This is a genomic window from Mesorhizobium sp. M7A.F.Ca.US.002.01.1.1 (genome assembly GCF_004022955.1).
GTDB lineage: Bacteria > Pseudomonadota > Alphaproteobacteria > Rhizobiales > Rhizobiaceae > Mesorhizobium > Mesorhizobium ciceri.
In genome coordinates this window covers 1-51,724 of record NZ_RZQE01000006.1, presented here as the reverse complement: position 1 = coordinate 51,724, position 51,724 = coordinate 1, and the positions used below count along the sequence as shown (strand labels likewise).

At 64.0% G+C, this 51,724-nt stretch carries 48 protein-coding genes and 1 pseudogene; 29 read left to right on the top strand and 20 right to left on the bottom strand.

The features are described from left to right. The first annotated feature begins 194 nt into the window (after positions 1 to 194). Together EN932_RS01965 and EN932_RS01960 are read left to right on the top strand one after the other, a co-directional pair. Positions 195 to 812 (top strand): transglutaminase-like cysteine peptidase, encoded by a 618-nt coding sequence (locus tag EN932_RS01965; protein ID WP_127369423.1) that lies wholly within the window; start codon positions 195 to 197, stop codon positions 810 to 812. Between the two features lie 416 nt (positions 813 to 1,228). Beyond that, entirely contained in the window at positions 1,229 to 1,396 is a 168-nt protein-coding gene (locus tag EN932_RS01960; protein WP_245265299.1) for a hypothetical protein, read from the top strand. Between the two features lie 84 nt (positions 1,397 to 1,480). Here EN932_RS01960 and EN932_RS01955 read toward each other — a convergent pair whose 3' ends face one another. The 4 genes from EN932_RS01955 to EN932_RS01940 are packed head-to-tail and all read right to left on the bottom strand — an operon-like array spanning position 1,481 to position 4,231. Continuing rightward, a complete protein-coding gene (locus EN932_RS01955; RefSeq protein ID WP_013528719.1) occupies positions 1,481 to 1,849 on the bottom strand; it encodes a helix-turn-helix transcriptional regulator in 369 nt (122 codons plus the stop codon). 10 nt (positions 1,850 to 1,859) lie between these two features. Next, positions 1,860 to 2,390 (bottom strand): Smr/MutS family protein, encoded by a 531-nt coding sequence (locus EN932_RS01950; RefSeq protein WP_127385688.1) that lies wholly within the window; start codon positions 2,388 to 2,390, stop codon positions 1,860 to 1,862. Beyond that, complete coding sequence (locus EN932_RS01945; RefSeq protein ID WP_127370085.1) at positions 2,387 to 3,502, bottom strand: murein transglycosylase A; 1,116 nt, start codon at positions 3,500 to 3,502, stop codon at positions 2,387 to 2,389. The genes EN932_RS01950 and EN932_RS01945 overlap by 4 nt, the downstream gene beginning before the upstream one ends. Before the next feature lie 21 nt (positions 3,503 to 3,523). Beyond that, positions 3,524 to 4,231: a Tim44/TimA family putative adaptor protein gene (locus EN932_RS01940; RefSeq protein WP_013528722.1), complete on the bottom strand. Its 708-nt coding sequence runs from the start codon at positions 4,229 to 4,231 to the stop codon at positions 3,524 to 3,526. Positions 4,232 to 4,448: 217 nt separating this feature from the next. Between EN932_RS01940 and EN932_RS01935 the strand changes: the two genes are divergently transcribed. Both EN932_RS01935 and secB read left to right on the top strand, forming a co-directional pair. Beyond that, positions 4,449 to 4,949: an FxsA family protein gene (locus tag EN932_RS01935; protein ID WP_127370086.1), complete on the top strand. Its 501-nt coding sequence runs from the start codon at positions 4,449 to 4,451 to the stop codon at positions 4,947 to 4,949. 130 nt (positions 4,950 to 5,079) lie between these two features. Continuing rightward, positions 5,080 to 5,580, top strand: a complete 501-nt coding sequence (secB, locus tag EN932_RS01930; protein ID WP_013528724.1) for a protein-export chaperone SecB — start codon at positions 5,080 to 5,082, stop codon at positions 5,578 to 5,580. A 119-nt stretch (positions 5,581 to 5,699) separates the two neighbouring features. Here the strand turns inward: secB and dnaQ are convergent, their stop codons facing one another. The 5 genes from dnaQ to EN932_RS01905 all read right to left on the bottom strand — a co-directional run bounded on the left by dnaQ (position 5,700) and on the right by EN932_RS01905 (position 9,702). Next, positions 5,700 to 6,401 carry a DNA polymerase III subunit epsilon gene (gene dnaQ / locus EN932_RS01925; protein WP_063169604.1) on the bottom strand — a complete coding sequence of 234 codons (702 nt, stop codon included), beginning with the start codon at positions 6,399 to 6,401 and terminating at the stop codon, positions 5,700 to 5,702. A gap of 210 nt (positions 6,402 to 6,611) precedes the next feature. Further along, entirely contained in the window at positions 6,612 to 7,211 is a 600-nt protein-coding gene (gene coaE / locus EN932_RS01920; protein WP_127370194.1) for a dephospho-CoA kinase, read from the bottom strand. After that, positions 7,208 to 8,050: a shikimate dehydrogenase gene (locus tag EN932_RS01915; protein ID WP_013528727.1), complete on the bottom strand. Its 843-nt coding sequence runs from the start codon at positions 8,048 to 8,050 to the stop codon at positions 7,208 to 7,210. Before EN932_RS01915 ends, coaE begins: the two co-directional genes overlap by 4 nt. Beyond that, complete coding sequence (locus EN932_RS01910; protein ID WP_127385365.1) at positions 8,043 to 8,642, bottom strand: Maf-like protein; 600 nt, start codon at positions 8,640 to 8,642, stop codon at positions 8,043 to 8,045. Before EN932_RS01910 ends, EN932_RS01915 begins: the two co-directional genes overlap by 8 nt. A gap of 238 nt (positions 8,643 to 8,880) precedes the next feature. Further along, complete coding sequence (locus EN932_RS01905) at positions 8,881 to 9,702, bottom strand: pyruvate, water dikinase regulatory protein (protein ID WP_013528729.1); 822 nt, start codon at positions 9,700 to 9,702, stop codon at positions 8,881 to 8,883. Positions 9,703 to 10,107: 405 nt separating this feature from the next. Here EN932_RS01905 and hemE point away from each other — a divergent pair, with 405 nt between their 5' ends. The 3 genes from hemE to rho all read left to right on the top strand — a co-directional run bounded on the left by hemE (position 10,108) and on the right by rho (position 13,170). Continuing rightward, positions 10,108 to 11,139, top strand: coding sequence for a uroporphyrinogen decarboxylase (hemE, locus tag EN932_RS01900; RefSeq protein ID WP_063173418.1), 1,032 nt, complete (start codon positions 10,108 to 10,110; stop codon positions 11,137 to 11,139). Then, complete coding sequence (gene hemJ / locus EN932_RS01895) at positions 11,139 to 11,675, top strand: protoporphyrinogen oxidase HemJ (RefSeq protein WP_063173417.1); 537 nt, start codon at positions 11,139 to 11,141, stop codon at positions 11,673 to 11,675. The genes hemE and hemJ overlap by 1 nt, the downstream gene beginning before the upstream one ends. 229 nt (positions 11,676 to 11,904) lie before the next feature. Beyond that, positions 11,905 to 13,170: a transcription termination factor Rho gene (rho, locus tag EN932_RS01890; protein ID WP_013528732.1), complete on the top strand. Its 1,266-nt coding sequence runs from the start codon at positions 11,905 to 11,907 to the stop codon at positions 13,168 to 13,170. Positions 13,171 to 13,370: 200 nt separating this feature from the next. Here rho and EN932_RS01880 read toward each other — a convergent pair whose 3' ends face one another. Next, complete coding sequence (locus EN932_RS01880) at positions 13,371 to 15,389, bottom strand: thioredoxin domain-containing protein (RefSeq protein ID WP_127368867.1); 2,019 nt, start codon at positions 15,387 to 15,389, stop codon at positions 13,371 to 13,373. A gap of 64 nt (positions 15,390 to 15,453) precedes the next feature. Here EN932_RS01880 and mnmE point away from each other — a divergent pair, with 64 nt between their 5' ends. The 7 genes and pseudogenes from mnmE (at position 15,454) to EN932_RS01845 (ending at position 23,314) form a co-directional block, all read left to right on the top strand. Continuing rightward, a complete protein-coding gene (gene mnmE, locus EN932_RS01875) occupies positions 15,454 to 16,785 on the top strand; it encodes a tRNA uridine-5-carboxymethylaminomethyl(34) synthesis GTPase MnmE (protein ID WP_127368866.1) in 1,332 nt (443 codons plus the stop codon). Between the two features lie 302 nt (positions 16,786 to 17,087). Then, a pseudogene (gene mnmG, locus EN932_RS01870) lies at positions 17,088 to 18,918 on the top strand (tRNA uridine-5-carboxymethylaminomethyl(34) synthesis enzyme MnmG). Beyond that, positions 18,915 to 19,547, top strand: a complete 633-nt coding sequence (rsmG, locus tag EN932_RS01865; RefSeq protein WP_024504087.1) for a 16S rRNA (guanine(527)-N(7))-methyltransferase RsmG — start codon at positions 18,915 to 18,917, stop codon at positions 19,545 to 19,547. The pseudogene mnmG and the gene rsmG overlap by 4 nt, the downstream one beginning before the upstream one ends. A 52-nt stretch (positions 19,548 to 19,599) precedes the next feature. Then, positions 19,600 to 20,400: a ParA family protein gene (locus EN932_RS01860; RefSeq protein WP_013528736.1), complete on the top strand. Its 801-nt coding sequence runs from the start codon at positions 19,600 to 19,602 to the stop codon at positions 20,398 to 20,400. A gap of 63 nt (positions 20,401 to 20,463) precedes the next feature. Next, entirely contained in the window at positions 20,464 to 21,354 is an 891-nt protein-coding gene (locus EN932_RS01855; RefSeq protein WP_013528737.1) for a ParB/RepB/Spo0J family partition protein, read from the top strand. Positions 21,355 to 21,865: 511 nt separating this feature from the next. Then, the gene (locus tag EN932_RS01850) at positions 21,866 to 22,492 is read left to right on the top strand and encodes a DUF1326 domain-containing protein (RefSeq protein WP_127369069.1); all 627 of its coding nucleotides are present in this window, start codon (positions 21,866 to 21,868) and stop codon (positions 22,490 to 22,492) included. A 33-nt stretch (positions 22,493 to 22,525) separates the two neighbouring features. Continuing rightward, positions 22,526 to 23,314, top strand: coding sequence for a DUF2182 domain-containing protein (locus tag EN932_RS01845; protein WP_127369068.1), 789 nt, complete (start codon positions 22,526 to 22,528; stop codon positions 23,312 to 23,314). Between the two features lie 45 nt (positions 23,315 to 23,359). On the opposite strand, the gene holA is transcribed toward EN932_RS01845, so the two are convergent. Beyond that, the gene (holA, locus tag EN932_RS01840; protein WP_013528740.1) at positions 23,360 to 24,403 is read right to left on the bottom strand and encodes a DNA polymerase III subunit delta; all 1,044 of its coding nucleotides are present in this window, start codon (positions 24,401 to 24,403) and stop codon (positions 23,360 to 23,362) included. A gap of 351 nt (positions 24,404 to 24,754) precedes the next feature. Here holA and EN932_RS01835 point away from each other — a divergent pair, with 351 nt between their 5' ends. The 5 genes from EN932_RS01835 (at position 24,755) to EN932_RS01810 (ending at position 30,968) form a co-directional block, all read left to right on the top strand. Further along, on the top strand, positions 24,755 to 25,987 hold the full coding sequence (locus EN932_RS01835; protein WP_013528741.1) for a 3-methyl-2-oxobutanoate dehydrogenase (2-methylpropanoyl-transferring) subunit alpha: 1,233 nt from the start codon (positions 24,755 to 24,757) through the stop codon (positions 25,985 to 25,987). Positions 25,988 to 25,990: 3 nt separating this feature from the next. Next, entirely contained in the window at positions 25,991 to 27,004 is a 1,014-nt protein-coding gene (locus EN932_RS01830; protein ID WP_013528742.1) for an alpha-ketoacid dehydrogenase subunit beta, read from the top strand. A 1-nt stretch (position 27,005) separates the two neighbouring features. After that, positions 27,006 to 28,322: a dihydrolipoamide acetyltransferase family protein gene (locus tag EN932_RS01825; RefSeq protein WP_127384850.1), complete on the top strand. Its 1,317-nt coding sequence runs from the start codon at positions 27,006 to 27,008 to the stop codon at positions 28,320 to 28,322. Positions 28,323 to 28,523: 201 nt separating this feature from the next. Next, positions 28,524 to 29,921 carry a dihydrolipoyl dehydrogenase gene (lpdA, locus tag EN932_RS01820; protein WP_127368962.1) on the top strand — a complete coding sequence of 466 codons (1,398 nt, stop codon included), beginning with the start codon at positions 28,524 to 28,526 and terminating at the stop codon, positions 29,919 to 29,921. Positions 29,922 to 30,233: 312 nt separating this feature from the next. Then, positions 30,234 to 30,968, top strand: a complete 735-nt coding sequence (locus tag EN932_RS01810) for a glycosyltransferase (RefSeq protein WP_164753599.1) — start codon at positions 30,234 to 30,236, stop codon at positions 30,966 to 30,968. 40 nt (positions 30,969 to 31,008) lie between these two features. On the opposite strand, the gene EN932_RS01805 is transcribed toward EN932_RS01810, so the two are convergent. Next, complete coding sequence (locus tag EN932_RS01805; protein WP_024504078.1) at positions 31,009 to 32,112, bottom strand: saccharopine dehydrogenase family protein; 1,104 nt, start codon at positions 32,110 to 32,112, stop codon at positions 31,009 to 31,011. A gap of 115 nt (positions 32,113 to 32,227) precedes the next feature. Between EN932_RS01805 and EN932_RS01800 the strand changes: the two genes are divergently transcribed. Beyond that, positions 32,228 to 32,656 (top strand): Lrp/AsnC family transcriptional regulator, encoded by a 429-nt coding sequence (locus EN932_RS01800; RefSeq protein WP_013528746.1) that lies wholly within the window; start codon positions 32,228 to 32,230, stop codon positions 32,654 to 32,656. Positions 32,657 to 32,707: 51 nt separating this feature from the next. Here EN932_RS01800 and EN932_RS01795 read toward each other — a convergent pair whose 3' ends face one another. The 3 genes from EN932_RS01795 to EN932_RS01785 all read right to left on the bottom strand — a co-directional run bounded on the left by EN932_RS01795 (position 32,708) and on the right by EN932_RS01785 (position 35,707). Next, a complete protein-coding gene (locus EN932_RS01795) occupies positions 32,708 to 34,078 on the bottom strand; it encodes a HAMP domain-containing sensor histidine kinase (RefSeq protein WP_127384851.1) in 1,371 nt (456 codons plus the stop codon). Next, positions 34,075 to 34,749, bottom strand: a complete 675-nt coding sequence (locus EN932_RS01790) for a winged helix-turn-helix domain-containing protein (protein ID WP_013528748.1) — start codon at positions 34,747 to 34,749, stop codon at positions 34,075 to 34,077. The genes EN932_RS01795 and EN932_RS01790 overlap by 4 nt, the downstream gene beginning before the upstream one ends. Before the next feature lie 160 nt (positions 34,750 to 34,909). Further along, positions 34,910 to 35,707 carry a hypothetical protein gene (locus EN932_RS01785; protein WP_127370062.1) on the bottom strand — a complete coding sequence of 266 codons (798 nt, stop codon included), beginning with the start codon at positions 35,705 to 35,707 and terminating at the stop codon, positions 34,910 to 34,912. 232 nt (positions 35,708 to 35,939) lie between these two features. Here EN932_RS01785 and EN932_RS01780 point away from each other — a divergent pair, with 232 nt between their 5' ends. Next, complete coding sequence (locus tag EN932_RS01780; protein ID WP_127384852.1) at positions 35,940 to 36,575, top strand: isoprenylcysteine carboxylmethyltransferase family protein; 636 nt, start codon at positions 35,940 to 35,942, stop codon at positions 36,573 to 36,575. A 10-nt stretch (positions 36,576 to 36,585) separates the two neighbouring features. Here EN932_RS01780 and EN932_RS01775 read toward each other — a convergent pair whose 3' ends face one another. Further along, complete coding sequence (locus EN932_RS01775) at positions 36,586 to 37,071, bottom strand: hypothetical protein (RefSeq protein WP_127368512.1); 486 nt, start codon at positions 37,069 to 37,071, stop codon at positions 36,586 to 36,588. Between the two features lie 220 nt (positions 37,072 to 37,291). Here EN932_RS01775 and EN932_RS01770 point away from each other — a divergent pair, with 220 nt between their 5' ends. Both EN932_RS01770 and EN932_RS01765 read left to right on the top strand, forming a co-directional pair. After that, positions 37,292 to 37,657 carry a RidA family protein gene (locus tag EN932_RS01770; protein WP_063169591.1) on the top strand — a complete coding sequence of 122 codons (366 nt, stop codon included), beginning with the start codon at positions 37,292 to 37,294 and terminating at the stop codon, positions 37,655 to 37,657. Positions 37,658 to 37,683: 26 nt separating this feature from the next. Beyond that, positions 37,684 to 38,919, top strand: a complete 1,236-nt coding sequence (locus EN932_RS01765; RefSeq protein ID WP_127368511.1) for an amidohydrolase/deacetylase family metallohydrolase — start codon at positions 37,684 to 37,686, stop codon at positions 38,917 to 38,919. A gap of 204 nt (positions 38,920 to 39,123) precedes the next feature. Here the strand turns inward: EN932_RS01765 and EN932_RS01755 are convergent, their stop codons facing one another. Continuing rightward, positions 39,124 to 40,911, bottom strand: coding sequence for an NAD(P)/FAD-dependent oxidoreductase (locus tag EN932_RS01755; RefSeq protein WP_127368510.1), 1,788 nt, complete (start codon positions 40,909 to 40,911; stop codon positions 39,124 to 39,126). Positions 40,912 to 41,025: 114 nt separating this feature from the next. After that, positions 41,026 to 41,970, bottom strand: coding sequence for a MurR/RpiR family transcriptional regulator (locus tag EN932_RS01750; RefSeq protein ID WP_024504069.1), 945 nt, complete (start codon positions 41,968 to 41,970; stop codon positions 41,026 to 41,028). A gap of 337 nt (positions 41,971 to 42,307) precedes the next feature. Between EN932_RS01750 and EN932_RS01745 the strand changes: the two genes are divergently transcribed. From EN932_RS01745 to EN932_RS01715, 5 genes are all read left to right on the top strand, one after another. Then, on the top strand, positions 42,308 to 43,135 hold the full coding sequence (locus tag EN932_RS01745) for an ABC transporter ATP-binding protein (RefSeq protein WP_127368508.1): 828 nt from the start codon (positions 42,308 to 42,310) through the stop codon (positions 43,133 to 43,135). Then, the gene (locus EN932_RS01740; protein ID WP_013528757.1) at positions 43,132 to 43,992 is read left to right on the top strand and encodes an ABC transporter permease; all 861 of its coding nucleotides are present in this window, start codon (positions 43,132 to 43,134) and stop codon (positions 43,990 to 43,992) included. Before EN932_RS01745 ends, EN932_RS01740 begins: the two co-directional genes overlap by 4 nt. A gap of 69 nt (positions 43,993 to 44,061) precedes the next feature. Next, entirely contained in the window at positions 44,062 to 45,225 is a 1,164-nt protein-coding gene (locus EN932_RS01735) for an ABC transporter substrate-binding protein (RefSeq protein WP_027162853.1), read from the top strand. A gap of 359 nt (positions 45,226 to 45,584) precedes the next feature. Then, complete coding sequence (locus EN932_RS01720; protein ID WP_063169586.1) at positions 45,585 to 46,676, top strand: Gfo/Idh/MocA family oxidoreductase; 1,092 nt, start codon at positions 45,585 to 45,587, stop codon at positions 46,674 to 46,676. A 205-nt stretch (positions 46,677 to 46,881) separates the two neighbouring features. After that, on the top strand, positions 46,882 to 48,324 hold the full coding sequence (locus tag EN932_RS01715) for an amidase (protein WP_127384853.1): 1,443 nt from the start codon (positions 46,882 to 46,884) through the stop codon (positions 48,322 to 48,324). A gap of 217 nt (positions 48,325 to 48,541) precedes the next feature. Here EN932_RS01715 and EN932_RS01705 read toward each other — a convergent pair whose 3' ends face one another. Continuing rightward, on the bottom strand, positions 48,542 to 49,780 hold the full coding sequence (locus EN932_RS01705; RefSeq protein WP_127370022.1) for a Xaa-Pro peptidase family protein: 1,239 nt from the start codon (positions 49,778 to 49,780) through the stop codon (positions 48,542 to 48,544). 68 nt (positions 49,781 to 49,848) lie between these two features. Continuing rightward, a complete protein-coding gene (locus EN932_RS01700; RefSeq protein ID WP_245461097.1) occupies positions 49,849 to 50,415 on the bottom strand; it encodes an invasion associated locus B family protein in 567 nt (188 codons plus the stop codon). Between the two features lie 257 nt (positions 50,416 to 50,672). On the opposite strand from EN932_RS01700, the gene EN932_RS01695 reads away from it, so the two are divergent. Next, positions 50,673 to 51,724: inverse autotransporter beta domain-containing protein (locus EN932_RS01695; RefSeq protein WP_164890418.1), on the top strand; the 1,052-nt coding region annotated here is incomplete at its 3' end.

Sequence of the window (51,724 nt, the reverse complement as noted above, 5' to 3'; positions counted from 1 at the left end):
GCATAAAACCAAGCTTAACGGCGATAAACCGTGCGATTGACCGGTAAAAGCCGGCCGGCTGGCTGATTCTGTTGCACAAGTGCCGCTGTCCAGCCCCTCGGGTAACCATGCCGACAATCCGACCGTCGTCGTAATTGACACGGACTGTAAATCCCCCTTAACCTTTCGTTAATAACAAAGGGTGAGCGGGGACAATGATTTCCTCATCGATGGCGCGACGGCTGCGCGTGTATGTGGCGGCCGGGCTGGCAATGACGGCGGGCTGGGTGGCACCGGCCTTGGCGGGTGGAGCGATGGCGACCGGGGGGCTCACCTCGCAGCCGATCGGCCACTATGATTTCTGCAAGCTGCATCCGGGCGAGTGCTCGATCCGCCCGACCAATCTGGCGCCGGCTCAGATGACCGACGCGCTGATGCGCAAGCTTCTCAATGTCACCGCCAGGGTCAACGCCGCCGTCAAGCCGATGAGCGACATGGACATCTACGGCAAGGACGAGGTCTGGGCTTATCCCGACAAGGGCGTCGGCGATTGCGAGGACTATGTGCTGGAAAAGCGGCGCCAGCTTTCGCGCATGAGCATCTCGCTTGCCGATCTTCTGATCACCGTCGTGCGCAAGCCCGACGGCGAGGGCCACGCCGTGCTGACGGTGCGCACCGACGAGGGCGACTATGTGCTCGACAATCTGACCGACAAGGTCAAGCCATGGGACGCGACCGGCTACCGCTTCCTCAAGCGGCAGGCGATCGACAACACCGGCCGCTGGGTCTCGATCCGCGGTGGCCAGCAAGTTCTGGTCGGCGCGGTTCAGTAGGCACCAGCAACGGCGGCTTCCCTAGGGGCGGCATCCAACGCTTCGTCATCCCAGGGCGGAGCAGGAGCGAAGCTCCGTCGCGAAGACCCTGGGATCCATGCCGTGATGCCGATGAAGAACGCTGCGGCGCAGGAACAGGCGCCTGCAATCGTCATACCGTCATCACCAGATCTTTTGCCCCGTCGCGACGCTCGCAACTCGCGGCATGGATCCTCGGGTCTGCGCGCCCGCTCCGCCCGTGGATGACGAAATCGATGGGCCCTCCGCCAGAATTCGCATTTCTCCGTGAACCATTTCGCTCCGGCCAGCGACACACAGCCGTGAACCGAAACCAACCATGGAGACTTCAGATGACTGCTTTTCTGCGAAACACCCTTCTTGCCGCTATCGCGGTGTCGAGCATGGCCGGATCCGCCATGGCCGATCAGACCACCAGCTGTGCCAAAACCAACCTCAACGACCTCTGGGCCGGCCGCTGTTGCGGTGATGCCGGGGCGTCGGACTGCCTGGGCGGCGGAAACAATGGCCACGACCACGGCGATCATGGCCGGGGTGGAAATGGCGGCACCGCCGGCAAGAAATGATCTCACCACTTTGCCCGCCGGCGGGCCGCCGGCGGGCAGTTTCCTCGTGAGGCAGGCGAACTTGTACCGGCGCGGACCGTCAGGCTACGGCCGCTGGTTCAACGCCGCGCGGATCGATGCGGTGATGCGGCGAAGCTCGGTTTCGTCGAGTTTCTCGATGTTTTCCGCCAGCAGATTGGCGAGCTCGGTGGCGGCGGGGGAAAGACCCGACGTGTCGAGTTTTACACGCGGGTGCGAGGCCTCGGCCAGCCGCGCCAGTTCCTCGGCATCGTCCCAGATGATGTTGAAATAGCCGATGATCTTCTGGATCAGCGTCCAGGTCGGGGCGCCTCGCCTGCCATGTTCGAGCGCCGACAGATAGGCGGCGCTGACGCCGATCGCCGCCGCCATGTCCTTCTGGCGGACACCGCGTTCGCTTCTCAGCGTCCGCAGCTTCTCGCCGAACGGGGTCATGCGCCCGTCCTCATGAACGGACCCGCCGCAGGCGGATATAGAGCGCACCCGAACCGCCATGATTGCGGGCGGCATGATCGTGGCTGGAGACGAGCGGCCGGAAGGCAGGCGTCGACAGCCAGGCCGGCACGGCGCGCCGCAACACGCCATCGCCGCCGGAGGACGAGCCCTTGCCGGTGATGACCAGGACATAGCGGACGCCGCCGGCATGCGCCCGGTGCAGGAACGAGAACAGCAGCGAGTAGGCTTCGTCCTGCGTCATGCCGTGCAGATCGACGCGGCCCTCGATCGGCAGCCGGCCCTTCGACAATTTGTCCAGCGTCGGTTCGTCGAGGCGGTGCGTGACATGCTGCGCCTTCGGCTTCGCGATCCCTGCGACATTGGCGACGGGCTGGGCGGGCTGCGACTGGCTTGGCTTGGCCTCGGCAGGAATTTCGGGGATGTCGGCGGCAAATTTCCCCTTCAGCGGCTTGGCCGTGCGCGCCACCAGGTTCCACAGAACCCGGTCGTCCTCGCTGAGCTTGTCCGGGCGCCGGGTCATCGGACCGCACCCGCAATGAGCGCGCGCGGCACCAGCGCATAAAAATCCGCGGCATTGCGGACCACGCCGGCGATCTCGCCCGCGGCATCGCCCGAACCGGCGAACAGGTCGCCCCGCGCCGGCCCGGTGATGGCGGAGCCAGTGTCCTGCGCGATCATCAGGCGGCGGAATGGTTTTGCGTCGAAGGCGGCGAGCGTCGGCGCGTCGATGTAAAAGGGCGTGCCGAATGTGTGCAGCAGGCGGTCGACGGCGATCGAGCGGCCCGGCGTCAGCGGCACCTTGGCGGCGGCGATCGGACCAAGGGCAACGTCCTCGACATCGGCCGGGCGGAAGAAAATGTAGGAGCGGTTCTGCCACAGGATCTCGTCGACGCGGTCCGGATGCGCCTTGAACCATGCGCGGATCGATTGCATCGTCACTTCCGCCAGCGGGATCTCGCCAATCTCGCTCAGGACCTTGCCTGGTCCGGTGAAGCGTTGGCCGGATTTGGCGGCATAGGTGACGCGGGCAAGCCGGCCGTCGGTCATGGCGAGGCGTGCGGCACCTTGCACGTGAATGAAGAAGGCATCGACCTTGTCGGCCAACCAGGCGATTTCCAGGCCCTTGCCATCAAGCGCGCCGCGCTCGATCTCGCCACGGTCATGATATTCGACCGGCCCGTTCCGCGTCTGGCGCGCGAAAGCGAGATAGGGGTCCAGGCCCGGCGGCCGGTTTGCGTCATCGATATCGACGAGATCGGCCGGGCGCGACAGCAGCGGCACCGAAAACCGGTCCGTGCGCACCGGTGACGCCTCGACTTGCGGTTCATAGAAACCGGTGACGAGCCCATTTTCCGCAGGGATAAGCGCCGGCACAAAATGGTGCTCGAAGAAGGCGCGGGCGTTCCCGCGGGTCAAAACCGGCGACCGATTCGCCGGCGAAACGGTCCGGGCCTCGGTGTAGGCATCCGCAAAGGCGTCGAAGTCGACGCCGAGCGCGCCGCTGCGATAGGGTTTGGTCAGGACATGGAAGGCCGAGCGCCGAAAGGCGGCGAAGGCCGCCGAATGGTCGTCATCGTTCCAGCCGGGCAGATCGCCGAAGGCTTTCTCGACAAAAAGAGGCGATAGCGACACCGGAGCCTCGCCGCGTATTTCCTAGTCTTCTTCCTCGGTGGCGACGAGCTTCCAGTTCGGATCGCGCGAGCGCGTGTCACGGGCGAAGGTCCAGACATCCTTGACCTCGGCCACGGTTTCCGGGTCGCCGTCGATGACGGCACCGGCCTTGTCGCGGGTCGCCGAAATCAGCTCGCTGATGATGCGCAGCGTGACATGCGCCTCGCCGCCCTTCATCTCGGCCGAGACGATATCGGCCTTGTCGATGCCGACGAAGGAGGACTGGATCTTTTCCGCCTTGGCCTCGCGCTCGCCGATAGCGGCGACAAAACCGTCATAGACCTCGCGCGACAACAGGTTCTTCAGCGTTTTGCGATCGCCGTCGGCATAGGCCATGACGATCATCTCGTAAGCCATCTTGGCGCCGTCGACGAAACCCTTCGGCTCGAAGGACGGATCATTGTCCTTGATCGTGCGCAGGCCCTTGTTGAGGTCGGTATCGGGCTTGGCGAAAGCGTCGATCGCGGCATAGGCGTCGGGAGCCGGCTCGCCTGGCGGACGCTTGCGCGGCAGCGAGACGACGTTTTCGGATTTCTGGGCGGCATCCTTGTCGCCGGTGCGAGCCGCCGAATACGGATCGAAGGGCGGCCGTTCGCTGCCGGTGCGGCGGCCCAGCACATTGCGCAGCTGGAAAAAGATGACCACCGCCGCAATCAGGAAGAAAATCGTGCCGAAGTCGAAGAATCCCATATCTTCCGCCAATCAATCCCTGCCCTGTGGCCGGACCGTCAGGCCCAATGGCCGCGGTCGCATAGCGTTCAACATTCAAAGCATATAGAACGCAAGGCGCAATCATTCAAATCAAAGGCAGGCATACCTATCTAACAGCCTCGGTGCCAGCGGCGATTGCCAGTTGGCGGCCAAAACAATCAAAACGGTCATAACGATCGAAAAAGGTTGGCAAGACTTGCGCATTTCGTTGCTTCCCTTCTTTCTCTTTGCACTGCCGCTGCTGGAAATTGCCGGTTTCGTCATCGTCGGCCGCGAGGTCGGCGCGCTGGCGACGGTAGGCCTCGTGCTGGCCTCGAGCATCGCCGGCGTGCTTTTGCTCCGATACCAGGGTTTTGGTGTCATGGCCCGCATCCGCACCGAGATGGCGGCCGGCCAGAACCCCAGCCGCCACCTTGCGCACGGCGCCATGATCGTGGTTGCGGCGATCCTCCTGATCATCCCCGGCTTCATCACCGACATCATCGGCCTGCTGCTGTTTCTGCCGCCGTTGCGCGACTTTGCCTGGAGCCGGTTCAAGGGCCGCATTGTCGTCGCTACCGATTTCTCGACCGGCGGTTTTCGTGGCCGCCAGCGCGACAGGGTCATCGACCTCGAAGACGGCGACTATTCGCGCGAGGACGATCTGAAGCGCGGCCCGGATCACAACTCGCCGTGGCGCCGCCTGAAGGACGATTAACGCGCCGTCCCATCTCCATGCCGCAGCCGGGAAGCAAGGCGGCAAACCTTGTCTTGTCATCCCCGCCATGGTAGCGAACGCCCGATTTCAATTCGGTCAGCGACGCTGCCCAGGCAAGAGGACAAGGCTTATGGCCAGCAAAGATGACGCGCCGGTCGGCGCAGCCAACGGAAACGGCAATGCGGCGCAGCCGTCGCTCAACGTTCTGGCGCAATATGTGAAGGACCTGTCCTTCGAAAGCCCCGGCGCGCCGAATTCGCTGCGCGGCCGCGACAAGGCGCCGGGCATCGCCATCAATGTCAACGTCAACGCCAACCCGCTCTCCGACAAGCAGTTCGACGTCAATCTGACGCTCAACGCCAAGGCGTCCTTCGACCAGGAAGTGCTGTTCAATGTCGAGCTGGTCTATGGCGGCGTGTTCGCCATCGCAGGCTTTCCGCAGGAACACATGCTGCCGATCCTGTTCATCGAATGCCCGCGTCTTTTGTTCCCGTTCGCCCGCCAGATCATCGCCGAGGCAACCCGCAATGGCGGCTTCCCGCCGCTGATGCTCGACCCGATCGACTTCGCGCAGATGTTCCAGCAGAAGCTGGCGGAGGACCAGGCGTCGTCGAAGGTCCAGGTGAGCTGAGGGCTGCCTGCCACGGATTGTGAAAAGCCCGGCCTTGCGCCGGGTTTTTTGTTTTGGGCGGGACGATTGAGGCGCCGGCAGGGCAGAGGGGGGCGCCAAGGATCGCCAACGGGACGATTTTAGTTCCCGTGAACCTTCAGCCACAGCGCCTTTTCACCCAATGTCCCGACCATGCCGGCGTGCGCGGCACGTTCGGCTTCTGTCACGCGCGGCGGCAGTGGCGCCGGGCGCGGGGCGACGACGATTTCGATCTGGCGGACATTCTCGCCCTGGGCCGGCGCGGTGGCGCTGTCGAGGATGAGGGCCGCCTGCTTGCCGCCGATCAGCTCGATATAGACTTCGGCCAGCAATTCGGAATCGAGCAGGGCGCCGTGCTTGGTGCGCTTGGTGTTGTCGATGCCGTAGCGCCGGCAGAGTGCATCGAGCGAATTAGGACCCATCGGGTGCTTGCGGCGCGCCAGCGCCAGCGTGTCGACGACGACGCCGTTGTCGATGACAGGGTGACCCAGCCGGCCGAATTCGACGTTGAGGAAGCCGACATCGAAAGTGGCGTTGTGGGCGACCAGCTTGGCGCCGTCGGTGAAGTCCAGCCACTCCTGTACGATCTCGGCGAAGGTCGGCTTGCCCGCGAGGTCCGCCGCGCTGATGCCGTGCACCGCCTGTGCCTCGACATGGATCGCGCGGCCTTGCGGGTTGATGTAGTGGTGGAAGGTCCTGCCGGTCGGGAAACGGTTGACCAGTTCGACGCCGCCCAGCTCGATCACGCGGTCGTCGCGCGAATCGAGGCCGGTGGTTTCCGTGTCGAAGATGATCTCACGCATCGAATCAGTCGCTCCAAAGGAGCAGAATCATGAGAGCGGAACAAAATGGCAATGAGAAACTATGATGGCCAGGGCAATCGCACAGGTTTGCGCCGCCCCTCATCGCCCTGCACCTTTCCTCTTCCCCGTCGATCGGGGGAGAGGTGTCGAGCGAAGCCGGCAGGCAGATAAGCGGCTCTCACATCGACAGCTGGCGGTCGAGCGGTGGGCTCAACCACCTGGCTTGCCAACCCCTATCAGCTGGCTGATGATTGCAGCGACCTCCGCCCGCGCGGCGTCCATCCCCTGTCCGGTGTCGACGATGAAATCGGCCTGACGGCGCTTTTCCGCGTCCGGCACCTGCTTGGCCAGGATCGACGCCAGCTTCTCTTCCGTCATGCCGGGCCGTGCCAGCACGCGTTCGCGCTGGGTCGCGGCCGGGGCGGTGACGACGACGACCTTGTCGACGCGGTTGCGGCCGCCGGTTTCGAACAGCAGGGGGATGTCGAGGACGGCGATCGGCGCGCCTGATCCGCGATGCCTGGCCAGAAAGGCATCGGCATCGGCGCGCACCAGCGGGTGGATGATGGTCTCCAGCCGCTTCAGCGCCGCGGCATCGCCGAGCACGCGCGCGCCAAGTTTGGCACGATCGACCATGCCGGCGGATGTGGTGCCGGGAAAGGCGGCCTCGACCAGGGGGGCTGCCTTGCCCGCGTAGAGGCGATGCACCGTCTCGTCGGAATCATGGACCGGCACGCCGGCCTCGGCAAACATTTTTGCCGTGGTCGACTTGCCCATGCCGATCGAGCCGGTGAGGCCGAGCACGATCATGGCTTCGGCACCAGATCGGCGACGATCAGGGCCCGGAGTTCGGCCGTCACCCGCGGCCTGATGCCGAACCAGCGCTCGAAGCCAGGCACGGCCTGATGCAGCAGCATGCCAAGACCGTCGACCGTCTTCAGATTTCGCGCGCGGGCGGCCGCGAGCAGCGGCGTCTCCAGCGGCACATAGACGATGTCGGTGACGATGGCATGGTCGGGCAGCCGGGCGGGATCCGCCGACAGGCCTTCATTGCCATGCATGCCGAGCGCGGTGGTGTTGACCAGCAGGCCGGCATCGCCGAGCAGTTCGTTGGTCGCCGCCATGCCATGCGCCGAGACACCGGTGCCGAAACGATCGCGCAATTCCTGCGCTCGGGCCAGAGTGCGGTTGACGATGCGGATGTCGGCAACGCCGCGCTCCTTCAGCGCATGGATGACGGCGCGCGACGCGCCGCCGGCGCCGAGCACCACCGCCGGACCCTTGCTTGCCCAGCCCGGTGCATGATCGTCGAGGTTGGCGGCAAAGCCGTGACCGTCAGTGTTGCCGCCCCACAGGACGCCGTCCTCGAACCACAGCGTGTTGACGGCGCCGATTTCTTGCGCCGCCTGGTCGCGGCGTTCGGCCAATGCGAAGGCCGCTTCCTTGTGCGGGATGGTGATGTTGCCACCGCGGTAATTGTTTGCCTGCAATGTTTCCACGAACACGGCAAAGTCTTGCGGCGCGACATCGATGGCCTGGTAGCTTCCGTCGATGCCATGTTTGGCCAGCCAGTGACCATGGATCTTCGGCGAGCGCGAATGCTTGACCGGATGGCCCGACACGAAGGCTTTTTTCGACGCCTCAGCCATCGATCGCCCCCAGGTCTCGCAGTTCGGCCAGCAGCGGCAACAGCGGCAGGCCGACAATGGTGAAATGATCGCCCTCGATTTTCTCGAACAATTGAATGCCTTCGCCTTCGATCTGATAGGCGCCGACGCTTCCCAGCGCCTTGGCGCCGACGCGGGCGAGGTGGCGGCCGATGAAGGCGGGGTCGAGCTTGCGCATGGTCATCGAAGCGATGCCGACATGGCGCCACAAAACCTTGCCGTCGCGAACCAGCATGGCGGCGCTGTTGAGTTGATGGGTCTTGCCCGACAGCGCCAGCAAATGACGGCGGGCACCCTCCATGTCAGCCGGCTTGTGGAACACCTCGTCGCCGAGCGACAGCGTCTGGTCGCAGCCCAGCACCAGGGCGCCCGGCCTGCGCTCGCTGACTTCGGTCGCCTTAGCCTCGGCCAGCACCAGGGCGACGTCCTCGGGCGAGACGCCGCTATCCTGCAAAGGCGACTCGAGCGCGCGCTCGTCGACATCGGCCGGCACCGCCTCGACATCGATGCCGGCATTGACCAGCATCGCCTTGCGGAACGGACTGCCGGAAGCGAGGATAAGTTTTTCGGTCATGCTGATTCACCCATGTTGGCGCTCCGTCACGCACCCCTCATCCGACCGAGCTTCGCTCGGCCACCTTCTCCCACAAGGGGAGAAGGGAAGTCCCGCGCGTACGCCGCTGCAAATCGCCAACTGGCGGTATCTTGCGGAGACGACGGTGCCACGTTCTTCCTTCTCCCCTTGTGGGAGAAGGTGGCCTCGCGAAGCGAGGTCGGATGAGGGGTGCTGGTGCTCACTTATCTTACCTGCCCTATCTATTCTTCCCCCGCAGGGCAACGATGGCCGCCGCCGTTTCCTCGATCGAGCGGCGGCTGACGTCGATCATCGGCCAGCCATGGCGCGTGCAGATCTTACGGGCGTAGGCGAGCTCTTCGCTGATCGCCGCGCGATCGACATAGTCTGATGCCTCATACGAGCTGCTGTTGCCGAGGATGCGGTTTTGCCGGACGTGCGAGATGCGCTCGGCGGTGGCGATCAGCCCGACGATGAGCGGCTTGCTGGCGGCAACCAGGCTTTCCGGCACCGGCACACCGAGCACGATCGGGATGTTGGCGGTCTTGATGCCGCGGTTGGCGAGGTAGATGCTGGTCGGCGTCTTCGACGTGCGAGAAATGCCGATCAGCACGACATCGGCATCGTCCATGTTGAGCGGCAGCTGGCCGTCATCATGGTCCATGGTGAAATTGAGCGCATCGATGCGGCGGAAATATTCGGCGTCGAGAACATGCTGGGCGCCGACGCGGCGGCCGGCGGGGGTGCCGAGATAGGACTGGAACACGGTCAGCACCGGCTCCAGCACCGACACACAGGGCAGGCCCATGGCCGCGCAGCGCTCGTCGATGCCGCGCGCCAGCTTCTGGTCCACGACCGTATAGAGGATGATGCCCGGCTCTTCCTCTATGTCCTCGAACACCTTCGCCACCTGCTTTTCGGTGCGGATAAGCGGATAGATATGCTCGATGGCGCGCGCATCCTTGTATTGTGCCGAAGCCGCCCGGCCGGCGGCGAGCAGCGTTTCGCCGGTCGCGTCGGAAATCAGGTGCAGGTGGAAGAAGCTCTGGGGTTTGTTCACAGGGGGTCACCTGGGGCTGTGGGCTTCTGTGGATAAAGCGGGATGAAAAGACGGGTCGGTCGGAGGCGACTGTATCAGATGGCAGTTTGTCCACAATTCGATGCGCTGTCAGCTTCGTCGGGCGACTGGGGACAAGTTTGGGGACGGCTTTTTTCGCCTACAGTCCGTCCACAGGACCTGCCTTTCACCGCTCCGCCTAACGCTTTGACTCGATTGATCGATTCCGACCTATCCCCAGAACCCTACATCTGGGAAAAAGAAGCACGCGACAATATGTTGGCTGGTGTTTTCCGGGGCAAAGCGGGACAGGTGGCAATCACCAGAACCAACAGACTCTTAGAATCAGAAGAATCTTAGATATAAGAATCTTTGATTATAGAAGAGGCCGGGAGAAGCGAGCGCTCGATGCCCCAGAACCGGATCATGCTGGATGTCCTGAAGGGCAAGGCTCATTTTCCGCCTCCGCTCTGGATGATGCGTCAGGCAGGGCGTTATCTGCCGGAGTATCGGGAGACACGCAGGCGAGCAGGCTCGTTCCTCGATCTCTGCTATGATCCAGACCTTGCCGTCGAAGTGACCTTGCAACCGATCGAGCGCTTCGGCTTCGATGCTTCGATCCTGTTTTCCGATATCCTTGTCGTTCCGCATGCGCTTGGCCGTGACGTCCGCTTCGAAGAGGGCAGAGGGCCGCTGCTGACGCCGATCACCGCGCCGGAGATTCTGGCTCTGGAGGGCAAGGTGTTTCACGTGAATCTCGAACCGGTCTACGAGACGGTTCGCCGGTTGCGGGCCAAATTGCCCGACGAGACAACCCTGATCGGCTTCTGCGGCGCGCCGTGGACGGTGGCGACCTACATGATTGCCGGCCATGGCACGCCCGACCAGGCGCCGGCGCGGCTTTTTGCCTATCGCGAGCCGGTGGCCTTTCAACGATTGCTGAAGGTGCTTGCCGAACATTCGGCCGCCTATCTCATCCGCCAGATCGAGGCGGGCGCGGATGTGGTGCAGATTTTCGATTCCTGGTCCGGCGTGCTGGACGATGAAACTTTCGATTTGTTCTGCGTTCAGCCGATGGCCGAGATCGTTGGCCGGGTGCGGGCGGTTTATCCCGATGTCCCGATCATCGGTTTTCCCAAGGGCGCCGGTGCGCGCTACCGGACCTATCGACAGAAGACCGGCGTAACGGCGCTGGGCATCGACTGGACGGTGCCCCTGATTGCGGCGAAGGAATTGCAGCGCTCGGGTGCGGTTCAGGGCAATCTCGATCCCTTGCGGCTCGTGGCTGGCGGCAAGGCGCTGTCGGATGGCGTCGAGGCGATCCTGAGAGCGCTGGGAGACGGCCCGCTGATCTTCAACCTCGGTCACGGCATCACGCCGGAGACGCCGATCGCCCATGTCGAGGCGATGGTGAAACAGGTGCGGAGCGCGACACGCTGATGGCTCAGATGAACAACACGAACAGCACCGGCCAGGCGATGATGCGCATGATATCAGGTATCGCCGTGCTGATCGTTTTCACCGCGCTTTTGTATTTCGCGGCACCCGACAGTTTCTACCCCTGGGCCAAGGCGATCCATATCCTCGCCGTCATCTCGTGGATGGCGGGCATGCTCTATCTGCCGCGGCTGCTGGTCTACCACGCCGATGCCGAGAAGGGCTCGGTGCAGTCGGAAACCTTCAAGGTGATGGAGCGGCGCCTGCTGCGCGGCATCATTAATCCGGCGATGATCGTCACCTGGGTGTTCGGCCTGTGGCTTGCCTGGAAAGGCTTTGGTTTCCAGGGCGGCTGGCTTCACGCCAAGATCGGAGCGGTGCTTTTGCTGTCGGCCATGCATGGCTATCTGGCCGGTGCGGTGCGCAAATTCGCCGAGGACCGTAATGAAAAACCGGCCAGGCACTGGCGGATGGTCAACGAGATCCCCACATTGCTGATGATCGCAATCGTCATCCTGGTGGTGGTCAAGCCGTTCTGATGCATGTTACCCAAAAACGGCCAGGAGACTACGACAGGCATTGATGCGTTTAGGCCTTCATAGGCCATGCAAAACGCAGCTTGCTCTTTCACCCGACCGACGATAAAAGACGGGTCTTCCTTCCCGTCATGCGCCGCCCCTCGTTGTTTTCGGCCGCGCCCGGCATTTGTCGCATCCCGCCGATATTTTCCCAAAGCCTACCCAGACTCCATCTATTCAAGGTCCGTCTATGCAAGAAATGAAACTCGCCGAGTTCAAGAACAAGAAACCGCCAGAGCTGATCGCTTATGCCGAATCGCTGGAGGTCGAAAACGCCAGCGTCATGCGCAAGCAGGAGCTGATGTTTGCGATCCTGAAGAAGCTGGCCGCCCAGGAGATCGAGATCATCGGTGATGGCGTGGTCGAGGTGCTGCAGGACGGTTTCGGCTTCCTGCGCTCCGCCAACGCCAATTACCTGCCAGGTCCCGACGATATCTATATTTCACCGTCGCAGATCCGGCGCTTTTCGCTGAAGACCGGCGATACGGTCGAAGGGCCGATCCGCAGCCCGAAAGAGGGCGAGCGCTATTTCGCGCTGCTCAAGGTCAACACCATCAATTTCGACGATCCCGAGAAGATCCGTCACAAGATCCACTTCGACAATCTGACGCCGCTCTATCCGACCAAGCGGCTGAAGATGGAGATCGAGAATGTCACCACCAAGGACATCTCGGCCCGTGTGATCGACCTGGTGGCGCCGATCGGCAAGGGACAGCGCGCCTTGATCAACGCGCAGCCGCGTACCGGCAAGACGGTTCTGATGCAGAACATCGCCCACTCGATCACCGCCAACCACCCGGAATGCTATCTGATCGTGCTGCTGATCGACGAGCGGCCGGAAGAAGTGACCGACATGCAGCGCTCGGTGAAGGGAGAGGTGATCTCCTCGACCTTCGACGAGCCGGCGGTGCGCCACGTGCAGGTCGCCGAAATGGTCATCGAGAAGGCCAAGCGCCTGGTCGAACATGGCCGCGACGTCGTCATCCTGCTCGATTCGATCACCCGTCTCGGCCGCGCCTACAACACCGTCGTGCCGTCATCCGGCAAGGTGCTGACCGGTGGCGTCGACGCCAACGCGCTGCAGCGGCCGAAGCGCTTCTTCGGCGCCGCCCGCAACATCGAGGAAGGCGGTTCGCTGACCATTATCGCCACCGCGCTGATCGATACCGGCAGCCGCATGGACGAAGTCATCTTCGAAGAGTTCAAGGGCACCGGCAACTGCGAAATCCAGCTCGACCGCAAGGTGGCCGACAAGCGCATCTATCCGGCCATGGACATCCTGAAGTCCGGCACCCGCAAGGAAGACCTGCTGGTTTCCAAGCAGGACCTGCAGAAGATCTTCGTGCTGCGCCGCATCCTGGCGCCGATGGGAACCACCGACGCGATCGAGTTCCTGATCGACAAGCTGAAGCAGACCAAGACCAATGCGGATTTCTTCGATTCGATGAACACGTAAGGGGATGGGGTAGCGATCCTTCGCGCCCCCCTCTGCCCTGCCGGGCATCTCCCCCTCTAGGGGGAGATTATGCCCTTGGTCGCTTTCGGCAATTATCAACGCCGTAAGGTGAGCGGAACAGCGAAGCTGCCGATCTCCCCACTTGAGGGGGAGATGGCCGGTAGGCCAGAGGGGGCGTCTCTCGCCGGCGGTTAGCAAAACTATCGCCGTCGCAACAATCGCTCGAGCTCTTCAGCATCCGTCACCGCCGGCAAACAAACCTGCCCTGTACACAACCATGCACCTGCCTTGTCGGTCGGCGGCAGGATTCCACCGGGTAGCAAGGGTCGATTCGCTGCCGTACCGATCGGCACGACGATGTCGATGCGGCGCGGGTCCGGGGTTCGATTCGCAACCGGAACGAGCTTTGGATCTGTGAACTCATCCACCAACACCAGCTTGAGCGGCTCGATTGCCAGCGCGCAGGCATTGACGATGCCGGCCTGGCCATAGGCCTGCTGCGTCGCGCGGCCGGCGGCATGCTCGGCGACGTGCCAGGCTCTCTCCTGCAGCTCGAGATTGCCGGTGACGGAGGCGAGCCTGACCAGCGCCTCGATGATCTGGCCGGTAGCGGAGGGAATGGCTTCGTCGACATCGCCGCGGATGCGGATCGGCACGTCGGTGCTGTCGGAAGCAGTCAGGTAGTAACCTGTCTTCTCGGCGTCGGCGTGCCAATGCTCGAGCTGCCCGACAAACTGGCCGGCCTGGTCGACATAGCTCCAATCCCCGGTGGCCTCGAACAGCGAGATCGCGGCGTTGGTCATAGCGGCATAGTCGCTGGACAAAGCCGGGAACAGTTTTCTGGCGCCGAGCATCGAATGCGGCAGACGGCCGTCGCGGCTGCCAGAGCTGATATAGGCAAAGGCCTTTGCCGCCACATCGATCCAGTCAGGCCGCGCCAGCGCCCGGCCGGCCTCGGCAAGCGCTGCGATCATCTGGCCGTTCCAGTCGATGAGGGTCTTTGCGTCAAGGCCGGGCCTGACCCGCTCTTCCCGGACAGCAAGGAGTTTCGCCTTGCGCGCGCTGATCTCTTCGCGGTGGATCACATATTGCGATTGCTGAGACAGCGTTTGGTGGACGACCGGCTTGCCTTCCCAGCCATGCGGGCTGGAGAGCGTGAAGTGCTTGAAAAACAATGCGGAATCGTCGCCAAGGGCGGCTTCGATCTCGTGGCGGTTCCAGGTGTAGAACAGACCTTCCTCGCCGTCGCTGTCGGCATCGAGACTGGCGGCAAAGGCACCGCCGTCGACGCGCATTTCGCGCAGCAGCCAGCCGATCGTCTCTTCGATTCGCACCCGGAACAATTCATTGCCGCTTGCGGCATAGGCCCAGTTGCAGAAGCGGAGGAGCTGGGCATTGTCGTAGAGCATCTTTTCGAAATGCGGCACCAGCCATTCGGCGTCGGTCGAGTAACGGCTGAGCCCGCCGCCGATGTGGTCGTAGATGCCGCCGCTCAGCATCTGCTCGAGGCTGTTGAGGACGTCGTCGCGATGGGCGGCATTGCCGTCGCGAAGCCAGGACAGCCACAGCGTTTGCATGAACGGTGCGTTGGGAAATTTAGGCGCGCCGCGCAATCCGCCGAGATCACGGTCGATCATGCCGTCGATACCCTTGGCCAATTCCGCCAGCGTGGCGCGGTCGAGCACGGTTCTGGCATGCGAACCGGCGAGCCGCGTCTCGACATGCGTCGTCAGCCCGTCGGCGCTCTGGTTGAGGCTCGCCCGCTTCTCCCGCCACGCCTTGTCGACTGCCTCCATCACCTGGATGAAGCCGGGGCGGCCGTAGCGCGGCTCGCGCGGGAAATAGGTGCCGCCCCAGAACGGCTTGCCGTCCGGGGTCAGGAACATGGTCAGCGGCCAGCCGCCCTGCTCGCCCATCGAGGACAGCGCCGCCATATAGATCTGGTCGATGTCCGGGCGCTCCTCGCGGTCGACCTTGATATTGACGAACAGACGGTTCATGACGGCGGCGACGCCATCGTTTTCGAAGCTTTCATGCGCCATGACATGGCACCAATGGCAGGCGGCATAGCCGACCGAGAGCAGGATCGGCCTATCCAGCGCTTTCGCCTCTTCGAGCGAAGCCGGCGACCAAGCCCGCCAGTGGACGGGATTGCCGCTGTGCTGCTGCAGATAGGGGCTGGCTTCTTCGGCAAGCAGGTTTTGCGCGGGCAGCGTCACTGGGCAAACTCGTATGCGATTGGCTGATAGGCGTGAAGCTAGGGCGGTTCAGTAGAGCGGGCAAATGATTTCAGGCGATTCCATCGTAGCGCTGTCGAGCGGCCGGCTGCCTGCCGGCGTCGCCGTCATCCGAATTTCCGGCCCGCAGACTCGATTCGTGGTCGAAACGATTGCTGGGACTATGGTTAAGGACCGCGCGGCGGTTCTGCGCCGATTCAGGGCGTCTGACGGGACATTGCTCGATACCGGCCTGGTTGTGTTCTTTCCCGGCCCGGCCAGTTTCACCGGCGAGGACGTCGCGGAATTCCACGTTCATGGCGGCCGTGCCGTTGTGGCAAAAATGCTGGAGACGATGACCGGTTTTGGCGGCGTCAGGCACGCGGAACCGGGCGAATTCACGCGTCGCGCCTTTCTGAACGGCAAGGTAGACCTGGTCGAGACCGAGGCGCTGGCGGATCTCGTCAATGCCGAGACGGAGGCGCAGCGGCGCTTCGCGGTCCAAAATGCCGGAGGCGCCCAAAGCGAACTCTATCTCGGCTGGCGCCGCAGGCTGATCCATGCCCGCGCGATGATCGAGGCCGAGATCGATTTCGCCGACGAGGAAGACGTCCCCGGTTCCGTTTCGGATACGGTCTGGTCCGATGTCAGAACGATGATCGACGAGATCGACCGGCACATCGCCGGATTTCGCGCCGCCGAGATCATTCGCGATGGATTCGAGGTCGTCATCCTCGGTGCCCCCAACGCCGGTAAGTCGAGTCTGTTCAACGCTCTGGCGCGGCGCGATGCCGCTATAGTAACGGATGAACCAGGCACGACCCGCGACCTGCTTGAAGTGACACTTGATCTTCAGGGGCTGCGTGTTCGGCTCACGGATACGGCCGGGTTGCGCGATGCGCCGGGGAAGGTCGAAGCGATCGGCATCGACAAGGCGAGGGCCAAGGCGCATGGCGCCGATCTCTTGCTCTTGCTTAGGGATGTCGCCGATCCCAGGGAGATTGGACTGCTGCCGACCGAAGCGCCGATCTTACGTGTCGGCACCAAGCTCGATCTGCTGGAAAGCCGCGCGGCGAGCGACGCGACGGAGGATTACGACCTTGTCATTTCAGTGAAGAACGGGACGGGCGTGGAGGAACTGCTGGCGGAGATCGGTCAGCGGGCGGCGGAGGCAGCCGGCAGCGTCGGCGATGTCCTGCCGTCGCGCCTTCGCCACGTCGAATTGCTTGGCGAGACCAACCGCCATCTGCATCGCGCCACTGACGGCCGGATGAACGAGCAGGAGTTGCGCGCCGAGGAGTTGCGGCTCGCCGCCGATCGCCTCGGCCGAATCGTCGGTGCCATCGACGTCGAGGACATGCTGGACGTGATCTTCTCGCAGTTCTGCATCGGGAAATGACTCACGTGAAACATTGGGTCGCTGCGGCGTGAGCTGCCTTTAGATCGTATGTTGCTTTGCCGCATGCCTTCGTGATTTTCGACGAACCCCGAAGGCGGGGAGGCTTCATCTGGGCCACCACCGCGCTGCGCCGCCTGCATGACTCACGCGAAACGTGTCAGGCGGCCCCGATGACTCACGTGAAACACTGAGCTAACTGGCGGCGCGGCTGTTTCACGTGAAACTTGTCGCGGAGTTTTCTTGACAGCGTCGCTCCGCAGGGACATGTGTCCCTCATTCTTCTGAGTCCAGGACGTTTGGAAATGACCAATCGCTATGATGTGGTTGTGGTGGGCGGCGGCCACGCGGGTTGCGAGGCGGCCAGCGCTGCCGCGCGCGCCGGTGCCAGGACCGCCTTGGTGACGCTGCGTTTCGACACGATCGGCGTGATGTCGTGCAACCCGGCGATCGGCGGGCGCGGCAAGGGCCCCCTGGTGCGCGAGAAGTTTCCGCTGGCTCAACCGCCGCAAAGGCCCTGCGGTGCGCGGCCCGCGTACGCAGGCCGACAGAAAGCTCTATCGCCTTGCCATGCAGGAAGCGATTCGGCAGCAGAACGATCTCGACGTGGTCGAAGGCGAGGTTCTGGACTTCGAGATCGCCGACGGGCAGATCACGGCGGTTCTCCTAGCCGACGGCCGGCGCCTGGTCTGTGGCGCGGTCGTCCTGACGACCGGAACTTTTCTGCGCGGGCTTATCCATATCGGCGAGAAGAAGATCGTCGCCGGCCGCATGAACGAGCAGGCGAGCCTCGGCCTGTCGGCAACGATGGACCGCGCCGGCTTCAAGCTTGGACGGCTGAAGACCGGGACGCCGCCGCGGCTCGATGGCCGGACCATCGACTGGGCGTCGCTGGAAAGCCAGGCGGCGGATGCGGATCCGGTGCCGTTCTCGCTGATGACCGACCGTATCACCACGCCGCAGATCGATTGCGGCATTACGCGGACGACGACCGCGACGCATGAGTTGATACGCGCCAATCTCGGTCGCTCGGCCATGTATTCCGGATCGATCGAAGGCGTTGGGCCGCGCTATTGCCCGTCGATCGAGGACAAGATCGTCAAGTTCGGGGACAGGGACGGGCACCAGATTTTTCTGGAGCCGGAAGGCCTGGACGACGACACCGTCTACCCCAATGGCATTTCGACCTCACTGCCCGAGGATGTGCAGCTCGACATCTTGAAAACCATTCCGGGGCTGGAGCGGGCCGTCATGCTGCAGCCCGGCTATGCCATTGAATATGATCATGTCGATCCGCGCGAACTGCATCAGACGCTGGAGACGAAGCGCGTTAGTGGCCTGTTCCTCGCCGGGCAAATCAACGGCACGACCGGCTATGAAGAAGCGGCCGGGCAAGGCTTGCTTGCCGGCCTCAATGCGGCGCGGCGGGCGGCGGGCAGCGAGCAGATCGTGCTCAGCCGCACCGAGGCCTATATCGGCGTCATGGTCGATGATTTGACCAGCCGGGGCATTGCGGAGCCCTACCGGATGTTCACCTCGCGGGCCGAATTCAGGCTGTCGTTGCGTGCCGACAATGCCGATGAGCGGTTGACGCCGCTGGCGGCCAGGCTGGGCATCGCCTCGGCGCAGCGGATGCAGCGCTACGGGGATGTCATGCAAAGTCTGGATGAGGCTCGGGAGCTGGCGAAGTTGCTCACAATGACGCCCAACGAGGCGGCGCGTCATGGGCTGGAAATCAACCGGGACGGCGTGCGCCGGTCCGGTTATGAATTGCTGTCCTATCCCGACGTCGACTTGGCCCGGTTGGGACGTATCGATTCGCGATTCGCGGCAATCGACGGCAAAACGGCGGAGCGCCTCGAAACAGAGGCGAAATATTCGGTCTATCTCGATCGCCAGAAGACGGATGTCGCGCAGATCCGGCATGAAGAGAGCCGGCTGATCCCCGAGACGGTCGATTTCGCCGGAGTGCCGGGTCTGTCGAACGAGTTGAAGCAGAAGATGCAGGCGCGGCGGCCGCGCTCCATCGCCGATGCCCAGCGCATGGAAGGCATGACGCCGGCGGCGCTGGCGATCATTGTCGCGCATGTCCGTCACGCGGAGAGCGCCCAGCGCCTGCAAAAGGATGTTGCGTGAGTTCTATGACCCTAGCGAGCCTGCAGGACACGGCAGGCCCGGTTTCACGTGAAACATTCGATCGGCTGGTGGCGTTCGAGCAGATGTTCCAGAAGTGGAATCGCAGCATCAATCTGGTGGCGCAATCGACCTCGGGCGACGTCTGGCAGCGTCATATATTGGACAGCGCCCAGCTCGCGCGCATAGAGCCTGCCGCCACACGCTGGGTGGATATCGGCTCGGGCGGCGGATTTCCGGGCCTTGTCATGGCTTTCCTGCTGGCCGAGCGCGACGGCGCCAGCATCGATCTGATTGAAAGCAATCGCAAAAAAGCATCCTTCCTGCAGACCGTCGTCGGGCAGTTCAGCCTGCCGGCGCGGGTGGTGGCGCGCCGCATCGACGACAGTCATGCGCTTGTTTCGACGCCGCAGATCGTCACGGCGCGGGCGCTGGCTCCGCTTTCGACGTTGCTGGACCTGTCGGCGCCCTGGCTGATTTCAGGCGCGCGCGGCCTGTTCCACAAAGGCCGGGATTACCGCACCGAAGTGCAAGAAAGCGTTCACCGATGGTCCTTCGATCTGGTAGAACATCCCAGTGTGACCGACGCTGGCGGCGTCATCCTGGAATTGTCCAACCTGCGACCTGTCTGATCCGTCACTGACAGGCGATTTGGCGCCCAAAATGAATTTCTGGCATAAACCCATGATGAAGAATGGCCCCCGAATCATCACCGTAGCCAACCAGAAAGGCGGCGTCGGCAAGACAACCACCGCCATCAATCTGGCGACCGCGCTGGCCGCGATCGGCGAAAAGGTGCTGATCGTCGATCTCGATCCGCAGGGAAATGCCAGCACCGGTCTCGGCATCGACCGCAAGGATCGGACGGTGTCCTCCTATGACGTGCTGACCGGCGAGCTGGAGCTGGAGGCCGCGGCCATCCCGACGGCGGTGCCCGGCCTGTCGATCGTGCCGTCGACGCTCGACCTGCTCGGCATTGAAATGGAGATCGCCTCCGCGCCCGACCGGGTGCTCAAGTTGCGTAATGCGCTGCGCGCCGCGACCGAGCGCGGCGCACCTTTCGGCTATGTGCTGATCGACTGCCCGCCCTCGCTCAACCTTTTGACTTTGAATTCAATGGCTGCGGCCGATTCTGTTCTTGTGCCGCTGCAATGCGAGTTCTTCGCGCTCGAAGGTCTCAGCCAGTTGCTGGAGACGGTCGAGCAGGTGCGCCGCTCGATCAATCCGGATCTCACCATCCAGGGCATCGTGCTGACCATGTATGACGGCCGCAACAATCTCGCCAACCAGGTGGTGCAGGATGTGCGGGCGCATATGGGCGACAAGGTCTACGAGACCGTCATCCCGCGCAATGTGCGGGTGTCCGAGGCGCCGTCCTACGGCAAGCCGGCGATCCTTTACGATCTGAAATGCTCGGGCAGTCAGGCCTATCTGCAACTGGCGTCGGAAGTGATCCGCCGCGAGCGCAAGTTACGCGCCGCTTGATTAGACTCCCTGCAATTTAAAGAGCCGATTCGATACCGAAACGATCTGCAACCTGGAATAAAGATGAGCGAAGACCTTTCGAGAAAGAGACTGGGGCGTGGGCTGGCGGCGCTGATCGGCGAGATCGATCGCCCAGCTGCGCCTGAAAAACCAGGCATGAGCGCCGACGGCAAGGTGCCGATCGAGTTCCTGACCCCCAATCCGAAGAATCCGCGGCGGCATTTCGGCGACGCCGAGCTGACCGACCTTGCCCAGTCGATCCGCGAACACGGCGTCGTCCAGCCGGTGGTGGCGCGTCCTTCGCCGGCACAGGCCGGCCGTTACGAGATCATCGCCGGCGAGCGGCGCTGGCGGGCGGCGCAGCGCGCCGGGCTTTCCGAGATCCCGGTCATCATCCGCGAGGTCAACGACCGCACCGCGCTCGAGCTGGCGATCATCGAAAACGTCCAGCGCACCGACCTCAATGCGGTCGAGGAAGCACTTGGCTACCAGCAGCTGATCGATGAGCACGGCTACACCCAGGCCGATCTCGGCCAGGTGATCGGCAAAAGCCGCAGCCATGTCGCCAACACGCTCAGGCTCCTGAAGCTGCCGGACGTGATCCGCGACATGCTGGTCGACGGCGCGCTGTCGGCGGGCCATGCCCGTACGCTGGTGACGGCGGAAGATCCGGCCGGCCTTGCCAAGCGTATCGTCGAAGAGGGCCTTTCGGTACGCCAGGCCGAAGCGCTGGCCCAGATACCGGCCGGCACCAGCAGCACCAAGGAAGCCAAGCCGGCGCCAAGTCCGGAGCAAAAGGACGCCGATACGCTGGCGCTGGAAAAGCTGTTGACCGATACGATCGGCATGATTGTGTCAGTGGATCACAAGGGCAAGGGCGGCACTTTGCGGGTTTCATACCGGTCGCTGGAGCAGCTTGATGAGCTGTGCAGAAGGCTGAAGCAGGAGCGTTAGTTAGCCGGCGAAGTATATTGAGACCGGAGATTGCGCATGTGGAAAGGGGCTGGCCGTTTGGCCGGCCTTTTCCTTTTGGGGCGCTGGTGATTGGCGAAATCGGTGACGCCGCGAATCTCCCTCCTTGAGGGGAAATGGCCGGCAGGCCAGAGGGGTCGCCCCACATCAAGCGCCGGGCCCCTGCGGGAACGAAGAAGAGGTCAGCGCCCCACGCGCGGCGGCCCCCTCTGTCGCCTTCGGCGACATCTCCCCCTCGAGGGGGAGATCAGGCTCGCTCCCCAGCCTCGCGCTCTCAACCGCGATCCCAAGCAGCGCCTGCCGCCAGCCCTGCCGCTCGCGGCTTGACAGTGCCAGGCAACGGCGTAACCTATATTAGATATGGCTTAAATTATGGGCCCTAGCGTGCCGGTCAGTCGAGGCGGGGGCTATTTGCCGTTCCTACACAGTCGTGAAATGGCACCGCCCCGCCAATGCGATATGCCGACGCGCCTGACGCAAGTGGGAGGTGCAAATGGCAGTCCGTTGGCAATTGTCCGGAAGTTACTTCGAAAATTGTAGCTGCGATGTCGTATGTCCTTGTCTGCTGTCCACCAACGCGCAGCTGACATCGAAGCCGACGAAAGGTGTTTGCGACGTCGGTTTGGTCTTTCATATCAATACGGGCAACTACGGCGACGTTCGATTGGATGGGCTCAGTGTCGCGATGGTCGCTCACACGCCGGGTCCTATGGCAAACGGCAATTGGACGGCCGCCGCCTATATCGACGAACGGGCCGATGACAGGCAAACAGAGGCGCTAGGTGCCATCTTCACCGGCGCTGCGGGCGGCCCTATGGCGGTGCTGGCACCCATGATTGGCACGAATCTTGGCGCCAAGAAGGTGCCGATAAGCTACCGGATAGACGGCAAGAAGCGGTCGGCGGAGATTGTGGGCGTCATGCAGATGGCGGTCGAGCCGCTGCCGACAATGCGCGAGGACGGGCAGATGTGGGCGGCCACCGGCCATCCTGTCAATCCCGATTGGCTCGCCCTGGCGATGGGGGCGGAAGGCAGTACATTCAGCGATCATGGCATGAGCTGGGACAATTCCCGCCGAAACGGACATTACGCCCCGATCAATTGGTCTGGGCAGCAGTAGCCGTTGGCAGCGTAGCACGGAACGACCTCGTCCATGGCCCCGACGTTGCAGCGATACATCATTCTCGCGCTGCTGATCGCTATCGCTGCGGCGGCGTGGACCCTGCTTGTCTGGCAGCAGATGGCCATGGACGCGGACATGCGCATGGAAATGTACGCACTCACCATGGGTATGAAGGCGCCGCTGTTTCTTGCCATCTGGATGATCATGATGATTGCCATGATGTTTCCGACGGCCGCGCCCATGATCCTGACGTTTCACCAGGTCCAGGCCGGCAAACAGAGCCGGGGCGAGACCTTTGTCTCGAGCTGGGTGTTCGTGGCCGGGTATATGCTGGTTTGGGGCGTGATGGGCTTTATCGCCTTTGCCGGTGCGGCGGGTGCGGAGATGCTTGCCGGGCATGTGGGATTGTCCGCTGCGACGGCCGCGCGTATCGGCGGCGCGCTGCTGATGATTGGGGGCGCCTATCAACTCTCCCTACTGAAAGATCTGTGTCTGGCCAAATGCCGCACGCCGATTGGCTTCATCCTGACCTCATGGCGCGATGGTTATTGGGGTGCGGTTCGCATGGGCCTGGAGCATGGACTTTTTTGCCTGGGCTGCTGCTGGCTTTTGTTTCTCGCCCTCTTTCCTCTCGGGATCATGAACGTCGCCGCAATGGCCGTGGTCACCTTGCTGATCTTTGCGGAAAAGACCCTCCCGTCCGGAGGTGGGATCGCAAAGGTGTCGGGTATCGCTCTGCTTCTTTACGGCGCGGCGGTGCTGGTCTTTCCACAGGCGCTGCCAACCTTCCAGCAGGTGGGCGCCATGACAATGAATTGACCGATGGAGGCAGCGCTCGGCGCCGAGAAGAGGAGGATCGCTCTCCTACCGCTGCGCCAACCTGCTGCTCTCCACCGCAATGCCAAGCAGCGCCTGTCTTGCCAGCGCGACGGAAAGATCCGGCCGCCGCCTGGTCTGCAGCACCGCCGTCTGCAGCCGGGTCAGTGCGCGGCCGAGCGCTTCGGTGCTCCAGCGTTCCAGCGCTTTCTCCACCAGCTTGCGCCTGGAGAAAAACACCGGCGGGCGGGCGGCGGCAACGACCGAGGCGGCGTTGCGGTTGCCGGACTCCATCTGGCCGCGCATGATTTGGATCTGCTGCAACTGCCGCATTGCCGAGGACAGCACCAGGAAAGGCTGGCCGCCGGACTGGCAATGGCGGGTGAAGGCGGTGTCGAAGTCGCCGATCTTGCCTTCGAGAAGCGCGTCGACCGCGTCGTCGAAAGACGCGCCGGAGACATCACCTGACATCGCTTTGACCTCCTCCAGGCCGATCTCGGTCTGGCCATGGGCGTAGAGCACAAGCTTCTCGATCTCACCGCGCGAGGCCAGCCGGTCGCCGCCGAGATTGCGGCGCAGCGCCTGTCTCGCCTCCATGGTCATCGACATGCCGGCCCTGCCCAGTTCGCCGTCGATGACGGTGTCGATGTCGCGGGCTTCATCGGCATAGCAAGGCAGGGCCATGGCATTGTCGGCCGCCTCGACGATGGCGCGCAGGCCGACACCCTTCTTGAGGTCGCCGGCCTCGATGAGAATGATCGCATCGCGCGCGGGTTCGGCCGTCAGCGCCTTGACGTCGTCGGCCAATGCCTTCTGGCCGCTGGCATTGCGCACCCACAGCAGGCGCCGGTCGGAAAACATCGGCACGGTGCGGGCCTCGTCGAGCAGCCGGCCCTCGTCGCGGTCGACCTCCGACCCCTCCAGCCTGACCACCGAGAAGGGATCGTCGAGCGGCAGGCCGGTCTTGCCGGCAAAGGCCTTTGCTCGCTCGGAGACAAGGCCGCGATCGGGGCCGTAAAGCAGGACAATGGAGATCCGCTGGTCCGGCTTCGCGAGCCAGCCATCGACCTCATATGCTTTCTTCTGTGCCATGGCGGGCTGGTTAGCATGATGTGGGGGCGGCATCCAGCTTGGGCGAACCGTCGACCCCCACTCCCTCGAGCTTCGCTCGACACCTCTCCCCCGATCGACGGGGGAGAGGAAGGGCGCGAGTTCGTCGACCAATCACCTTATCTGCCGGCAAACCTCGCCCAACCTTCTCTCTAATTGCGCGCCACCGCCCAACATCGACAAGAAATTTCGCGGACATATCTTCATCTTGGGTGCGGGAGGCTGGATCGGCCGGCGCGGCCGGGACCGACGTCCGCAGGCTACCCGACAAATTCGCACTGGCGGCGCAGATATGCAAATATCTGTTCCAGGCAACATTGGAGGACAAAGGTCATGGCCGATGCTGGGATGTTGCGGTTTCATGTTCCGGAACCGGAAGTGCGGCCGGGCGGAACGCCTGACTTTTCCAACGTGCCGATCCCCAAGGCCGGCTCGGTGCCGCGCCCGGAGATCGATGTCGATCCGCGCACCATCCGCGATCATGCCTTCTCGATCATCCGCGTGCTGAACCGCACGGGCGAGGCCGTCGGCCCGTGGGCCGGCCTGCTGTCCAGCGACGAGCTTCTCACCGGCCTGCGCCACATGATGACGCTGCGGACCTTCGATGCGCGCATGCAGATGGCGCAGCGGCAGGGCAAGACCTCGTTCTACATGCAGCATCTGGGCGAAGAGGCTGTGGCTTGCGCCTTCCGCAAGGCACTGGCGCCGGGCGACATGAACTTTCCGACCTATCGCCAGGCCGGGCTGCTGATTGCCGATGGCTACCCGATGGTCACGATGATGAACCAGATCTATTCCAACGAAGCCGACCCGCTGAAGGGCCGGCAATTGCCGGTCATGTATTCGTCGAAGGAGCACGGCTTCTTCTCGATCTCCGGCAATCTGGCGACGCAGTACATCCAGGCGGTCGGCTGGGCGATGGCCTCGGCGATATCGAACGATTCGCGCATCGCAGCCGCGTGGATCGGCGACGGCTCGACGGCCGAGTCCGATTTCCACTCGGCGCTGGTGTTCGCCTCCACCTACAAGGCGCCGGTCGTGCTCAATGTCGTCAACAACCAGTGGGCGATCTCGACCTTTCAAGGCATCGCGCGCGGCGGTTCGGGCACGTTCGCGGCGAGGGGCCTCGGCTTCGGCATCCCGTCGCTGCGCGTCGACGGCAACGACTACCTCGCCGTCCACGCCGTGGCCAAATGGGCGGCGGAGCGGGCGCGCAGCAATCTCGGGCCGACGCTGGTCGAATATGTCACCTACCGTGCCGGCGCACATTCGAGCTCGGACGACCCGTCCGCCTACCGGCCGAAGACTGAATCCGACGCTTGGCCGCTCGGCGACCCGATCGTGCGGCTGAAGAACCATCTCATCGCGCTCGGTGTCTGGTCGGACGAGCGTCACGCGCAGGCCGAGGCGGAAATCCTCGACACGGTTATCGCGGCGCAGAAGGAAGCCGAAGGCCACGGCACGCTGCATGCCGGCGGCAAGCCGTCGACGCGCGACATGTTCGAAGGGCTCTACGCCGAAATGCCGCCGCATCTCAGACGCCAGCGCCAACAGGCGGGAGTCTGAGCCATGCCGAGACGGACCATGATCGAGGCCATTCGCGATGCCATGGATGTGTCGATGGGGCGCGACGAGAAAGTCGTCGTGTTCGGCGAGGACGTCGGCTTCTTCGGTGGCGTCTTCCGCTGCACGCAGGGCTTGCAGGCCAAATACGGCAAGAGCCGCTGCTTCGATGCGCCGATCAACGAATCCGGCATTGTCGGCTCGGCCATCGGCATGGCCGCCTATGGCTTGAAGCCGTGCGTGGAAATTCAGTTTGCCGACTACATGTACCCGGCCTACGACCAGCTGACCCAGGAAGCGGCACGGCTGCGCTACCGCTCCAACGGCGATTTCACCTGCCCGATCGTGGTGCGCATGCCGACCGGCGGCGGCATTTTTGGCGGCCAGACGCACAGCCAGAGCCCTGAGGCGCTGTTCACCCATGTGTCGGGGCTGAAGACGGTGGTACCGTCCAACCCGCACGACGCCAAGGGGCTTTTGATCGCGGCGATCGAGGATCCGGATCCGGTGATCTTCCTCGAGCCGAAGCGGCTCTACAACGGTCCGTTCGATGGTCATCACGACCGGCCGGTGACACCCTGGTCGAAGCATGAGCTGGGCGAGGTGGCCGACGGCCACTACACGGTGCCGCTCGGCAAGGCGGCGATCCGCAGGGCAGGCTCGGCCCTCACCGTGCTCGCCTACGGCACCATGGTCTATGTCGCGCAGGCGGCTGTCGAAGAAACAGGCATCGATGCCGAGATCATCGACCTCAGGACCCTGCTGCCGCTCGATCTCGATACGATCGTCGCCTCGGTGAAAAAGACCGGGCGCTGCGTCATCGTGCATGAGGCGACGCTGACCTCGGGCTTCGGCGCCGAGCTGTCGGCGCTGGTGCAGGAAAACTGTTTCTATCACCTCGAAGCGCCGGTTGCTCGCGTTGCCGGCTGGGACACGCCCTATCCGCATGCGCAGGAGTGGGATTATTTTCCCGGTCCCGCCCGCGTTGGCCGTGCCTTGCTTGAAACCATGGGAGCCTGAGATGGGCGAACACATCATCAAGCTGCCCGATGTCGGCGAAGGCGTCGCCGAGGCCGAGTTGGTCGAATGGCACGTCAAGGTCGGCGATATCGTCCGCGAGGACACTGTGCTCGCCGCCGTCATGACCGACAAGGCGACGGTTGAAATCCCGTCGCCGGTCGATGGCGAGATCCTGTGGCTGGGCGCCGAGATCGGCGACACGGTGGCCATCGGCTCGCCCATCGTGCGGCTGAAGGTGGCGGGCGAGGGCAACGCCAAGCCGCAAGGCGCCGAAGCGGAAGCGGTGTCCGCTGAGCCTCCGGCAAAACTTCCGACGCCGAAGCCCGAGGCTGCTGCGCCGGTCGTGAAGGCATCACCAAAGAGCGACGAGCCCAAGGCGAAACCGGCAGCCTCACAGAAAAGCACGGCGCAGCCTTCCGTCCCCGGCGCGCCGCGGCCTGAAGGCGAAAGACCGCTGGCGTCGCCGGCCGTTCGTCTGCGGGCAAAAGAAGCCGGCATCGATCTCAGGCAGGTTGCCGGATCCGGTCCGGCCGGTCGCATCGGCCATGAGGACATCGAAGCGTTCCTGGCGCGCGGGCCGCAGGTCGCAAAGGCATCCGGCCTCGCCCGCAACGATGCTGTGCAGGATATCAAGGTGGTCGGCTTGCGGCGCAAGATCGCCGAGAAGATGTCGCTGTCCAAATCGCGCATTCCGCACATCACCTATGTCGAGGAGATCGACGTCACCGCACTGGAGGAATTGCGCGCGGCGCTCAACAAGGAGAAGCGTCCTGGCGTGGAGCGGCCGAAACTGACGCTGCTGCCGTTCCTGATGCGGGCGATGGTCAAGGCGATCGCGGACCAGCCCAATCTCAATTCCCTGTTCGACGACGAGGCCGGCATCGTCCATCAGCATGGCGGCATCCATATCGGCATCGCCGCACAGACGCCGTCGGGGCTGGTGGTTCCGGTGGTCAGGCACGCTGAGGCGCGCGACATCTGGGATTGCGGCGCCGAGGTCATCAGGCTGGCCGAGGCGGCCAAGTCCGGCACGGCAACACGCGACGAGCTGTCCGGCTCGACCATCACCATCACCTCGCTCGGCGCCATGGGCGGCGTGGCGACGACGCCGGTCATCAACCATCCTGAAGTGGCGATCGTCGGCGTCAACAAGATGATGGTGCGGCCGGTGTGGGACGGCACCCAGTTCATGCCGCGCAAGATGATGAACCTGTCGTCGAGCTTCGACCATCGGGTGATCGATGGGTGGGATGCGGCGGTGTTCATCCAGCGGATCAAGACGCTGCTGGAAACGCCGGCGCTGATTTTCGTGGATTGAGGGGATGAGAACGGTCGCAAGGGCCCCCTCACCCGGATTGCCAAAACCGAATTGCGAAGGGCAATTCGGGGCAATCCGACCTTTCCCCGAGGGGAGAGGAGGTCGCCGGCGTCTGTGCTCGCCTCTTCTCCCCACCGGGGAGAAGGTGGCCGCGAGGCGGCCGGATGAGGGGGCCTTCGCCACCAGAAAGAGCGTGCCATCATGAAAGAAATCTCCTGCAAGCTGCTCGTCATCGGCGCCGGGCCCGGCGGCTATGTCTGCGCTATTCGGGCCGGACAGCTCGGCGTCGATACGGTGATCGTCGAGGCCGGCAAGCCGGGCGGCACCTGCCTCAATGTCGGCTGCATCCCGTCCAAGGCGCTGATCCATGCGGCGGAGGAGTTCGAGAAGGTGTCGCACATGGCGGGCGGCAAGAGCCCGCTCGGCATTTCGGTCACCGCGCCGACGCTCGATCTTGCCCGGACCGTCGCCTGGAAGGACGGCATCGTCAGCCGGCTCAACAGTGGCGTCGCCGGCCTGCTCAAGAAGGCAGGCGTGAAAACTGTGCATGGCTGGGCGAGCTTTCGCGACGGCAAGACGGTCGCGGTCGAGACCGAGACGGGTAGCCAAGTGATCCGTGCTGAAACCATCGTGATCGCCACCGGCTCGGCGCCGGTGGAGCTGCCGTTCCTGCCGTTTGGCGGTCGGGCGATTTCGTCCACCGAGGCGCTGGCGCTCAGCGACGTGCCGAAAAATCTCGCGGTCGTCGGTGGCGGCTATATTGGGCTGGAACTCGGCATGGCATTTGCCAAGATGGGCGCTGAGGTGACCGTGATCGAGGCCTTGCCGCGCGTGCTGGCGCAGTATGATGCGGAGCTGACCCGGCCGGTGGTCAAGCGGCTCACCGCGCTCGGCGTCGAGGTGATGCTGGGCGCCAAGGCCAAGGGACTGTCGACCAAAGGCGACGCGCTGCTGATCGAAACCTCCGACGGCAAGAGCGCCAAGGTCGCCGCCGACAAGATCCTGGTGACGGTCGGCCGCAAGCCGGTGACCGAAGGCTGGGGGCTCGAGCAGATCGACCTCGACATGGCCGGCAAATTCATCCGCATCGACGACCAGTGCCGCACCTCGATGCGCGGCATCTTCGCCATTGGCGACGTCACCGGCGAGCCGATGCTGGCGCACCGGGCGATGGCGCAGGGCGAGATGGTCGCCGAGATCGTTGCCGGCCACAAGCGCAGCTGGGACAAGCGTTCGATACCCGCCGTTTGCTTCACCGATCCCGAACTGGTGACCGCTGGTCTTTCGCCGGAAGAAGCCAAGGCGCTCGGCGGCGAGATCAAGATCGGCATGTTCCCGTTCGCGGCCAACGGCCGGGCGATGACGAAGCTGGGCGAGGACGGCTTTGTCCGCGTCTTGGCCCGCGCCGACAACCATCTGGTGCTCGGCATCCAGGCGGTCGGGCAGGGCGTGTCGGAACTGGCGGCGGCGTTCGGGCTGGCGCTGGAGATGGGCGCGCGGCTGGAGGACATCGCCGGCACCATCCACGCGCATCCGACGCAGGGCGAGGGATTCCAGGAAGCAGCGCTGAAGGCGCTGGGACACGCGCTGCATATTTGAGGAAAGGGGCGAACCTGTTCGAGCCAGCTCTCTTCCTTCCCTCGCCAGCCCATCGATCAACTCGCCAGCCGCTCATCTAGGCGCGACCAAAGCGATTGGCGGGAAAGTGCCGCGTACCATGTTTTCCGAGAACCGGATTCCACCCTTCGGGATCATGCTCTAGTCTCCTCCCATGAGCACCGACCTGAAGAAATACGTGGCGATTCGCTACAACACCGCCACCGGCTTCATGCCGAGCCAATGGAATGGACACGGCAGAGCCAATCTCGACCCGGTGTGGCTGGTCGAGCGGCTGGCGCTGTTCGACACCTATTGCGCGCCCTCGCTCGAGGGCCAGTCGCAGAAGGACTTTACGGTCCTGATTGCGTTCGATTCCGAACACATGAGAACTACATCCGGATCGTCTGCGCCTGCGCGGCCGGGATTGATGTCAGGCCGGTTCTCATCAAGGCCGGCGAGAACTACAATGTCGCCTTCAATGCGTTTGTCCAAAGCGACACGGATGCCGAATTTGTTTCGCTGACTCGGCTCGACAGCGATGACGCGCTGGCGCCGACCTTCATGGAGCGTGTCGATTTCTACGCGCGCCGGGAAATCGCCAAGGGCGAGGTGAACCAGCAACCGCTCTATATCGCCTTTCCGCACGGCCAGAATTTCGATGCGGCAACCAACCACTACACGCAGCACGAATATCCAACGTCGGCCTTCGGCACTCTGGTCGAGAAGCGATCACCGTCCATGAACGGGGTCTATTGCGACGAGCACACGAGGATGGCGATGCGTTTCAACACCGTCGGGGCGGCCTTGAAGGAGGCTCAATGGTGCATCGTCATTCATGACAACAATGCAGCCAATGTCTTGCGCGGCAAGCCGGTCGCCGAGCCGGCTTTCACCGTGGGCCGGCCCGGTGCCGGGACAAATGCGCGCGCGCCGGCTCGAAAAGAGACTACGCAAAAGCAGATGCCGCAGACTTCGGCCAAGGCCTCGCGCAACGCCGGCAATTTTGTCCGGTTTCTGCTTGGGCGGCCGATGGTCTTGCGGAAATAGCTCGATGCTAATCTCCCCCTCAAGCGGGAGATTATGCGCTTCACCCCGCCAGCCGGCTCACCATTTCGTGCTGGGCATAGGCGCGGCCAAAACGGTTGGCTAGAAATGCGTCCAGCGCGATGTCTTCCTGCTTGATGAAGCCGGTCGCCGGCAGGCTGCCGTCGGCCAGCATGTCGAGCACGGCGCAGATGCCGGACGCCGTGGTGATCTGGATGGCGCTGCGCACCACCTGGCCGATACGCTGGGAATAGACCTTGTTGGCGTAGGTCTCCTGCAGCAGGCGGCCGTTCTTGCGGCCGGAGACGGTGACGAAGACGATGACGACGTCCTGCAATGTCGCCGGCAGGGCGCTTTCAAAAATGTCCTTCAGCACGTCGCGGCGATGGCGCAGGCCGAGGTCGTTGAGCAGCGCCTTCATGATCGCGGCGTGGCCGGGGTAGCGGATGGTGCGGTAGTTGAGCGTGCGCACCTTGCCCTTCAGCGTCTCGGCCAGCGTGCCGAGCCCGCCGGAGGTGTTGAATGCCTCGTAAGTGACGCCGTCGAGCGAGAACTCCTCGCGCTCCTCCAGTGGCGGCACCTCGACCAGCTCGCCCTCGACGATCGCCTCGCAGGGCTCGCAATATTCGTTGATGACGCCGTCGGTGCTCCAGGTCAGATTGTAGTTCAGCGCATTGGAGGGATATTGCGGCAAAGCGCCGACGCGCATGCGCACGCTTTCCAGAGAATCGAAGCGGCTGGCGAGATCGTTGGCGACGATCGAGATGAAGCCCGGCGCCAGGCCGCATTGCGGAATGAAGGCGCTTCTGCCCGAACGCGCCAGTTCCTTGACGCGGCGGGTCGAGACGACATCCTCGGTCAGGTCGAGATAGTGCACGCCGGCACTGGCCGCCGCCTCGGCGATGCGGGTGGTCAGATGGAAGGGAGCGGCGCTGAGCACCGCGAATTTGCCGGCGAGTGCGGCTTCAAGCGTGCCGGATGCTTCGATGTCGAGCTCCAGCGTCGCAACCGTGGCCGGGACTTCGGCAGCAGCGAGCTGTGCTGCCGAGCGGTCGACGAGCGTGACCTGATAATCTCCCGTGGCGGCGAGCATCTCGGCAATGGTCGAGCCGATCTTGCCGGCGCCGACAACGACAATTTTCTTCATGACAAATCCCTCACTGGTTGTGAGCACAGATTCGCAGCTTGCCCGTCGAAAGGAAGCGTGGTTCTGTACGAAACGAACCCATTGATTGGTCAGTCCGCCGAGAAGAATCGTCGAAATGCTCAGCGATGCCGAACAGACCCTGCTTTCGCTGCTGCGCGAGAATGCGCGCGCCTCGACCGCCGAGCTGGCGCGGCGGCTTGGCGTCTCGCGGACAACCGTGCAGAGCCGGATCGAACGGCTGGAGCAGCGCGGCATCATATCAGGCTACGGCGTGCGGCTGGCGCCGGATTATGAGCAGGGGCTGGTGCGGGCGCATGTGCTGCTCACCGTGACGCCCAAGCTTGCCGACAAGGTGGTGCGCGGCCTGCGCGGTTTGGCGACGGTCCGGACGCTGCATTCGGTCAGCGGCAATTTCGACATGATCGTCATCGTCGACGCGCCATCGATCCGCGACCTCGACATGCTGCTCGACCAGATCGGCGCCATGGACGGAGTCGAGCGGACGCTGTCATCGATCATCCTGTCGACGCGGATAGATAGGTGAGGGGACCTCTCAACCCAAGCTGGGCTTGAACAGCACCAGCCGTTTCGCCGGCTAATCCATAGCCAGCGGAAAACGCACCACCACCGCAAGTCCCGGTCGGCAATCCTCGAGCGTGATCGATGCGCCGTGCAGATCGGCTATGGCCCGGACAAGGCTGAGCCCGAGGCCGCTGCCTGATGTCGAGCGGCTGTGGTCCAGCCGGTAGAGCCGCTGGAACACTTTCTCGCGCTCTGCCGCCGGAATGCCGGGACCGTTGTCGGCGACGCCCGCAACGACGCGTTCGTCCTGGCGCGCTACCGACAGCTTTATCGTCGTGCCCGATGGACAATGGCGCAACGCGTTCTCGACCAGATTGGCGAACATCTGCGTCAGCAGCTCGCGATCGCCATGGATCCGGTCCGTCGTTTCCTGTGGTTGCGCCAACGACAGCGACTTTCCGTCGTCCTCGGCAACATCGGCATAGATCTCGGCGATGGTTTGCAGCACCTCGCCCAGATCGACATCGGTGAACCGCGCCCGGCGGGCGCCGGCCTCGATCTGCGCGATGCGCAGCAGGGCATCGAAGGTCTCGTTGATCTGCAGGCTCTCGGCATGCGCCTCCGCCAGTTCAGCGGCGATTTTCCGGCCCGACAGGTTCTTTTCCGACGCGGTGTCGAGGATCATCTGCAACCGGTTGAGCGGCGTCTTCAGATCGTGGGCGATGTTGGCGCTGACCTGTTTCATGCCTTCGACCAGCGCCGACAGGCGGTCGAGCGCGGCATTGACCTGGCTGGAGACGATGTCGATGTCGTCACCCTTGCCGGTCAGCGGAATGCGGGTGTCCAGCCGTCCATGCGAGACATCCACCATGGTGGCGGCGATGCCGTCGAGACGGCGCTGGACGCGCGAGGCGAGCAGGGCGCCGCCGGCGACCGCCAGCCCGGTGATGATCAGGGTTCCCCAGCCAAAGCTCATCAGCACGATTCTCTCCAGCTCCTCCGTCTCGGAAAGGCTGAAGGCGACGGTCAGCGTGTTGCCGCCGACCGGGCCGGAATAGGCGCGGTACTCGGCGCCGGGCGGCACGCCGGGCATTTCGGTGTCGAACATCGAGAAGCCGTCGGGGAGCCCCGCGGCGGTGAAGTTGCCGGCCAGGCGATTGCCCGTTGCGTCGGTCAGCGAAAACAGCTGCTCCTTCTTGAGGCTGCGCAGGGAGTGGCTGCCGACGGTCTCAACCAGCTCCTTGAGATCGTTCTCGGCATAGGTCGCGGCGACGACCGCGTAGGTTTCCTTGATGGTGTCGTCGAGCCGCTCGGCAAGATCGGCGCTCATCATCTGGTAGACGATGGCGCCAGACAGGACGAAGGCCAGCACGAACAGGAAGGCGAAGGTCAGGGCAAGCCGGAATGGCGTGCTGCGCAGCAGGCGGGACCAGGTTCCGGTCATGGCGCGTGCAGGCTGTAGCCTGTGTTGCGGACGGTGTGGATGAGCTGGGTTTCGAAGGGCTTGTCGACCTTGGCCCGCAGCCGGCTGATATGGGTCTCGACGACGCTGGTCCTGGGATCGAAATGAAAATCCCAGACACGCTCCAGAAGCATGGTGCGGGTGATGACGCGGCCTTCGCCGCGCATCAGCACTTCCAGCAGGCTGAACTCCCGCGGCTGCAGGTCGATCGGCTGGCCCCGCCTCGTGACGCGGCGCATGATCAGGTCCATTTCGAGGTCGGCGACCCGCAGGACGGTTTTCTGCTCCTGCGCCGCCGGCCGCCGGCCAAGCGCGTTGATGCGGGCGAGGAGTTCGGAAAAGGCGAAGGGCTTGACCAGATAGTCGTCGCCGCCTGCCTCGAGCCCCTCGACGCGGTCGTCGATGCCGCCGACGGAGGTGAGGAAGATCGCCGGCGTGCGCACGCCGGCGGCGCGCACCGCCTTGACCATCGACAGGCCGTCGAGACCGGGGATCATCCGATCGGCGACGATCACGTCGTATTTGCCCCGGGTCGCCGCGAACAGCCCGTCATGGCCGTTGCGCAGGAGGTCGCAGACATGGCCGGCCTCGGTCAGTCCCCTGACGATATAGTCGGCCGTCCTGTGGTCGTCCTCGACGAGAAGCAGTCGCATGAAAGGTCCGGTCCGTTGCCGAGATGGACAGGCTATCACCGGCACGGGCTTGTTCCTAGGATGTCACGAAGGCGCAGGGATGGTGGCGCTAGAACGTTCACGATTGGCCGAAGCGGTGGGGTTTTCGGCAATTGTCAATGCTAGCGCATCCGCCCTGCACCTAGTCCAGGTCCAGCAACAGTTCATCGGCTTCGTCGGTTGTCCCCTTCAGGGTCATGTGCAGGACGAGCGCAATGATACAGCCGAGGAAGAGCAGGCTGGTGAAGATGGTGCCGAAGCCCAGGCCGCCATGCCTGGCCGATCGCGACAGCAGGTCACCGAAGGAGGCGCCGAGCGGCCGCGTCAGGATATAGGCGAGCCAGAAGGCCAGGATGCCGTCGAGATTGAGCAGCCAGTAGGCCAGCACGATGAGCGCGATGGCGCCGCCGAACAGCAGGCCTGTGGTGAGGTAGCCCATGTCGAAGCTTTCGGCGACGAGATCGCCGCCGGCGGTGCCGAGCGCGAAGGTCAAGAGGATCGCCAGCCAGTAGAAGATTTCGCGCCTGGTGGTGAAGATGGTGTGGATCGACAGCGTCCGTTCGCTGGCGTACCAGACCGCGAATGTCGCGGCGAGCGCAACCGAGAAGGCGATGGTCGTGGTCTGCAGGCGCCCGCCGAAAGTGTCGACGAGATTGTCCGTCACCAGGGTGCCGACGATGCTGATCAGCACCACCGCCAGCCAGTAGGCCCACGGCACGTAACGCTTCTGCGCAAACTGCAGGACGAGGGCAGCGATCAGGATGCCGGTCATGATCAGCGAGGTGACGGTCAGCCCAAGCCCGATCGTGTCGGCAAGATAATCCGCCGCGGTCTCGCCGGTGGTGACCGCCATCAACTTGATCACCCAGAAATCGAGAGTGACGTCGGGAACCCTGTTGTGGCTCGGTGGGGCGGGTTGTTGCCTGTTGGGCGCGAGCATGGCTGAAGTCCTGAGGTCGACGGTTGCGGCGGTGGCGATCCGCGCAGCGTAAGCAAACGAGTTCACGCCGGCCTGTCCGGCGGCATACAAATTCGTAAGAATGGTCGTGGGCCGCGCAAAGGTCCTTTACGAACGCCCGGCGCTGCGCCGATAGAGGGCGTGCGCCTTTCATCCGCCATCAATGTCATGCCCATTGCTCACGGGCACTCGTCAGTGCCCCAGGAAACACCAAATGACCTACGCTACCCTCAAGCCGGTTTCCCAGGCCTTCGAGCAGCGCAAGCGCCTGATCTTCGTGCGAGTTGCGGCGGCGCTGGCGGTGTTGCTGCTGTTTCTCACCAAGCCGGGGCTGAGCGAGGGCTCCGACGGGCACGAAACGATCGAATTCTTCGGCTTTTGCCTGGTGCTCGTCTGTGTCGTCGGGCGGCTGTGGAGCATTCTCTATGTCGGCGGCAAGAAGAACGAGGAACTGGTCTCGACGGGACCGTTCTCGACCACGCAGAACCCGCTCTATTTCTTCTCGACGGTCGGCGCGGTCGGCATTGGATTGCTCTACGGCTCGCTGATGGCGGCCGTGGCGCTGGGCCTTGCCAGCTTTTTCATCTTTCGCGTCACGGCGCGCAAGGAAGCCGAATTTCTGCTCGGCAAGTTCGGCCCGGCCTATCTTGCCTACACCAAGAGCACGCCCCGGTTCTGGCCAAACCCGCTGCTCTACCGCGACGATGACGAACTGCAGTTCTCGACGCGGGCTTTGAAGCGCACGTTTTTCGACGGGCTCTATTTCCTCGCCATCTTCCCGGCCATCGAACTGGTCGAGCATTTCCGGGCGACCGGCATGCTGTTTCCGGCCTTCGTCACGCTCTACTGATCAGCTGGCTCTAGCTGCCGAGCGGATGCGGCATGTAGCCGACGAAGCCTGATATCTTCCAGCTGCCGCCGACCTTGCTGCAGAAATACAGCGTCTGCCATTTCAGCCGGTCGACGCTGCCGTCCGCCTTGGCGACCGAGCCGTCGAACTTCTTGTGCAGCACGGCGCGGTCGCCGTCGACGTCGATGTCTCGCATGTTGGTGACGCGAAACAGCGCCTCGCGCAGCGGCTCGGCGAATTTGGTCGCCGCCGTCTCTTCGGCCTGGCGCAGCCATTCGTCGCGATAGACTTCGAGCCTTGGAAACTGCAGCCGCCAGGCGTCGGCGTTGTGCAGGAAATGCGCATGCATGCCGAAGAAGCTCTCGGCGACGAAATCATCCTCGACCATAGCCCAGTCCTGGCCGATGAAAGCGTCGATGTCGCGCCGCACCAGCATTTCCCAGAGCGCGTGGCGATCGGCATCGCCTGATGGAAACGGGTTCTTGTCGTAGGTCATTGCTGGTATCTCCGCTCTGGCAAATGCGTCTGTGCGGTGCGGCTTCCAAGCCGCCCGTCAGCGCGTACGATGCAAGGGCTCTTGTAATAAAGCAACGCAGATTTCCAAGAATGTTGCTTTCCAACAAGGCCCCTATGAGGATCGGCCGGATCGGCGTAAATGTCGATCGAAGCGGGCGCTGCAATGGCACCCCGTCCTGTCATCAGAGGAGGCTTGTCCCTTGCCGAAACAGTGTTTTGGAACGTCGCATGTGCCGTTGTCGCCCGCCGTGCGGGCAGGCGATCTCGTCTATGTCTCGGGCCAGGTTCCCGTCGGCAGCGACGGCATCGTGGTCAAGGGCGGCATATCGGAACAGACCGAGCAGGTGCTCGCCAACGTCAAGGCCGCGCTGGCGCTGGCCGGCTGCACCATGGACGATGTGGTGAAGACCACCGTGTGGCTGGAAGACGCGCGCGATTTCGGCGCCTTCAACGCGGTCTATGCCAGGCACTTTCCGAAGAACCCGCCGGCCCGCACCACGGTCGAATCGCGGCTGATGATCGATATCAAGATCGAGGTCGAGGCGGTCGCCTATCGGCCTCTGTAAGCAAAGCAACGAGCGGAGGTTACCCCATGCAATTCGACCTCCTGCTGAAGGGCGGACGGCTGATCGATCCGGCCGCTGGCCTCGACTCGCTGCGCGATGTCGCCATCGCCAATGGCCGCGTTGCCGCGGTCGACGCCGATATCCCGGCGGACAGCGCCGCGCAGATCGTCGATGCCGCCGGCTGCATCGTCACGCCGGGCCTGGTCGACCTGCACAGCCACGTCTATTGGGGCGGCACGTCGCTTGGCGTCGATGCCGACCGGCTGGCCGCCAAGAGCGGCACCACCACCTTCATCGATGCCGGCAGTGCGGGCGCCGGCAATTTCCTCGGCTTCCGCCGCCATGTCATGGAGCGCTCGAAGGTTCGCATCCTGGCCTATGTCAACATTTCCTTTGCCGGCATTTTCGGCTTCTCGCAGACGGTGTCGGTCGGCGAGTGCAGCGATCTCAGGCTCTGCGAGCCGCGCGAGGTTGTGGCTGCGGTGCGCGAGCACCGCGATGTCGTGGTCGGCGTAAAGGTTCGCTCGGGCAAGCATGCCGGCGGCACCAGCGGCATCGCGCCGGTGGATCTGGCGCTGGAGGCCGCCGACCAGGCCGGCCTGCCGCTGATGGCGCATATCGACGAACCGCCGCCCGGCCGCTCGGAAGTGCTGCCGCGCCTGCGCAAGGGCGACATTCTCACCCATTGCTTCCGGCCTTTCCCGAATGCGCCGGTGTTCGCTTCCGGCGCGGTGCGGCCCGACATGCGGCTGGCGCGCGAGCGCGGCGTCATCTTCGACATCGGCCACGGCATGGGCTCGTTCGATTTCGCCGTCGCCCGCGCCATGCTCGAAGAAGGGCTGGCGCCCGACGTGATCTCGAGCGACGTGCATCTCTACTGCGTCGACGGTCCCGCCTTCGACATCCTCGTCTGCATGTCGAAGCTCCTGGCGCTCGGCATGCCGCTGGTCGAGGTCCTGCGCGCCGCCACGCAAGCGCCGGCGCAGGCGATCGCGCGGCCTGACCTGGGCACACTGGCCATCGGCACGGTCGGCGACGTCGCCGTGCTCCGTCAGCGCCCGGGCCGCTTCACCTTCGTCGACGCGGTCGGCGCGTCATTGGTCGCCGACCAGAGGCTGGTGTGCGAAGGCATCGTTATCGGCGGCACCTGGTGGCCGAACGAAGCGGTCAACGATGTCAGCGAGACTGAGCGGTTTGTGGCGCATGCCGCGCATACCCATGTCGAGGTTGCGGCGAGGCACTTTGGGCATCGGCACGACTAGCTGATCTCGCCAGCTTGTGCCTGTCTTGGGGCGGCTGCGCGTTTGGCGAACGGCTTCCCCCACTCCGTCGCCGCTTCGCAGCGCCACCTCTCCCCCCTCTGGAGGGAGAGGAAGGGAGCCAAGGCCGATGAACTCGCGCCGTTCCTCTCCCCCGTCGATCGGGGGAGAGGTGGCGAGCGAAGCTCGACAGAGTGGGGGTCGACTTTACCCGGCGTTGCTCACCGCCCCGTAAACCGGCGTCTCAATGCCTTCCATCCGCGCCTTGACCTGCAGCGCGACATATTTGGAATAGAAGCGCGACAGCGCCAGATTGCCGCCGTGGAACCAGAGCGCTTCCTGCGCCGTCGGCTTCCACATATTGCGCAGCTCGCCTTGCCAGGGGCCGGGGTCGCCCTTGACGCCCGAGCCAAGACCCCAGCACGGGCCGACCTTGTCGGCGACTTCGCGCGAGACGATCGCGGCGACATTCTCGTTCATCGACTGATAGCCGGTGCAGGCGATGATGGCGTCGGCGGCGAGTTCACTGCCGTCCTCGAACAGGATGCCGCTCGGGGTCAGCGACTTGATGGCGACGCCGCTGCGGATGCCGATCTTGCCGTCGATGATCAGGTCGGAGGCGCCGACATCGATGTAGTAGCCGGAGCCGGTGCGGTAGGCCTTCATCAACAGGCCGGTCTCGTCGTCGCCGAAATCGATGGCGAAGCCGGCGGCGCGCAGGCGGTCGTAGAAGGCCGCGTCGCGCGCCTTGATCACCTCGTAAAGCGCCCGCTGGCCCTTGGGCACCAGCGCGAACGGCGTCGAGGCGACGATCATGTCGGCCTTCTCGGTGGTGATGCCGCGCGCCAGTGCGTCTTCCGAGAAGATCTCGAAGCCCACTTCCATCAGCGTGTCCGACTTGACCACTGTCGTCGGCGAACGCTGGATCATGGTGACCTCGGCGCCGCTCTCCCAGAGGTCGACGCAGACATCGTGGCCGGAGCTTGCAGCGCCAATGACGGCGACCTTCCTGCCGCGGAATTTGTCGCCGCTGGCATACTGGCTGGAGTGCAGCAACTCGCCCTTGAACCGGCCGGCACCCGGCAGATCGATCCGCCGTGGCGGGCCGTAGGCGCCGGTGGCGAAGACGATGTGCTTGGGCTTCAGCGTGATCTGCCGGCCGACGCGGTCGACGACCACGGTCCAGACTTTTTCGGCCTCGTCATAGCTGGCGCTGAGGCATTTGGTGGCGACCCAGTAGTTGAGCTCCATGACGCGCGTATACATTTCCAGCCAGTCCCCCATCTTGTCCTTGGGCGTGAACACCGGCCAGTTTTCGGGGAAGGGAATGTAGGGCAGATGGTCGTACCAGACCGGATCGTGCAGCACGAGCGTGCGGTAGCGGTTGCGCCAGGAGTCACCCGGCCTGGCATTCTTCTCGATGACGATGGCCGGCACGCCGAGCTGGCGCAGTCGCGCCCCCAGCATGATGCCGCCCTGGCCGCCGCCGATGACCAGGCAATAGGGCTGTTCATCAGTGCCGAGTTCGCGCGTCTCGCGCGCCCGCGCCTCCGACCAGGTCTCGCGCTGGGGATCGGCCTTGTGGCGCACGCCGAGCGGCCGCGCCGCGCCCTTGCGCTCCTCGAAGCCCTTGAGGTCGGCCATCGCCGTGAACAATGTCCGGCAGCGGCCGTCGCGCAGCCGCATGATGCCCTCCCCCCTGGCCACCACGGTTTCGAAGCTGAACCACGCCTCGATGGTGCCGTCGTCCGAGGTCGCCTCGCCGGTCAGCCGCCACGCGCTCGGCTTGGCCGTCGCCAGCGTCGTCGCCAGCATGTCGGCGATCGCCGCGCGGCCTTCCATGGTCGTGATGTTCCAGGTGAAGGTCAGGAGATCGCGCCAGTAGCAATCGTCGACGAAGAGGTTGCTCGCCGCCGCCACGTCGCCGGCTGCGAGTGCCTGCGCCAGGGATTCGAGCCATGCGGCTGCCTGTTTCGTGGGTGCTATTTCGAGCATCTCTTTCCCTCTTCCTGCGTGCGTCTAATCTGTGTTGGAATGGCAACTGTCGAACCCGGCGCTGCCCCTCATCCGCCTGCCGGCACCTTCTCCCCGTGAACGGGGAGAAGGGAGCTAGTCTCCGAGCGGCTCCATCTCCTTGCCGGTGCGGTGGATCTGGGCGTTGTATTTGATGCGGCGCACCGTCTCGCGGGCCGAGCCGTCGAGCTTGTAGGCGGAGGCCACCGCCAGCAGGTCGATCGCCGCCAGGAAGGCGAAGCGGGATGCCGTCGGCTTCAGCGTGTCGGGATATTCCGGCACCGCCACCGTCAACCTGACGTCGCAGGTGCGGGCGAGCTCGGTGTCGGGCGCGGTCACGGCGATCGCATTGGCGCGGTAATGCTTGGCGAGCTCGACGGCCTCGATCACCTCGCGGGTGCGTCCCGTCGCCGAAATGGCGATCACCAGATCGCCGGGCTTGAGCGTCGAGGCGGTCATGCGCATCAGATAGGGATCGCACTGGGCGCTGACCGTGATGCCGTAGCGGAACAGCCGGTATTGGGTTTCCTGCGCCAGCGCCGAGGAGCTGCCGCCGAGGCCGAAGACCGTGACCTGGCGCGCCTTGGCGATCAGCTCGGCGGCTTTCTGCAGCTGCGCAGGGTCGAGCTGCCGCTCGGCCTCCTGCAGCGCCCGGCGCGCCTCGCCGAACACGGCGTTCCAGAACGGCATGCCATTGTCATTGCTGACGGAAGGCGACTTGGCCAGGTAGAGCGCGCCGACGACGAGGCTCTGCGCCAGCTTCAGCTTGAAATCGCGCACGCCCTCGCAGCCGATGGCGCGGCAGAACCGGGTCACCGTCGGTTCGCTGACCCCGGCGCGCTGGGCAAGGGCGGCGTTGGAGGCGTCGACGGCATATTTGACGTCGTCGAGAACGACATCGGCGACACGCCGTTCGGCTGGGCGCAATTCGCTGTAGGAATCCTTGACCAGCGAGATGATGTCGGGGATGCGCCGGACAGGATCGCGTCCCTCGGTATCGGGGCCTGGAACAGGCTCGTCCTGGCTGCCAGCGTCGGTCATGGGGTCCTGGTCTTTCCCTGGGTTGCGAGGCTGTCGTCTTAGCATGTTTGCACGCCCTGGCTCCACGTGCCCGACCGGATCGCAACCGCAGCGTGTCGTTGGGGAAAGCTCACCTTCCTCCGTTCCTCTCCGGTCCGTGTCAGTTCCGAAGTATGTAGGAAAGCAACATGCATTTCAAGGCCGTAAAGCCGACATTAAAACAACATGATAGGTATACTAATCGATTTTCGTGATACGGCTGCTATCGTCGGCGCTTGACAGGAAAGTAGGATAGTTACAGACTGATTTTCGCTGGGGATGAGCCAATGGATCATCGCGCAATCTTCCCGGGGGGCAGATGAACACGGGCGATGCAAAAAAGCCGAAGCTTGGCGTGCAGGCAGCGACCAAGATCTATCACACGGCCTCCGGCGACCTGCTGGCGCTGGACCGCTGCAGCGTCGATGTCAGCGTCAATGAAATCGTCTCGATCGTCGGCCCTTCCGGCTGCGGCAAGACCACGCTTTTGTGGTCGATGTCGGGCCTGCACAGCCTGACCAGCGGCGAGATCCGGCTCGACGGCAAGGCCATCACCGGTCCGCATCCCGATATCGGCATCGTCTTCCAGGAGGCGAACCTCCTGCCGTGGCGCAACCTCGACGCCAACATCCGCTTCCCCTTCGAGATCAAGGGCGAGAAGCCGGACCGGGCGTGGATCGCGCATCTGCTCAACCGGGTCGGACTCGATGGCTTCGGCGGCAAGTTTCCGCGCGAGCTGTCGGGCGGCATGCAGCAGCGCGCGGCGATCGTGCGGGCGCTGGCGCTAAAGCCCTCGGTGCTTTTGATGGACGAGCCGTTCGGCGCGCTCGACAGTTTCACCCGCGAGGAGATGAACCGGCTGGTCGAGGAGATCTGGCTCGACACCAAGACAACCATCGTCTTCATCACCCACTCGATTGAGGAAGCGATTTTTCTCTCGGACCGGGTGGTGGTGCTGAGCGCCCGGCCGGGACGGGTCGCCAAGGAATACCGCGTGCCGTTCCCACGGCCGCGTTCGCTGGAGATCATGGCGACGAAGGAGGTCTTCGACCTCACCAACCGGATCAAGATGGACATTGTCGGCGAACGCACGCGGCCAAAAGCGCCGGAGCGCCCGAGCGCCGAAATCGTGAGGATCAGGCCGTGAGCGGGGGCGATGCCATTCCGGAATTCTCAAAGTCCAAGTCGGGCGCCAAGGCGGGCGATGGCCATGAGGTCAGCCTGACCAACCTGTCCGCCTTCGCCAGCGGCCCCGGCATCAAGTCGGGCAAGGAGGTGGCGGCCATTCTTGCCGTGGCGGTGATCATCATCGGCGGCATCGAACTGGCGCTGCGGCTGTTCCACGTGCCGCTCTATATCATGCCACCGCCGAGCTCGATCGCCTATGCGCTGTTCGACGAGTTTCCGCTGATCGCGCCGCATCTCGGCTACACGCTGGTCGAGCTGGTGTCCGGCTTCACCATCGGCGCCATCATCGGCCTGGTGCTGGCCGCCGTCATCACCCAATTCCCGTTCGCGGAAAAAATCGTCGCGCCTTACATCCTGCTTCTGGTCACCACGCCGATGCTGGCGCTGGTGCCGCTTCTGATCCTGCGCTTCGGCTTCGGCTACACGCCGCGCATCATCGCGGTGGCACTGGCCGCCGGGCCGATGGTGATGATCAATGCGGCGACAGGCTTTCGCCGCGTCGACAGCGCCAAGATCGCGCTGGCGCGTTCCTATGGCGCCAGCACCCTGCAGATCTTCTGGAAGATCCGTGCGCCGATGGCGTTGCCGATGATCCTGGTCGGGCTGATGATCGGCGCCATCTTCGGCCTGCTGACCGCGGTCGGCGCGGAAATGGTCGGCGGCGGTTTCGGCCTCGGCAACCGGCTGACCACCTATTCGTCGATGATCCAGATGCCGCAGTTCTTCGCGGTGGTGCTGATCCTGTCGACGCTCGGCATCCTGATCTACGTGCTGTTCTTCCTGATCGGCAAGAAATGGGCGAGCTGGGAGGCTTGAACACAGGGATATGACGGCGCCCGGGAGGCGGGCGGCAAGAGACTGACATCAACAAAAAAGGGGAATGCCATGACCAAAGAGAACTCGATCAACCCGGCGGGGATCAGCCGCCGCTACTTCCTGCAGGTCACCGGCGCCGGGCTGGTGACGGCGACGGCGCTTGGCGCCACCGGCCCGAAGGCCAGGGCCGAACCCTACGGAAAATTCACCTGGATCTCGCCGCGCGGCACGCTCGAAGTGCTCGACGACTATCCCTACTGGGCGGCCAAGAAGGCCGGCTATTTCGACGGGCTGGACACCGACATGCAGCCGGGACCATCGGACGGCACCGCGACGGTGAAGTTCGTCGATGTCGGCCAGGCCGATATGGGCTTCCCGTCGCCCGGCGTGTTCTCCTTCGCCATCCAGAACGGCATGAAGCTGAAGTCGGTGTTCCATATGGGCGCGCGCGACACGTTCAGCATCGCCTTCCGCAAGGGCGAGGGATCGAACGACCTGAAGAAGCTGGAAGGCAAGACCATCCTGCTCGGCTCCGCCGCCTGGCAGTCGATCACCGACCCGCTGCTGGCCGCGCAGGGCGTCGACATCAAGAAGGTGAAATATGTCGAGGCCGGCTGGCCGACCTGGGGAACGGCGCTGGCCGGCGGCCAGGGCGACGCCGCCCTGTCGTGGGAAGGGCTGCGCGCCGAATGGATCGCCAAGGGGCTCGACTTCGAATACTGGCTCGGCGTGCAGAATTCGAAGCTGCCGGCCAACACCTTCGTCGTGCGTGCCGCCGATCTCGAGGATCCCGACCGCAAGGCGTTTTTGGAAAAGTACCTGCGCGGCTGGGCGATGGGCCTCGAATTCGGCTACCAGAATCCACGCGCGGCGGTCGAAGCGGTGTTCGAGCAGTTCCCGACGCTGGCCAAGAATCTCGGGCCGGAGCTCGGCACCACCTCGATCCTGCAGCAGATCAACGTTTTCCGCGGCGACATGGACAAGCGCGGCGGCTGGGGCTCGCACGACATGGCGAGCTGGCAGGGCTTCTTCGACGAAATCCACAAGATCGGCCAGATCACCGCTCCGGTGAAGGCCGAGGATGTCTGCACCAACGATCTGATCGGCCCGGCCAATGATTTCGACAAGGCCAAGGTCAAGGCCGATGCCGACGGCGTCAAGCTGTCGGAAGGTTTTGCCGCGCTCGATGTCGAGAAGATCAAGGCGCATCTGTTCGATTCGGCGGTGAAGTAGGGCTGCGCAACGGGTCATGTCGGCCGCCCTCCATTACCCTGCCTTGGCTCCTTTCCTCTCCCTCCGGAGGGGGGAGAGGTGGCGCCGCGAAGCGGCGACGGAGTGGGGAAAGGCGTTCGTCAAACGCGCAGTCGCCACAAGACAGGCACAATCTGACGAGCAAGAGACCTCAAGCGCGCGGCGAGGGTCTCGACCCCCACTCCGTCGAGCTTCGCTCGACACCTCTCCCCCGATCGACGGGGGAGAGGAAAGGGCCGGGCAATGAGCGGCGGCGCTGACCTGAGGTGATTGTCTCGGATAGACATACGAGCGGCAACCGATCGCCGCGCACAATTCAATCAAAACCTGGGAGATATTCGGTGTCCGACAAGGTAAAAGTGCTGGTGGTGGGTCTCGGCAATATGGGTGCGTCGCATGCCAGCGCCTATCACCGGCTCGACGGTTTCGAGATCGTCGGCATCATGAGCCGGTCGATCAAGAGCAACACGAAGATTCCGGAAGAGTTAGCCGGCTACCCACTCTACGAGGATTTCGACCAGGCGCTGAAGGAAACAAAAGCGGACGCCGTCTCGATCAACAGCTGGCCGAACACCCACGCCGAATACGCGCTGAAGGCAATCGCCGCCAACTGCCATGTGTTCATGGAAAAGCCGCTCGCCACCAACAACGAGGATGCCGAGAAGGTGGTCGCGGCGGCGCGGGCCAAGAACCGCAAGCTGGTGCTCGGCTATATTCTGCGCGTGCATCCGTCGTGGATCAAGTTCATCGAGGTCGGCAAGACGCTCGGCAAGCCGCTGGTGATGCGGCTCAACCTCAACCAGCAGAGCAGCGGCAGCGCCTGGCACTGGCACAAGAACCTGATCGATTCGCTGATCCCGATCGTCGATTGCGGCGTCCACTATGTCGACGTCATGTGCCAGCTGACCGGCGCCAAGCCGGTGCGCGTGCACGGCATCGGCGCCAAGCTCTGGGCGGAAGCCGACAAGCAGAATTACGGCCATCTGCACGTCACCTTCGATGACGGTTCGGTCGGCTGGTACGAGGCGGGCTGGGGCCCGATGATGAGCGAGACGGCCTATTTCGTGAAGGACGTCGTCGGCCCCAAGGGCGCGGTGTCGATCGTCGCCGGCCAGCAGGCAAGCAGTGTTGCCGAGCTGGCAGAGGTTTCGAATTCCGCCGACATCGACCGCCACACCAAGACCGATGCGCTGAAGATCCATTATGCCGCTGTCGACGGCGACAAGAATTTCTCCAAACCCGACGAGATCGTCAGCATGGAGGACGAACCCGGCCACCAGGAACTGTGCGATCGCGAGCAGGCCTTCTTCCTGCGCGCCATCCGCGAGGATCTCGACCTCACCGAGCAGATGGATGCGGCGGTCAACAGTCTGCGCATCGTGCTGGCCGCCGAGCAGAGCATCGCACTGGGGCGCACCATCGACCTGGCCTGAAGTCGCGCCAGCCCCCTCATCCGGCCGCTTCGCGGCCACCTTCTCCCCGTTGGGGAGAAGAGGGTGGCGCTGGCGCTGCAAGTCTCCTCTCCCCTCGGGGAGAGGTCAGCCGAGCGAAGCGGAGGCTGGGTGAGGGGGCCGATGCCCCAATACAGTTCTCCGCAGGAGCAGCATCAACACAAGCTATCCGCCGAAGGAGAGAGATATGGCCGCCGTCACCGACAGTCTGCTGAAAACCTATGCCGAGTCCGACGCGCTGGACCTTGCGGCGCTGGTGAAGCGCGGCGACGTTACCCCGGCGGAGCTGGTGGAAGCGGCGATCACGCTGGTCGATCGGCTCAACCCGACGCTCAATGCGGTCATCCATCGCCTCTACGACATGGCGCGCGCCCAGGCGCAGACGGTCGACACATCAGCGCCCTTCGCCGGCGTGCCATTCCTGCTCAAGGAGCTGGCCTCGTCCTGGACCGGGGCGCCGAACACCAACTCCTCATTCTACCTGAAAGATGTCGTCGCCGATTTCGACACCGAAGTGGTTCGCCGCATGAAGGCGGCCGGGCTGGTGCTGGTCGGCAAGTCGAACGCGCCGGAGAACGGTTGGTCGATCACCACCGAGCCAAAGCTCTACGGCGCGACGAAGAACCCGTGGAAGGAAGGCATCACGCCCGGCGGCTCCAGCGGCGGAGCGGCCGCGGCGATTGCTTCGCGCATGGTGCCGATCGCCGAAGCCAGCGATGGCGCCGGCTCGATCCGCATCCCGGCCTCCTGCTGCGGCATCGTCGGCCTGAAGCCGTCGCGCGGCCGCGTCAGCCTCGCGCCGTTCGGCGACTATTGGTATGGCGGCGCCTATTTTCTTTGCTGCTCGCGCACGGTGCGTGACACGGCGGCCTATCTCGACGCGGTCGCCGGCGCGCTGCCGGGCGACCCCTACACGCCGCCGGTTCCTGATGGCAGCTGGCTCAGCCTGTCGGCGCGGGCGCCAACGAAGCTGCGCATCGGCTTTTCCGTCACGCCGCCCAACGGCACCGCGATCGATCCGGAGGTGAAGGCGGCGGTGCTGGAGACCGTGGGGACGCTCGAGCGGCTCGGCCACCATGTCGAGGAGCATGACATGCCGCTCGACGCCGATGCTGTGTGGAAGACCTACACCAACATGACCTGCGTGCAGACGGCGGCGACCTTCGACTACCTTGAAACGGTGATGGGGCGGCCGGTGACACCGGGCGATGTCGAGGCGGTGACCTTTGCGATCATCGAGCGTGGCCGTGCGACCAGCGGCACCAGGCACATCTCCGACGTCGAGCAGCTCAGGCAGGTCGGCCGCGACATCGTCGGCGACCTTGGCGCCTACGATGTCTTCATCACCCCGACGCTGACGCAGCTGCCGCGCCCGCTCGGCTATTACGACATGTCGGAAACCGATATCGACCGCTACAACGCCAAATGGGCGGACTCGGTGTTTGCCTTCCCCTTCAACATCTCAGGCCAGCCGGCGATCTCGCTGCCGCTCGGCTGGTCGAAAGACGGCGTCCCGATCGGCGTGCAGCTGGTCGGCCGCTACGGCGACGAGGCAACGGTGCTGGCCGCGTCGGCGCAGCTGGAGCAAGAGATGCCGTGGAGGGGGAGAAGGCCGGCGGTGAGTGGTTAGGTGCTTGGCAGCCCACCGCCGAGTTCCGTGGCGCCCCCTCTGTCCTGCCGGACATCTCCCCCTCAAGGGGGGAGATTACGCGCTCAACAGCCTTCGCCAAATCATCTACACGGTAAGGTGGGCGAGACGGCGAAGCTGCCAATCTCCCCCCTTGAGGGGGAGATGCCCGGTAGGGCAAGGGGGGCGTAGAGCGCTGTCCCTGCAGTGACCCGCCTCGTTATCCAATCCTCTCCAGCCGTCGCGGCAGCCTGTTCATCGGCTTGGGCCCGTCCGGCGTGATCAGGAACTGGTCCTCGAGATTGAAGCTAGCGAGGCCGTCTATGTAGAGCGGGATCTCGAAGGCCAGCACCATGCCGGCTTCGATCACGACATCGCTGTCGGCGGCGATGAACGGCCATTGTTCGGAAAACACCGACTGGCCGACGCCATGGCCGAAATGGCCGCGGCGGTAGGTGCGCAGCCCTTGCCGCGCCAGGCTGTCGGTGGCGACGCGATGCACGTGGGCGAGCGTGGTTCCCGCATCAAGGGACGCCAGGCCGTCGTCAAAGGCCCGCTCGGCGATGGCGTGCAGTTCGGCCTGCTCGGCGGATGGCGGCCCGAAGGTGAAGTTGCGCGACATGTCGGAGGCGTAGCCGCCGACCGTGCAGACCATGTCGCACTTCAGCGGATCGCCAGGCATCGCTTTCGCATCGGCATCTTTGGCCCGAGCGCCCAGCGTCACATATTCGGCAGTTTGGACCGTATGAGACAGGCCGGACGCGGCCGTGGCGACACCTTGCCGGTAGAGGGCAATGAGATCGGCCTGGCGCATGCCGGCCATCGCATCGACCTGCAGCCGCTCCAGCCCGGCTTCCGACAGGATGATGCCTTGCTGCAGCAGGTCGATCTCGCGCGGCGACTTGATGGCCCGCAACCTGTCGAGCACGGCCGAGCCGTCGACCATCGTGCAGGCCGGCAGCAGCGCCTGCATGACCGAGAAATCGGCGGCGGGAACAAAATCGAGGTCGACGCCGACCCTTGCGCGCCCGAGCCCAAACCCGGTCAGGATCTGCTTCAGCTCGTCGACGGCACGGGCGAGTTCGAATGTCGCGGGCCGAGAAAAACCAGGCGCCCGGCCGGCAAGGCCGGCCTCGATGCGTTGCGGCAACCCTTGCCCTGACGTCGAGGCGTCCAGCGTGGCGGCTTCGATCCAGATCGGGTGGCTGCGGATGACAGCGTCCGGCAGAACCCGCTGCAATTGTCCCGCATTGAAGTCCGCCACCACGACGCCGATCGGCAGGTCTCGGCCAGCCGGGATGACGACAAAGCCGGCGCCGGAGCGCCGGAACAGTCCCGCCGGGCCGATCGAGGCTCCGGTCGCATAGTGGAAGGCCTCGGGCGCGCACAGCACCAGCGCCTCGATGCCGGCGCGGTCCATCAGTTGCGCCGCGCGCTGGCGGTCGACAAAGCCTGTCATGGGTTTCTCCACTGTCCGAAGCGGCAACGGAGCATTCCGGGCATCGACAATCAAGCCGCTGACAACAGCTACTTGATCGATTCCAGCTTGGCGACGGCGGCGGTGAAGCCAGCCAGCGACACCGGGATGGTGACCGGCTTGCGGGTGACCGATTCCATGCCGATGTTCAGATTGGTCCCCGACTTCATGGCCTTGATGAGATCCGCCGACAGCGGCGTGGCGGCATAGGCGCCGTTCTGGTCGCTGGTCTGGATGGCAATCGTCGTCTTCTGGCCCTGATCGATCTGGAAGGAGGCGCCGGACGGCAGGAACAGGCCGTGCGGCAGGGCAAGCAGCATGGCGAGGCTGCCATTGCCGTTGTCGCGGCGCACGGTCACGGTCAGCACGCGCTGCCCGGTCTTGGCCTCGGTCAGGTTCTGCGAAAGCTGGCACTGAAGCTCGGTGGTCGCCGAACCGCTGGAGCAGTTCATCGCCCACGGATTGGCATCGGCCGGTTTTGCATTGCTTTCAGCCGGCTTTGGCTGGGCCGGCTTGGCATCTTCGGCGAGGGCTGGGCCGGTGGCCAGAGCAAGCCACAGGGCGGCCAGCCCCGCGGCCATGCCGAGTAGATTAGGCTTTGCTAAAGTAAATGTCATGTTGTTTTGCCGGATGCCTTGCATGTTTCCTCGCCGCGCCCGGTATTCTCCCGAGCATGGCTTGATACAACACCCGCGACTGTTCCGGAAGCCGAGCAGGAGGCAAGCAAGCCGGCGAAATTACTGTGGCTTTTCGGATACAACGAACAATATTGCAGGAGGCCCTCAGAAATCGAAGCGCCGGAGACTCGCTATACAATAGAATTCGAGTAAGATTTTACACGGGGTGCGTGCAGTCCCCGAAGGACTCGCCAGGGATGGGAACTACCGAGACGCCTCGGCAAGTTGGTGAGATGGCGGCGCGTGGGGAGGATTTCCGCGTGCACGCCGGCTATCGCCGTTCGCGAATCGCCAGGCATCTCTGGAAGACGACGGCACTGACGACGCTGGCGCTCGGCCTTTCAGGCATGGCCGCCTATGGCGATCCCAACGGGCTATGGCAGCCGCAGATCCGCGCCATCATCGGCGCCGACAACAATGGCGGCAACGGCGCGCTCGAAGGTTTCATCCCGCTCAAGCAGACGGCCGAATCCGTGCTGTTCCTGGATGTCCGGGCCAAGCACGATTTCAAGGACGGTTCCGGCCAGGATGTCGGCCTCGGCATTCGCCGCATCGTCAACCCGGACCTGATGATCGGCGGCTACGCCTATCTCAATCTCGAGAACTACAACTCCACCCAGTTCACCGCGGCCACGCTGGGCGCCGAGGCGATCACGCCTCATTTCGATGCGCATGTGAACGTCTATCTGCCGATCAAGGGTGATTCGACGGATCACTCGACCAGTTCGACCCTATCGATGGTCAGCAACCAGCTGATCGAGCAGATCTCGGTCCTCGACCACCGCGATTACGCGGCATGGGGCATCGAGGGCGAGATCGGCGCGCAGGTGCCGGTCAACCTGCCCGACAAGCATTCGCTGCGGCTCGACATCGGCGGCTATCATTTCGAGGATCCGCATGGCGACGACGGCAGCGTCACCGGCGCCAAGGCCGGCTTCGAGTATACGATCGGCGATGTCTTCGGCAGCAACACGGAACTGGTCTTCGCCGGCGAGGTCCGCAACGACAATCGCGACGACACCCAGTTCGCCGGCAGTGTGCGGCTGAACATCCCGTTCAATCCCGGCAGCGGCTCGGACCACGCCGCCAATGGGGCCGATAGCGGGCCGGAGCCGGTCTATCCGGTCAGCGAAGGCCTGCGCAAGCGCGTCAACGAGCGCGTGCGTGGCGATATCGGCGTCCGCGTCCAGTCGCAGACGCTGACCGGCGGCACGACGACGCGTGTCGCCATCAACGCCGCCACCAATGC

Bases quoted from the DNA above. Each gene is read 5' to 3' on its own strand.
- EN932_RS01790 (WP_013528748.1), bottom strand. From the start codon at position 34,749: ATGCGACTGCTTCTCGTCGAGGACGACCACAGGACGGCCGACTATATC.
- EN932_RS01855 (WP_013528737.1), top strand. From the start codon at position 20,464: ATGAGCGAAGACCTTTCGAGAAAGAGACTGGGGCGTGGGCTGGCGGCG.
- EN932_RS01965 (WP_127369423.1), top strand. From the start codon at position 195: ATGATTTCCTCATCGATGGCGCGACGGCTGCGCGTGTATGTGGCGGCC.
- EN932_RS01955 (WP_013528719.1), bottom strand. From the start codon at position 1,849: ATGACCCCGTTCGGCGAGAAGCTGCGGACGCTGAGAAGCGAACGCGGT.
- EN932_RS01845 (WP_127369068.1), top strand. From the start codon at position 22,526: ATGGCCCCGACGTTGCAGCGATACATCATTCTCGCGCTGCTGATCGCT.
- EN932_RS01830 (WP_013528742.1), top strand. From the start codon at position 25,991: ATGCCGAGACGGACCATGATCGAGGCCATTCGCGATGCCATGGATGTG.
- EN932_RS01960 (WP_245265299.1), top strand. From the start codon at position 1,229: ATGGCCGATCAGACCACCAGCTGTGCCAAAACCAACCTCAACGACCTC.
- EN932_RS01750 (WP_024504069.1), bottom strand. From the start codon at position 41,970: ATGACCGACGCTGGCAGCCAGGACGAGCCTGTTCCAGGCCCCGATACC.
- EN932_RS01745 (WP_127368508.1), top strand. From the start codon at position 42,308: ATGAACACGGGCGATGCAAAAAAGCCGAAGCTTGGCGTGCAGGCAGCG.
- EN932_RS01705 (WP_127370022.1), bottom strand. From the start codon at position 49,780: ATGACAGGCTTTGTCGACCGCCAGCGCGCGGCGCAACTGATGGACCGC.
- EN932_RS01910 (WP_127385365.1), bottom strand. From the start codon at position 8,642: ATGACCGAAAAACTTATCCTCGCTTCCGGCAGTCCGTTCCGCAAGGCG.
- EN932_RS01780 (WP_127384852.1), top strand. From the start codon at position 35,940: ATGACCTACGCTACCCTCAAGCCGGTTTCCCAGGCCTTCGAGCAGCGC.
- EN932_RS01805 (WP_024504078.1), bottom strand. From the start codon at position 32,112: ATGAAGAAAATTGTCGTTGTCGGCGCCGGCAAGATCGGCTCGACCATT.
- EN932_RS01765 (WP_127368511.1), top strand. From the start codon at position 37,684: ATGCAATTCGACCTCCTGCTGAAGGGCGGACGGCTGATCGATCCGGCC.
- EN932_RS01850 (WP_127369069.1), top strand. From the start codon at position 21,866: ATGGCAGTCCGTTGGCAATTGTCCGGAAGTTACTTCGAAAATTGTAGC.
- EN932_RS01825 (WP_127384850.1), top strand. From the start codon at position 27,006: ATGGGCGAACACATCATCAAGCTGCCCGATGTCGGCGAAGGCGTCGCC.
- rho (WP_013528732.1), top strand. From the start codon at position 11,905: ATGCAAGAAATGAAACTCGCCGAGTTCAAGAACAAGAAACCGCCAGAG.
- EN932_RS01940 (WP_013528722.1), bottom strand. From the start codon at position 4,231: ATGGGATTCTTCGACTTCGGCACGATTTTCTTCCTGATTGCGGCGGTG.
- EN932_RS01835 (WP_013528741.1), top strand. From the start codon at position 24,755: ATGGCCGATGCTGGGATGTTGCGGTTTCATGTTCCGGAACCGGAAGTG.
- EN932_RS01755 (WP_127368510.1), bottom strand. From the start codon at position 40,911: ATGCTCGAAATAGCACCCACGAAACAGGCAGCCGCATGGCTCGAATCC.
- EN932_RS01775 (WP_127368512.1), bottom strand. From the start codon at position 37,071: ATGACCTACGACAAGAACCCGTTTCCATCAGGCGATGCCGATCGCCAC.
- EN932_RS01795 (WP_127384851.1), bottom strand. From the start codon at position 34,078: ATGACCGGAACCTGGTCCCGCCTGCTGCGCAGCACGCCATTCCGGCTT.
- lpdA (WP_127368962.1), top strand. From the start codon at position 28,524: ATGAAAGAAATCTCCTGCAAGCTGCTCGTCATCGGCGCCGGGCCCGGC.
- coaE (WP_127370194.1), bottom strand. From the start codon at position 7,211: ATGATCGTGCTCGGCCTCACCGGCTCGATCGGCATGGGCAAGTCGACC.
- hemE (WP_063173418.1), top strand. From the start codon at position 10,108: ATGCCCCAGAACCGGATCATGCTGGATGTCCTGAAGGGCAAGGCTCAT.
- EN932_RS01715 (WP_127384853.1), top strand. From the start codon at position 46,882: ATGGCCGCCGTCACCGACAGTCTGCTGAAAACCTATGCCGAGTCCGAC.
- holA (WP_013528740.1), bottom strand. From the start codon at position 24,403: ATGGCACAGAAGAAAGCATATGAGGTCGATGGCTGGCTCGCGAAGCCG.
- EN932_RS01915 (WP_013528727.1), bottom strand. From the start codon at position 8,050: ATGGCTGAGGCGTCGAAAAAAGCCTTCGTGTCGGGCCATCCGGTCAAG.
- EN932_RS01735 (WP_027162853.1), top strand. From the start codon at position 44,062: ATGACCAAAGAGAACTCGATCAACCCGGCGGGGATCAGCCGCCGCTAC.
- EN932_RS01800 (WP_013528746.1), top strand. From the start codon at position 32,228: ATGCTCAGCGATGCCGAACAGACCCTGCTTTCGCTGCTGCGCGAGAAT.
- EN932_RS01700 (WP_245461097.1), bottom strand. From the start codon at position 50,415: ATGACATTTACTTTAGCAAAGCCTAATCTACTCGGCATGGCCGCGGGG.
- EN932_RS01860 (WP_013528736.1), top strand. From the start codon at position 19,600: ATGATGAAGAATGGCCCCCGAATCATCACCGTAGCCAACCAGAAAGGC.
- dnaQ (WP_063169604.1), bottom strand. From the start codon at position 6,401: ATGCGTGAGATCATCTTCGACACGGAAACCACCGGCCTCGATTCGCGC.
- EN932_RS01785 (WP_127370062.1), bottom strand. From the start codon at position 35,707: ATGCTCGCGCCCAACAGGCAACAACCCGCCCCACCGAGCCACAACAGG.
- mnmE (WP_127368866.1), top strand. From the start codon at position 15,454: ATGATTTCAGGCGATTCCATCGTAGCGCTGTCGAGCGGCCGGCTGCCT.
- hemJ (WP_063173417.1), top strand. From the start codon at position 11,139: ATGGCTCAGATGAACAACACGAACAGCACCGGCCAGGCGATGATGCGC.
- secB (WP_013528724.1), top strand. From the start codon at position 5,080: ATGGCCAGCAAAGATGACGCGCCGGTCGGCGCAGCCAACGGAAACGGC.
- EN932_RS01950 (WP_127385688.1), bottom strand. From the start codon at position 2,390: ATGACCCGGCGCCCGGACAAGCTCAGCGAGGACGACCGGGTTCTGTGG.